The organism is Nocardia sp. NPDC051750, from assembly GCF_044453135.1.
GTDB lineage: Bacteria > Actinomycetota > Actinomycetes > Mycobacteriales > Mycobacteriaceae > Nocardia.
The window spans coordinates 1,108,040-1,165,144 of record NZ_JBITCK010000001.1 but is presented as its reverse complement, the minus strand read 5'-3'; the positions used below and the strand labels follow the sequence as shown (position 1 = coordinate 1,165,144).

Sequence of the window (57,105 nt, the reverse complement as noted above, 5' to 3'; positions counted from 1 at the left end):
GGGCAAGGGCGCGGTGGTCGGGGCCCGCTCGGTGCTGCTGCCCGGCACCAAGATCGGCCGGGATGCCGAGATCGCACCGGGTTCGGCGGTGTCCGGGAAGGTGAAGGCCGGTCAGGAATGGGCGGGATCACCGGCGGTGAAGGTCGGCCGGGCCCGGCACCGCTGGCCCGCGGAGACACCTGAACGAGCCGTGCACTGGGTGCTGGCCTTCGGGATCGGATCGCTGGCGCTGGGGGCCCTGCCGCTGGCCGGGCTGGCGGCGGGTCTCGCGGTGATCGCCTGGGGTATCCGGGATTCCGCCAGTTTCACCGATGCCGTACTGCCGGCCCTCCTCTGGCTGCCGGCGGCGACACTGTTCAGCCTGGTCGTGTACGCGGTGGCGACGGTTGTGGCGGTCCGGCTGCTCAGTATCGGACTGACCGAGGGGTACCACCCGGTGCGCGGCCGGGTCGGCTGGCAGGTGTGGGCGACCGAACGACTGCTGGACTCGGCGCGTACGTTCCTGTTCCCGCTCTATGCCTCCCTGCTGACCCCGATCTGGTTACGCCTGCTCGGCGCGAAGATCGGCAAACGGGTCGAGGCGTCCACGGTGCTGCTGCTACCCAAATTCACCACCGTCGCGGACGGGGCCTTCCTGGCCGACGACACCATGATCGCCGGCTACGAACTCGGCGGCGGCTGGTTGCATATCGGTGAGGCGAAGGTCGGCAAACGCGCGTTCCTCGGTAATTCGGGCATGACCGCCCCGGGCCGGCGGGTGCCGAAGAACGGCTTGGTCGCCGTGTTGTCCGCGGCACCCAGCAAGGCCAAGGCCGGTTCGTCGTGGCTGGGCAGCCCACCGGTCCGGCTGCGCCGCGCCGCCGGCAATGCCGATACCGACCGCACCTTCGATCCACCGTTGCGCCTGCGGATCTTCCGCGGCGCCTTCGAAACGTGCCGCCTGGCCGCGGTCGTCGTGACCTTCGCCATCGGTCTCGGGGTGCTGTTCGCTCTCGCCCGGGTAGCCGACAGCTTCGGGTTCTTGGCCGCCGCGCTGCTGTCCGGTGTTGTGCTGATGGTCGCGGGCGCGGTGGCGTGCGCGAGCGCGGTGACGGCGAAATGGGTTCTGGTGGGCCGTATCCGGGCCGAGGAACATCCGCTGTGGAGCTCGTTCGTCTGGCGGAACGAAGTGTCGGACGCCTTCGTGGAAACCGTCGCGGCGCCCTGGTTCGCCCGCGCGGCAACCGGTACGCCCGTACTGAATCTCTGGTTGCGCGCGCTCGGCGCGAAGATCGGCCGCGGGGTATGGTGCGAGTCCTATTGGCTTCCGGAGGCAGACCTGGTGACACTCGGTGACGGTGCGACCGTGGAACGCGGCTGCGTGGTGCAGACCCACCTGTTCCACGACCGCATCATGGCCATGGACACCGTGACCCTGGAGCCAGGCGCCACCCTCGGTCCACACTGTGTCGCACTGCCCGCCGCCACGGTCGGCGCGGGCGCGACGGTCGGCCCGGCGTCCCTGGTGATGCGCGGCGATACCGTACCGGCCTCCACGAGATGGTGGGGCAACCCCATCACCCCCTGGTCCGCACCGGACACCGATTCGGCCGATGAGGAGCCGGACACCTGATGGGGAGCAGGTTCTACGACGCCCCCATCGACGACTATCTACCGCAGAACGGAAACCGGGGCTATCGCGTATCGCGGTACGAGCTGGAGCTGAACTACAAAGTGTCCAGTAACCGGCTCGCGGGCCGCGCCGTGATCACCGCGGTGACCACCGCCGAGCGCCCGCGCTACTCACTCGATCTGTCCCAGGCGCTGGCCGTATCGAAAGTAATGGTCAACGGCAGTAAAGCCGGTAAGTACAACCACCAGCGCGGCAAACTCACCATCACCCCCCGTCAGCGGATACCCGCGGGCGGAATCCTGCAGCTGGTGGTGCAGTACGCCGGTGCGCCCAAACCGGTCCGCGGCCCCTGGGGCGAGGTGGGCTGGGAGGAACTGACCGAAGGGTCGCTGGTGGCCAGCCAGCCCAACGGCGCCGCGTCCTGGTTCCCCTGCGACGACCACCCGAGCTCGAAGGCCAGCTACCGGATCTCGATCACCACCGACACCCCGTACTACACCCTCGCCAACGGCACCCTCGTCGGCAAACAGACCAAGGCCGGGCAGACCACCTGGGTCTACGAACAGGCCGAGCCGATGGCGAGTTATCTGGCCACGGTGCAGATCGGCCGCTACCGCAAACACCGGCTCAGCGACCACAACGCACCGGTGCCGATGTACGCGGCCGTCCCGTCCCCGCTGCGCGCCGCCTTCGACCACGATTTCGCCCGGCAGCCCGAGATGATGTCGGTGTTCAGCGAGCTGTTCGGCCCGTATCCGTTCCAGAGTTACTCGGTGGTGGTCACCGAGGACGAGCTGGAGATCCCCATCGAAGCCCAGGGCATCTCGATTTTCGGCGCCAACCACTGCGACGGCCGCCGCGGCGCGGAACGCCTGGTCGCCCACGAACTCGCCCACCAGTGGTTCGGCAACAGCCTCACCATCCAGCACTGGTGCGATATCTGGCTGCACGAGGGATTCGCCTGTTACGCGGAGTGGATCTGGTCGGACGCGGCCGGCGGCGCAAGCGCCGACCAGCTGGCCCGGGCGGCCTGGCACACCCTGCGCCGGGAACCGCAGAACATCACGGTCGGCGATCCGGGGCCGGCCTCGATGTTCGACGATCGCGTCTATAAACGGGGCGCCCTCACCCTGCACGCCCTGCGCTTGGAACTCGGCGACACCGCCTTCTTCCGGTTGATCCGCGACTGGACGGCCCGCCACCGGCACGCCTCCGTATCCACCGAGGAGTTCACCGATCTGGTGGGTCACTACAGCGTGGCGCCGCTGCACCCGCTGTGGCAGGAGTGGCTGTACTCCGAACCGCTGCCGGCGCTACCGCCCGCCGGTGGGGCCGGACCGCGCCCCGGTCAGAACACCAGGTAGCGGCCCGCCAGCTGTTCGATCAGTGGATCGTCCTCGCCGACACTGTTCAATGCGTCCAGATCGGCCACCACCGAGATGAGACGTGGATCCTCCACATCATTGCCGGGCGGGCCGTCCTCGGCGAGTTGCCGCAGCAGTTTGTCCCGTACCCGGTTCTTGAGTGAATCGCGCATATCCCGCCCGATCGTGTCAAACCGGCGTCAGCCAGGTGCCCCACGGTGTATTTCGCAGGACGGTGTAGACGACGAGCGAGCCGAGCAGCACCACAGTGGTGGTGGTGCTGATACCTGGCAGCCGCGGACCTTCACCGCGCCAGGCACGAACAGCCCAATCGCCCACCCACCACGCGAAAAGCACCAGCACCGGCAGCGCCAGCAGGTTGCTGTGCAGAGAATCGATGATGTGCCCGTCGGTGAGGTTGTGCACTGCCCGCATACCCCCGCATCCGGGGCAGTACACACCGAACAACCCGTAGGTCGGACAGATCCCGTAGGAGCCCTCGATATGTGGATCGCGCAGATGCAGCAGCAGCACCGCCCCCGCCCCTGCACTCGCCGAAGCGATCGGTAGTGCCATCGAGCGCATGCGCACCAGCCGCGACATCCCGCGATTCGTCCCGGCCGCCACCTCGGTCTCGCCGGCCACCGGTACCCCGGATGACACCGGTACTGGTTGCGCCGCGTCCGAGTCCTTCACAGTTCTCACCGTAGCCGCGGCGGCGGGGTTGATGCCACAACCGTCGGAGGTGCTAGCTCCGGTTCGACCGCTCAGGGCATAGAACCGGCACGAAATGGGAATTCCGGGTTAACAGCACCGCCCGACAAACCGACATCCGGGTAGAGAACCACATTCTGAACGAGTACTTCGGAGCGATGCTTGCTCTTGTAAGCACCCAGCTTGCAAGTTACCGTGTCAGCAGGCACAAAGGAGTGTTCTGATGCTGGTGAAATCGATAAGCGCGCTGTCCCGGGCGCACCAGGGCGCCCTGACCGCCCCGTACCGAGCCGCGTTGCGCGCCCGCCGCTTCCGGACGGCCGCCTTCAACGCCCCGGTCGATGCCCCCGAGGTCACGACGGTCACCACCGTCGACGGCGCCCGCTTGCGCGTCCACTCCTACGGTCCCGCCGAGGCCGAGCCGATCGTGCTCATCCACGGCTGGAGCTGCTGTATCGAGTACTGGCATCCGCAGATCAACGCCTTCGCCGGCCGCTATCGTGTGATCTCCTACGATCAGCGCGGCCACGGTGAGAGCACACTCGGTCGCGCTCCGCTCGGTGACCGCACCCTGGCCGACGATCTCGCCGCCGTCCTGGACGCAACGCTGCAACCCGGCCGCAAGGCGCTCCTCGTCGGACACAGCATGGGCGGCATCACCCTGCAGGCCTGGGCGGCCCGCCATCCCGAACAGGTCGCCCAGCGCGCCCGTGCGGTGGTCCTCGCCAACACCACCTCCGGCAACATCCGCTACGACACCGATCTGCTGCCCCTGCTGAACAAGCCACTCACCCTGCGCAGCCAGCCGCTGACCCTCCTCGGCTCGCCGGTCCGGCTGCCGATGATCGTCGCCGAATCGCTGCTCACCAGCCCGCTGCCACTCCCCGGCGGCTGGGCGGCCCGGGAAGTACTCAAGGAACGCATCATGGCCCGCGGCGCCACCAGCGAGCAGGCCGACTTCGCGCTGAGCATCGTGCGTTCCTGCCGTCCCCTGGCCCGCGGCCGGCATGCCGCCCTCCTGGCCGACCTCGAACTGGGCCCCGCCGCCGAACACCTCACGGTCCCCACCACGATCATCGCCGGCCGCTACGACCGGCTCCTGCCCGAACGCATGTCACGCATCATCGCCGGCACCATGCGCGCGGCCGGTCACCGCCCCGATTACCAGGTCTGGCCCACCGGCCACCTGGGCAATATCGAAAACGCCGACCGCTTCAACACCGAACTCACCGCCATCCTGGACCGCACCAGCCCACGGTCAGCGGCCGCGGGCTGAGCGGGGGTCCCCGAGTCCGGTCGACGATGCCCGGCTCGGCGGATCCTACGTATCGGCGATCTCGCAGACCGGAATACCGGCTGTGGCGCGTCGTTTGCACGCAGCGACTACTCCAACCACTAGGAATGGACTATGCGCGCAGCGACCTACGACCGGTACACCACCGACAACGACGATGTGCGAGTCCGCGACCTGCCCACACCCAAACTGTTCCCCGGATCGGTGCTGATCGAGGTCCGCGCCGCCGGTGTGAACCCGGTCGACTGGAAGGCGATGTCGGGCGGGCTCGACAGCCTGATCGATGCCGCGTTCCCGGTGATCCCCGGCTGGGATGTCGCCGGAACGGTTATCGATACCGGCCTGGACACCCCGGAATTCGCGGTGGGCGACGAAGTGCTGGCCTACGCCCGCAAGGATGTGCTGCAGTTCGGCACGTTCGCCGAACTGGTCACCGTGGCCGCGGCGCACGTCGCCCGCAAACCGGCCGAGCTGCCGTGGGAGCAGGCCGGTGGACTGCCGCTCGCGGGCGGCACCGCGCTACGCACCCTCGATCATCTCCAGGTAACCGCCGACGACACCGTCCTGATCCACGCCGCCGCCGGTGGCGTGGGCAGCCTCGGAGTTCAGATCGCGACGGCCCGCGGCGCCCGGGTGATCGGTACAGCGTCTTCGGAGAACCACGACTACCTGCGCGAGCTGGGAGCCGAGCCCGTGTCGTACGGTGCCGGCGTCGTCGAACGCATCCGCGACCTCGCCCCCGACGGTGTGCACGCGGTAGCCGATTTCGTCGGCGGCCAACTCGAGACCACCCTGGCGGTGCTCGCGGCCGGTGGCCGGCACGCCTCGACCGCCGACAACAGCGTGGCCGAACACGGCGGGCATATCGTCTGGGTCCGTCCCGACGGTACGCAGACCCAGCGCTTGGCCGACCTCGCCGCCACGGGCGATCTCACTGTTTCCGTCGCGCGTACGTTCTCGCTCGAAGAGGTCCCCGAGGCATTCGCCGCCAGCCAGTCCGGGCACACCCGAGGCAAGAACGTCATCGTGCTCTGATCCCGGCAGGGCCGGCCTTCCTAGGCGTTTTCGCTGCTCAGCGCTTCTTCATTACCCGTCGGACCCGACCGGTTTCCGGCCGTTCCGGAAGCGGTCCGCGGCAGCGCCCGGCACATCCGGGGAACGGAGTCGACGATGCGGACGATCACATTCGGTGCCAGGGCACGGTCACGGATAACCTGGGCCCTGGTCACCGCGGCCCTGCTACTCGGGGGCGGTACAGCGGCGATCCCGGCGGCCGCGCAACCCGAGTGGCCGTCCCCGTCCGAGGACCCGTTCTACACATACGACCGGCCACTGACCGCCACCGCGCCGGGCACGGTCCTGCGCTTCCGGCCCGCGCCGTTCGCCTTCGCGAAGTTGTCCACACCCATCACCAGCACTCAGGTGCTCTACCGGACCACCACCCAGCAGGACGCACCCACCGCGGCAGTTACCACCGTGCTCCGCCCGCTCGTCCCCGGTCCCACCCGGCTGCTGTCGTATCACGCGGCGTACGACGCGCTCGGGTCCCGATGCAACCCCTCCTACACGCTCACCGGTCACGCCGACAACGCCGGCGCGGTCATCGAACAGGCCGTCATCGCCGGCTACCTCGCCGCCGGATACACCGTCGTGGTGCCCGATTACGAAGGCCCGGACCTGGAGTGGACCATCGGCCGGCAATCCGGGTACGCCGCCCTCGACGGAATACGGGCCGCCGAACAGATCCTGGGGCTGCCCGCTTCGACACCGGTCGCGATGTCCGGATACTCGGGGGGTGCGGTGCCCACCGAATGGGCCGCCGAGCTCGCCCCGCACTACGCCCCCGAACTCGCCCTGATCGGTGCCGCCGCCGGCGGGCTGCCCGTCCATCTCGCACACAACCTCCCCTACGTCAGTGGCAGCGCCGACTGGGCGGGCGTCATCCCGGCCGCGGTCGTCGCCTTCCGCCGCGCCTACGAACTCGACACCGACGCCTTCCTCTCCGAACGCGGAGCCCGGGCCGCCGACGACGTGGAAACGCTCTGTCTCGGGCAGTTCGCCGGCCGCTATCCCGGGCTCACCGACGCCGAAATGGTCCGCGCACCCTACAAGTCCCTGCTCGACGTCCCCGCGGCCGCGGCTGCCATCAACGACAACATCATGGGAACCGCCGGCACGCCCGTCATTCCACTACTGCTCGCCGTGGGTCAGAGCGATCCGATCGGTGACTCGGTAATGGTCACGCGCGATATCGAAGCCCTCGCCCACCAATACTGCGCCCGCGGCGTCCCGGTGACTTACGCCCGGTACGACCACTTCGACCACATGGCCGCCTTCGCCCTCTTCCAAACGCAGGCCGCACAGTTCCTCGCCGCCCGTTTCCACAACGTCCTGCCCACCACCAACTGCGCATCAATCGGCCCGGGCAATTCCCTCGCACCGATCCCCGTCTCGACCGGGTGACCTCGCCTTGCCCGCGGCCGGCCGGACGAATGCGGAGGTTCGCCCGACAGCATCCAGACACGACTCACCCGCACCCACGAGTGCCTCGAAGGTGCGGGTGACCGGCGCCGGTCGGTCACACGCCGGCAATCGTCACCGCCAAGGCGATCAGCGCAATCGCCTGGAGCCCCACCCGCGGAAAGATAATGCTGTCCCAACGCTGTTGCAGCGCGCGAGCATTCTCCGGTACGACCCCGGAAAGCGCCGCCGCCTTCTGAGCCGCATTGACCGGCTTGGCGATCCGCGCATACAGGGCCAGCCAGACGACCAGCGCAACCACGGCCACCGCCGCCGCGCCCGCCGCGACCAGGTGTCCGCTGAGTCCGGCCACCACGGCCGCGGCGAGCGCGCTCAGCAATCCGGTGATACCGACGGGCGGCATTCGCCGGTCAGCGAAATAGTGACCCCATCCTGAGGTGAAGGTCATCGTGGCGTCGTCGAGCCGGGCATTGACCGAACGCGTGACGAGTGCGACGGAAGCATCGGTGCCGTAGACGACGGCATTGGTGACGAGGGCAAGCACAGCGAGAACTTGGATGAACGTAATCATGGGAGGCTCCTGAGAGTTCGGTGTCGATCGACTGATTCGGGTGCGCTATCCGGCCTGTGCGACCGACCCGGCGCCGGCACGCTCGCGAACCAACAGCACCCCGGTGAGTGCGACCAGCGCGGCGGTCAGTCCGTGGATCCCGAAAGCGGCCGCTGCCGAACCGTTGTGGAGCAGAACCGTGAGCATGTCCCCCACCGGGATCAGCGCGAACCCGAGCGTCACAACCCCCAGCGCGAACCGCTGCCCCAGCGCAAGAAGCGCCAGCAGGACGATCCCGGCGACCGCGTCCCGGACTCCCTCGAGATTCGAGAACGCGGCCGCTTCACCGGTGGGCCACACCGGCAACCCGAATCCCGTAGCGGTCGATTCCGGGGCGACCAGGTAACTGATTCCGATGTAGAGGATGAACAGCGCCCCGATCAGGGACAACACCGTGGCGAGGCGGCGGGTGGTGATCATGGTCGAACTCCATATCTAGCATTGCTATGTTGAGTAGCGACACTATATTGATCGCGCTACTTTGTCTAGCGCTGCTAGATTCAAGACATGGGTATCCAGAACAGGCGAGAACGGGAACGCGCCGAACGGCACCGGCTCATCATCGACACGGCTCGCGAACTGGCCGAATCCGAAGGCTGGGACGCCGTCACCGTCCGCAAACTCGCGGACCGCATCGAATACAGCCAACCGGTCCTCTACAGCCACTTCGCCGGCAGACGCGCCATCGTCACCGCGGTCGCCCTGGACGGCATCACCGAACTCGCCGAATCCCTCCACCGCGCCCGCACCGCCGCCCCGGACGAGCCCACAGCCCTCGCCGCCGTAGCCCGCGCCTACACCGACTTCGCCGCGGAAAACCCCGCCCTCTACGACGCCATGTTCGTCCTCCCCACCGACCTCACCTTCGGCGACGGCGCCCCCGAACCGCTCCGCAACGCCTTCGCCGAACTGGCCACCACCTTCGCCCCCTTCGCCGCCACCACCGACGTGGAAACCCTGACCGAAACCATCTGGAGCACCCTCCACGGCCTGGCCACCCTGGAACGCAACAACCGCCTCCGCCCTGGTCACCGCGAGCAACGCCTGGTCATCCTGCAGAGCTGGCTGGAAGGGAAATAAGCGCGACACCGGCGGTCAGCCGGGCAAGCACTTCGCCCGAACGAGTCCGGCTCAACGATCGCGCACGGCTACTACTGCATGGCCACCGCCCCGAGCCTCCTCGAAACCCTGTGGCAGCTCACCGGATTCTCCTTCACGGTCGCCTACGGCGTCGACCGGATCCGCTTCCCCGCAGCCCTGCCCACCGGCACCCGGTTCCGGCCGGAGCCAGATCTTTCCGCCCGCCGACACAAACCCCGTCAACGGCACACGGGAGGAGCTGTGCGCCTGGAGAATCGAGAGTATGACCGGTCTCGTACTGACGCCTGAACGTCGAACCGAACTGGCCGCCCTACTCGATGACGGGGCGCGGCTGGCGGCGGAGTACCCGAAGGTCGCCGAGTATCTGGATACCGCGCCGATGCTGTCCGGGACCGGTGATCCCGAAGCCGACGCCGCCTTCGATCTGCGATTCGTGCATTTCATGACCGCCACCGGAGTCGGCAACCCGTACTGGGAAATCGTCGGGCCGGCAGTCGGGAGCGACGGCGAGCGACGGGTGGTCGACGGAGGAAGCGCGAACGGTAGCGTCCGGCTGGGATTCGCGCAGACGATCCTGCAAGCTGCCTACGCCTATGCGATCCCCTCCCCCGAGACGCTGGACTGGATGACAGCGTTCAGCGACGGGCGGAAGGTGGTGGAGCTGGGCGCCGGCCGTGGCTATTGGGCGAGGCTGCTCACCGACCGGGGCGTAATGGTGCAGGCGTTCGACTCCGAGCCACCCGACAGCTCGGCGAACTTATCCTTCCCGCCTACGGCCGGGCAGCCCGCCGTGTGGTTCCCGGTCGGCGGTCCCGGCGAGTTCGCGGCCGAACTGGATGAGGACTCCGTGTTGTTCCTGTGCTGGCCACCGGGCTGGGGTAACCCGATGGCGTCCCGGGCGCTGGAACTGTTCGAGTCGCGCGGCGGGCGACGGCTGATGTTCGTGGGTGAACCCCGAGGCGGCAAGACCGGCGACAATCCGTTTTTCGATCGACTGTCGGCAGCCTGGTCGCTGGAGAGCACCGACGAACAGTTCGTATCGTGGTGGAACTTGGCCGATACCGCGCAGGGCTGGATTCGAGAACCCTAGCCGTCAGCGACTCCGCACCTGGTCGGTCCACACCCGCCCATCGAACCAGCGCAGCCGGGACATATCCCCGTGGTCGGGGTACCAGCCGGGCGCCGGCCCGCCCGGCGGCCGCTGCTGGGCCGGGCGGCTCGAAGCCGATTTCGAGACAACAACGATCACAGTGATGATCCCACCGAACGGAGTGAGAGGCTAGCCGCTGCTGCCGAACAACAGAATACCGGCGCCTGTCACTTCGATGGTGACCACTTCACTGGCAGTGAAGACGTCGCCGGTGTCCGCGTTCTCGGCCCAGCACACTCCCCGGTCGTTCTGGTTGGTGATCTTCGCGTACGCTCCTCCCCCCGTTCTCTGCGAAGACGAATGCAGGATATGTCCAGTCGTGGACCAACTTTCACGTCCCACAAAGCCACAACCACTCGCGGTAGCAGAAGCACATCGGGATCGGCACCTTCGCGAAGTCACGCGGGCTTCGGTGTAGGAGATCTGCCTCACTCCTCGGATAGGCAGAATCCCTGTACAGATCCCGGAGGTCGTAGACGACTCTTCGCATAATGCCCCAATGGCAGCGGAGAGGCCCTTCCCGGATTTCCCGGAAAGGGCCTCTGACCTGGAGCCGCCTAGGAGAATCGAACTCCTGACCTTTTCATTACGAGTGAAGCGCTCTACCGACTGAGCTAAGGCGGCGTGCCGTTCGGCGTCGCGAGTCTATCGTCTCCCGGCGGGGAACGCGAAAACGGGTGGTCAGGACGTCTGCGCCAGCAGGGTGGCGGCCATCGCGGCGAGTGCGAAGCGTGGTTTGACGTTCCGGTCGAGGGCTTCGCGGCAGGCGAGGATCGCGTCGATCGAGCGGAGCAGGCCCTCGGGGCGGATGCGCTGGGCGAGGTCGCGGGCGCGGTCGGCCATATCGGGGTGGGTCATGGTGAGGCCGGTGGGGTCGCCGAAGCTCATGGCCAGGGCGTCGCGGTAGAGGCCGGCTATATCGAGGAGGGCGCGGTCGAGGGCGTCGCGGCCGGTGCGGGTGGCTCGGGACTTCTGGCGGCGTTCCAGATCTTTGAGCACCCCGGCTGAGCCGCGAGTGGCACCGGCCGTCCCCTTTCCGGTTCCGCCGGCGCCTAGGGCGGTGGCGAGCTCGTCACGTTCGCGGTCGTCGCGTTCCGCACTGAGCTGTTTCGCCTCGTCATCGGCCGCTTTGACGAGCTCGTCGGCCGCGAGGTAGACGGTACCGCGGAATACCGCGGTGACCAGGTCGAGGGCGCGGCGACGACGGTCGCGGGCTTCCTCGTCGGTGGCCAGGCGCCGCGCCCGTCCGATATGGCCGCCGCTCACGGCGGCCGCCCATTCGGCGGTTTCCGGGTCGAGCCCGTCGTGGTCGCGCAGCACCCGGGCGATTGCGGGAGCCGATGGAGTGACCAGGTGGACGTGCCGGCAGCGCGAACGCAGGGTCACCGAGATGTCCTCCGGGTCGACCGAGGGCGCGCACAACAGGAAAACGGTGCGCTCGGGTGGCTCCTCGACCACCTTGAGCAGCACATTGCCCGCGGCCTCGGTGAGCCGGTCGGCGTCTTCGATCACCACCACCTGCCAGCGTCCGGTACTGGGGCGGCGGGCGGCGATCTGCACGATCCCGCGCATCTCCTTGGTGGAGATACTCAGCCCTTCGGGGATCACCCGCCGCACATCACCGTGTGTTCCGGCCATCGTGGTGGTGCATGCGTGACAGCGCCCGCAACCTATTTGCTCCGGATCGGTGCATTGCAGGGCCGCCGCGAAACACAGCGCGGCCACCGACCGGCCGGAACCCGGCGGACCGGTGAAAAGCCACGAATGTGTCATCGCCCCCTCGGCCGCACCGGCCCGCCCGGCCACAGCGGCAGCGGTCAGTTCGGCCGCCACGGTCTCCTGCCCCACCAGCCGATCGAAGACACCCGTCACGCCCACACCCTAATCGACACAATCAGCGAAGCCGTCCACAGCCCGCGGACGCCTGAGACAAACTGCATTTGCGACGAGCCCACGGCCGAAGCCAATTCTCGAAGTCGCGGAATCCGCACAGCTGAAGCGGGCGAAACCGCCCAGCTGAGCCCACCACCGGGGCCCATCGCCGGTACGCCGACCGCTCCGGCCGGAGCGGATGCGGAGGTACGCACGAAGCGCACGGCCGGAGCGGATGCGGAGGTACGCACAAAGCGCACGGCCGGAGCGGATGCGGAGGTACGCCTAGCCGGCGCGCTGAGCGGTGGTGTTCGCCCCGTCCAGCTGCTCGCGGATGATATCGGCGTGTCCGCTGTGGTGGGCGATCTCGCGGAGGATGTGCAGGATCATGAATCGCGCGGACCACCACACCCGGCCGGGCACCCACGGGTTGGTGGGGGTGGGAATGGAGGCATCCAAATCGTCCACTGTGCGAACGAGTTCCGCGGTGTTCGCAGCGACCCGCTCCCATTCGGCGAGCAGACCGGCGACCGTTTCGTCGTCGCCGATGACGTATTCGCCCTCGTAGTCTTCCAGCTTCTGTTCCGCTGTCTCGTCCCGTTCGACGAGTACCTTGGTCCATGCTTTTTCACACCTGATCAGGTGGTGCAACAGACCGCCCAGCGTGAGTTCGCTTGCCGTGGTGCGCTGCCGCGCCTGCTCCTCACCGACACCCCGCAGGGTTATCCGGAACATCTCCCGCTGCTCGTCGAGCAGCTGGACAAGGTCGTCACGTTCCTGGCGGCCGGCCATCGGCGCTCCTTCTCGTTCGGAATGGTTCGCGCGTGAGGCTACGGCGTGGGTACGACAACCCGGTTTATTCGGCGTCCTTCGCGGTCGTCCGGCCCGCCGCCTGTTTCGCCGGGGCCTTCTTCGCGGCGGCCTTCTTGGCGGGCGTCTTCTTCGCCGCGGCTTTCGCGGTGGTCTTCTTCGCCGCGGCGGTCTTCTTCGCTGCGGTCTTCTTGGCGGGAGCCTTCTTGGCGGTCTTCTTGGCCGCCTTCTTCACCGGGCCCCGGGCCCGGCGGTCGGCCAGCAGCTCCGAGGCGCGTTCATCGGTGATCGACTCCACTTCGTCGCCCTTGCGCAGGCTGGCGTTGGTCTCACCGTCGGTGACGTAGGGTCCGAACCGGCCGTCTTTGATCACCATCGGGTTACCGGTGGCCGAATCATTGCCGAGTTCCCGCAGCGGCGCAGCGGCCGCGGCCTGTCTACCTCGGCGTTTCGGTTCGGCGTAGAGCTTGAGGGCCTCGTCCAGGGTCACCGTGAACATCTGGTCCTCGGTGGCCAGCGAACGCGAATCCGTGCCCTTCTTCAAGTAGGGCCCGTACCGCCCGTTCTGCGCGGTGATCTCCTCCCCGGACGCCGGATCCGTGCCCACCACGCGGGGCAGCGAGAGCAGTTTCAACGCGTCTTCGAGGGTGACCGTCGCCGGATCCATCGACTTCAACAGCGATCCGGTGCGCGGTTTCGGACCGTTCTTCTTCGCGGTCTTCTTCGCCGCCTGATCCTCCTCCGGCTCCGGCAGGATCTCGGTGACGTAGGGCCCGAAACGTCCTTCCTTGACGAAGATCTCGTGCCCGTTCGCCGGATCCACGCCGAGGGCACGGCCCTCCTGCGGAGTCGCGAAAAGTTTCTCCGCGACCTCTTGCGTCAGTTCGTCCGGCGGCAGATCGTCGGGGAGATTGGCTCGCTGCGAGGTCGGGTCCGCGTCCGGGTTGTCGGGGTCGGTGACCATTCGCTCCAGGTACGGCCCGTACCGGCCGACGCGCACCACGACATCGCGGCCCGCGTCATCGGTGAACAGTTTGATCGAATTGATCTCCCGGGCGTCGATATCGTCGAGCCGTTCGCCGACCATCTTCTTCAGTCCGCCGGATCGCGCGACCGAACCCTCGGCCCCGTCGTCGCCGCCGAAGTAGAAGCTGGACAACCAGTTCCCGCGCTGCGCCCGCCCGCCGGCGATCGCGTCCAGATCGTCTTCCATCGCGGCGGTGAAATCGAAATCGACCAGCCGGCCGAAATGCTCCTCCAGCAGGCCCGTGACCGAGAACGCGACCCAGGACGGCACCAACGCGCTACCGCGTTTGTAGATGTACCCGCGGTCGAGGATCGTCTTGATGATCGAGGAATAGGTGGACGGCCGGCCGATGCCGAGTTCCTCGAGAGTCTTGATCAGCGAGGCTTCCGTGAACCGCGCGGGCGGGTTGGTGCTGTGACCGTCGGGATTCAGTTCGACGGCGGTCACGCCCTCGCCTTCGGCGAGCTGAGGCAAGCGGGTTTCCGCGTCGTCGGATTGGCCACCGGCTTCCTCGTCGACACTTTCGACGTAGGCCTTGAGGAAACCGGGGAAAGTAATGGTGCGACCGGAGGCGGAGAAAACGCACTCTTCACCGGTACCGGCGGTCCCGGTGATCCGCAGTGTGAGGGTGGTGCCCTTGGCGTCGGCCATCTGCGAGGCCACGGTCCGCTGCCAGATCAGCTCGTAGAGCCGGAACTCGTCGTTGTCCAGGCGGGCATGCAGCTGACCGGGTGTGGCGAAGGTATCACCGGCCGGGCGGATCGCCTCGTGCGCTTCCTGGGCGTTCTTGACCTTGCGGGTGTACTGGCGGGCCGTCGGATGCACATACTCGGCGCCGTACAGCTGGGTGGCCTGGGAGCGTGCCGCGTTGATCGCCGACTCCGACAATGTCGTCGAGTCGGTACGCATGTAGGTGATGTAGCCGTTCTCGTACAGCCGCTGCGCGATGCGCATGGTGCGTTCGGAGGTGAAACGCAGTTTGCGGCCCGCCTCCTGCTGCAAGGTGGAGGTCATGAACGGCGCGTAGGGCTTGCGGGTGTACGGCTTGGATTCCGCCGACGTGACCACCAGGTCGGTGCCGTGCAGCGCCTCGGCCAGCCGGCGGGCACGCGATTCGTCCAGCACCAGCGCCCGGGATTCGGCCTTGAGCTGCCCGTCGGACCCGAAATCGCGGCCGGTGGCAACCCGGGACCCGTCGACATCGACCAGGCGAGCGGAGAAAACGCGCGGATTGGCGGTATCGGCATCCCCGCCCGCGTCCAGCTTCGCCGCGATATCCCAATACTCGGCCGAACGGAACGCCATCCGCTCGCGTTCACGCCGCACGACCACCCTGGTGGCGACGGACTGCACCCGGCCCGCCGAAAGCCTCGGCATAACCTTCTTCCAGAGCACCGGGCTGACCTCGTAGCCGTACAGCCGGTCCAGGATGCGCCGGGTTTCCTGCGCGTCGACCAGGTCGTTGTCCAGTTCGCGGGTATCCGCGGCGGCGGCCCGGATCGCGGGTTCGGTGATCTCGTGGAACACCATCCGCCGAACCGGAACCTTCGGCTTGAGTGTCTCCAGCAGGTGCCAGGCAATCGCCTCGCCCTCGCGGTCCGGGTCGGTGGCCAGATACAGCTCGTCGGCGTCGGCCAGCAGACTCTTGAGTTCGGTGACCTTGCCCTTCTTGTCCGGGCTCACCACGTAGATGGGTTCGAAGTCGTTGTTGACGTCCACGCCGAGCCGCGCCCAGTCCTGGCCCTTGTACTTGGCCGGCACATCGGCGGCGCCGCGGGGAAGATCGCGGATATGCCCGACCGACGCCTCGACCGTATAGTCCCGGCCCAGGTAAGGCGCGATTTTCCGAGCTTTGGTCGGGGACTCGACGATGACGAGACGACGCACGGGACGGCCCGCCTCGGCTGCGCTACGGTCTCGTGTTGCCACCGGAGAATCCCTTTCCTTCTCGACCCGCTGAACGCTGCTGGGGCGCAGGACGCGGCTGGATGAACAGTTGGTGACGGCGAACTTCACCACCAGACACGTTTATACCTTGACGCTGCGCGTGGCCGAGCGGTTGCGGCCATCGGGCGATGGCGCGTCGATGCCGTTCAGTATGCAGGGCGCGGGGCCGCTACGGCACGCACGGTAGGCCACGAACCTGTGCGTTGTCGATGTGAGCGGTGCCGGACGGCGGCAATCGCCCGGGCGCCCGCGCGTGGCGGAGGGCGGACGAGCGGCCTCGGCGAACCGCGAGAACCACCTCCCGGTGAGGGCGGGAACACACGGTGAACGCCCGGCCGGATCAGATCCCGAGACACCGGGTACCCGCACCGCTGAAGCGGAGGTCCCTGAACAGAGCGAGTGGATGCCCGGAGCGAATGCCCCGCCACCCGAGACGCGCACAGCCGATGCGGATGCGGAGGCACGCAACAAGCGCGGGACCGGAGCGGATGTCCGGGTACGCAAAGAGCGCATGGCCGGAACGGATGCGGAGGTACGCAAAGAGCGCATGGCCGGAGCGGATGCCGAGGTACGCAAAGAGCGCATGGCCGGAGCGGATGCGGAGGTACGCATACCCCACATATAGTTCGTCCCTCGGTCCCGTTACGGGATCGAGGGACGAACTGGGAGATGTGCCCGCTCAGCTGAGCGCGCGAACTCCGGTGGCCTGTGGGCCCTTGGTGCCCTGGCCAACCTCGAACTCGACCTTCTGATTCTCTTCGAGGGTACGGAACCCCGAACCCTGGATTTCGGAGTAGTGGACGAAGACGTCCGCAGAGCCGTCTTCGGGCGCGATGAAGCCGAAGCCCTTCTCCGCGTTGAACCACTTCACAGTTCCCTGTGCCATTCTGTTCCTTCTCTTTTCTTACTCGGAACGGCGGACAACTGGGTTTCGTCCACCGGGCCCGTTCCGAACCGCTGTACTCTGGACTCCCGTGGGGGCCTTTCGTATGCGGTTCGCAACATCGATCCTGCCCAGGGTTTGGACTTTGCATCCGTTCCCTCGAACACAGAAGCTTGCGACCGAGACCCAGTGAACCATGTCTTTGGGAAATTCAACAGCGGAGTTACCGACAATTTGCAAAAAAAATGATCTCGCGAATGCGGCGGTACGGGATAACCCGCCGGAATCTGAACCTCCGGTATGTTTGCCTACCGATAACCAGCCTACGGACGGTGTACCCAGCTGTGACCCAGATCGCTATTGGGTATCGAAACCGCAGGCAACGGACGGTGGAGGACGATGTTTCACACCATCCGGCGGCACGGAAGGCACGGCGGCATGACTCGCGAGATCCAACCCGAGACCAGTTATGGCCGATCGTTGCTGAATCGTGTCCTGCACGGGATCGCGGACACCGATACGCGTCTGACGCATATCGCGGAGATTCCGGGCCGCCCCGCGGTGACCGCGGAATGGCCGCTGTGGGCGGCGACCGCTGTCGTCGACGCGCTACACGCGGAAGGTGTCGCGGCGCCGTGGACCCACCAGACCGCCACCGCGGAATTCGCCCACAACGGGCGGAATGTAGTCGTGTCGACCGGCACCGCTTCCGGGAAATCACTGGGCTACCAGCTCCCGGTGCTGACGGCATTACATGACGACCCCCGTGCCACGGCGCTCTATCTGGCACCGACCAAAGCACTCGGCGCCGACCAGCTCCGGATGGCCGGTGAGCTCACCCGGCACCGGTCGCTGCGGAATATCGCGATAGCCGCCTACGACGGCGATACGCCCACGGAGATCCGGCAGTGGGTGCGCGCGGAAGCCCGGTGGGTGTTCACCAACCCCGACATGTTGCACCTGAGCCTGCTGCGATCACATCAGCGCTGGGCTCGGCTGTTCCGCCGGCTGCGCTACGTGGTGGTCGACGAATGCCATGCCTACCGGGGGATCTTCGGCTCACATGTGGCGCTGGTGCTGCGCCGTTTACGCCGCTTGGCCGCGCATTACGGTGCCGATCCGGTGTTCGTGCTGTGTTCCGCCACGGCGGCCGAACCGGCGGAAGCGGCGGCACGGTTGATCGGCGCCGACTGTGTCGCAGTGACCGAGGACGGGTCCCCGCGCGGCCCACGCACCGTCGCGTTCTGGGAGCCTCCGCTGCTCACGTCGGTGCGGGGCGAGAACGGTGCCCCGGTGCGCCTGGGCGCAACCACCGAGGCGGCCCGGATAACCGCCGACCTGGTATTGGAGGGAGCCCGCACGCTGACGTTCGCCCGGTCCCGGCGGGCTGCCGAGTTGATCGCCCTGCACACGCGTCAGCGACTCGCCGAAATCGACGCCGACCTGGCCGAACGCGTGGCCGCCTACCGGGGCGGTTACCTGCCCGAAGACCGCCGGGAACTCGAGGCGGGGCTGGCCGACGGATCGCTGCTGGCCGCGGCGACCACGAACGCGCTGGAACTCGGTGTGGATATCGCCGGGCTGGACGCGGTGGTACTCGCCGGTTTCCCGGGCACTGTCGCCTCGTTCCGGCAGCAGATAGGCCGGGCCGGGCGGCGGACGCAAGGCGCTCTGGCCTTGCTGGTGGCGCGCGACGACCCGCTGGACACCTACCTGGTCCATCACCCGGAAGCCCTGCTGGAACGCCCGGTGGAGGCCACGATCATCGATCCGTCCAACCCCTATGTCCTCGGCCCCCAGCTGTTGTGCGCGGCCATGGAACTACCGATCGACGATGCCGCGGCCGAGCAGTTCGGCACCCACCGCGTCCTCACCGAACTGGCAGGTCGAGGTCTGATCCGCCGGCGCAGGGCCGCAGGCGGCCACCGCTGGTTCTATACGGCCACCGAGCCGCCCCACGATTCGGTGGATATCCGGGGCGGCATCGGCACCCAAGTAGCGATCGTGGTCGGCGAGACCGGGCGATTCCTGGGCACCTCCGACCCGGGGCGCGCCCTGGCCACCCTGCACCGTGGTGCGGTTCACCTGCACCAGGGGGAGACCTACGTGGTGGAGGAACTCGACCTCGAAGACGGCATCGCCCTGGTGCGCGAGGAGAGTCCGGGCTGGACCACCAGCGCCCGGCAGACCACGTCGCTCACCATCGATTCGGTCCGGGAAAGCAAGACATTCGGGCAGGTCACGACCGCTTTGGCGACGGTCACGGTACACAGCCAGGTCGTGGGTTATCTCCGCACCTCCATCACCGGCGAGGTACTGGACCTGGTCGAACTCGACCTGCCGCCGCAGCGGCTGCCCACCACGGCCGTGCTGTACACGCTGACCCCCGAACTGCTGGCCCGCGCCGGTATCGCTCCGGCCGATGTGCCCGGCTCGCTGCATGCCGCCGAGCACGCGGCGATCGGGCTGTTGCCCCTGGTGGCGACCTGCGATCGGTGGGATATCGGCGGTGTTTCCACCGCACAGCATCCGGACACCGGCCTGCCCACCGTGTTCGTCTACGACGGGCAGGCCGGCGGTGCGGGTTTCGCCGAGCGCGGCTATGTACTGCTCCGCCGGTGGCTGGGCGCCACACTCGCCGCCGTGGAGTCGTGTTCCTGCCCCTACGGCTGCCCCTCCTGTGTGCAATCACCCAAGTGCGGAAACGGGAACGACCCCCTCGATAAGGCCGGAGCCGTCAAGTTGTTGACGGCGATTCTGACCGAGCTGGCCGAGCCCGGCCGTCCGGACCACCTTTCCGGATGAAACATCCAGTTCAGAGACTCCTATCGGCACAGCGAACCCGACACACTCGCCGACCGCGGGAGATTTAAGAGGAACACGATTCTGTTAACTGGATTGTTGCCATATAACCGCCCGGTAGCGGCCGGTTATATATTCGGATCATTTCAATAACAAACTATCAATTCCAGTAACGGGTGATTAATTGCCGAAGCTAAGCGAATACCGTATTCGCCGTTAACAAGTTTCTGCGAAGTCCGATCACCACCGTTCTTCGACCGGGCCGGCCCGCGCAATCGCTCGTATACTCCGCATCCCGAACGGACCCACCGGTACTTTTTCTTCGACCTCGATCACGACGTCCCATCCGGCAACTTCGCACCGCGCGACTCCGACCTCCATTCGCCGGCCGAGGAAGTCAGCGGCAGCGCACCCGGCTCGGGCACCGTTACGCAGTTCGCCCGCGGCGGCGAGCGCCGCGAGATCCGCCGCCGCCTGCGCCCGGTGCCGGGCCACGACCACCCCGCCGAGCTGGAGGACGAGCACGGTGAGCGCGAGCAGCGCCGCCAGCGCCAGACACGCGGCCACACTCGCCGAGCCTTTTTCCCGGCGCAGATCCATGCCTCGGCTGTCCCCGGCCCGCCGCCCGCATCCAGCGACACGATCACGAACGGCATCCGCACTCCACCAGAGCACGAGCGACGCGCCGACATTCCGGCGTTTCACGTGCCCTCACCCGGCTCCCGGACGGCGACAGCCTCGGCACGGAGTTGGAGCGCGGGCAGCAGCGGGGTGTCGGCGGCGACGACCGCGACCACCCGGTCGCCCTCGTACCGCAGCGAAATATCGGCCCCGTCCGGCGCCACTCGCTGCGCGGCCGGCACGGCGGCTTCCCTATCTCCCCGGGCGGCCAGCCGAGCGGCCTCGCGAGCGGCATCGATACAACGCACCTGGGTAATCACCGCGAACACCGCACCCACACACAACGCGACCGCCACGGCGAGCGCCCCGAGCGCGATCGCCGCCTCGACCGTCACCGAACCCGTGTCGTCACCCAGTGCCGTCCGGCACCGGACCGGTGGCTTGTCCCCCCGGGTTGTCCGCCGAGCGCGACGATCACGCTCGGCGCAAGGCCACGACCGGTTGCTACACACTGGTGTTCAGTGCCTTTTCGATGATTCCGGTCAGTGCGTCGGGAATGCTCTCCCCGGTCACCACGGTGTACAGAACGGCCCCGAACGCCGCCGCGGCAATGGTTCCGATCGCGTACTCGACAGTGCTCATCCCCTCATCGGCCGCCCAAGCGCGAAGCAGACGGGCATTGATCTCCCCGTTGGCTGCCCGCAGCTGCCGTACCGTCCGCCACTCGGTCAGTTTCCGCATCTGTCTCCCCTTCTCTCATCCACTCGCACGGCCGATCCGTGCGTAGCTCATCTCGGCACCCGCATCGCGGTAGCCGTCACATCAGGGCGCCACCCAGCACCCGGCCAGCCAGTCCCACGATCACCGGCACGATTCCCAGGCAGACGAAGGCCGGCAGGAAACACAGCCCCAATGGCCCGCCGATCAGCACACCGGCACGTTCGGCCCGCGCGGTCGCCGCCTCCTCGACCAGGGCGCGGTGCTCGTCGGCCAGCTCACCGACCGCTGCGGCCAGCGAGGACCCGGAACGCGCCGACCGGCGTGCCAGCCGTGCGAGGGCTTCGAACTCGGGCGGAGCCGCGGCCGACGTGGCCCATGCGGTACCCGGGTCCGCACCCATGGCGAGTAGATCGGCCGCCCGCCGCAGCAGGGCCGCCAGCGACGCCGGGCAGCTGGGCAGCACAGCACGGACAGCTGCGTCTGCCGGTAATCCGGCGCGGAGGCAGGCCGCCAGCAGATCGAAGAGCGTGGCGACAGCCACCGGGTCGATCGGACCGCGCGCTTCGCGTACCACCCTACGACCGCCGACCGGATCGGTACGCAGCCGCGCGACCGCCGAAACCCGGCCCGGAACCAGGAGTAACGCCCCTGCCAGAAACAGGTACGGCCACACCGCCGCGGTTGCCATCAGTCACCCCCGGATGAGCTCCCGTGGCGGCCGGGCCGCCCACCGGACAACGACGAGCCCGGGATCCACCCGGGTACCAACCGATCGGAGGTGGTCATCGCGGTACCACCCGGCGGGTTATTTCGTCGGCCCAGAGCAAACCGGCGCACGCCAGGCCCGCACCCAGCGGTAGTAGATAGGTCCCGACTGCCGAGAACAGGAGCACGCGTAGCGGATTCGCGCCCATCAACTGCCCCAGGCCGATGCCTAGCAGCGGCAGCACCGCCAGAATGGCGGCAGTGGCACGCGCACCGGCCAGGGCGGCTTCGGTTCGGTTCCGGAACTTGATCCGGGCCGCCAGATCGGCGCGGGCGGCGGCCAGCAGCTCGGCCAGGGCGAGCCCGTGGCGTTCGGCGACCTGCCATGCGTCCCCGACCCGCGCGAGCTCGGAAGCGATCACCGTCTCGGGCCGGAGCAGTCCATCGGCTCCGGACCCACCCAGCCGGCTGCGCGCCGAGCTCACCGCGAAGGCCTGCGCGGCGATACCGGCCGTCTCGCGCGCGGCGACAGCGGCGGCAGCACTGGGATGAGCGCCCACGCGCAGTTCCGCGATCACCGCCGCCAGTCCGTCGAGCAAATGGCCGCATTCGGTGCGGTGCAGCCTGTCCCGGCGAGCCCGGCGCAGCCGAACCGTAGCGGTGGCCACGATGAGCAGGGCGCACATCAGGCTTCCACTGCCCAGGCCCAGCGCCACCGCACAGCCGAGACCTGCCGCTCCACGGACAACCCACCGCATCGGAACGCGGCGCGACGCACGTGACTCGAAGATCTGCCCGAACCGCCGCCGGCCGGCCGGTGCGGGGAGCAACAGGAGTGCCAGCATTGTCCATCCGAGCGCCGTCACTGCCGGCCCGGCCGGTTCCACGAGGGTCATCCGGCCGGCCGTTCGTCGAACAACGCGTCCAGGCGCGCTGCCCCGGGCCCGGGGCCGTCCGCTCGCCAGGCGGGGCAGATCTCGACCCAGCCGTCGATTCCCCGCTGCACCATGCCGATTTCCCGGAGGCTGCGCGTTCCATCGGTGTGCCGCTGCACATGGAGCACCACCTGGACCGCCGCGGCCAGCTGACTGTGCAGGGCGGCCCGGTCCATACCGCCCGATGCGGCGAGGGCTTCGAGCCGGGCCGGAACCTCGCGCGGCGAGTTGGCGTGCACCGTCCCCGCGCCGCCGTCGTGGCCGGTGTTCAATGCGGTCAGCAGGTCGACGACCTCGGCTCCGCGCACTTCCCCCACCACGATGCGGTCCGGGCGCATCCGCAGGGCCTGGCGCACCAGATCCCGCAGGGTGATCTCACCGGCACCTTCGATATTCGCGGGCCGGGCTACCAGCCGGACGACATGTGGGTGCTTCGGCGCGAGTTCGGCCGCATCCTCCACACAGACGATCCGCTCCCGCCGGTCGACCTCGGCGAGCAGTGCCGCCAGCAGAGTGGTCTTGCCCGCTCCTGTTCCGCCCACGACAAGGAAGGCCAGCCGCGACCGGATCATCCGGCGCAGTATGGCTTTCGCTTCTACTGGCAGCGTCCCCACCCGGCACAGTGCGTCCAGGCCCTGGGTCGCGGGGCGCAGAACACGCAATGAGAGGCAGGTACCACCGAGCGCGACCGGTGCCAGTACCGCGTGCAACCGGACCCCGAAGTTGCGCCCCAGCACCATTTCCCGGCCGGAGAGCCGGCCGTCCACCCAGGGCTGGGCGTCGTCGAGCCGGCGGCCCGCCGAGAGCGCGAGCCGCTGGGCCAAGCGCCGGACGGCGGCCTCGTCGGGGAAGGTTATCGCCGTCTTCTCGACCCCGCGACCTCGATCCACCCATACCGCGTCCGGTGCGGTGACCAGCACATCGGCGACCGCAGGATCGTGCAGCAGGGGTTCGAGAAGGCCGGCCCCGGTGAGCTCGGTCTGCAGGAGCCGCAAGGCGCGCAGCAGGTCGGTATCGCCCAGTACGCCGCCGGCTTCGGCGCGGATAGCGGCCGCGACGCGCGCCGGTTCCGGCTCGGCGGATTCACCGGCCAACCGACGGCGCACCCGGTCCAGCAACTCGGCGGTGACGACCGTGTCCTCGGTACCGGTGTTCATCCGGCGCGCCGCTCGTCCGGTGGGCTCAGTACCGAGAGCACCGCATCACAGGCAGTACGTAGCGGACCGCGGCGTAACCGCAGGCCGCCGCGTTCGAGGCGGGCCGCGAGGCCGGGCTGCGCACGAACCGCTGCCAGCAGCGGAAGGTCGAGAACCGCAGCGATCTCGTGCCCGCGCAGGGTACCGGGTGCGGGGCCGCGCACGACCAGCCCCTGGTTCGGATTCCGGCCCCTTATCCAGTGCGCGACCGCCTGAGCCGCTGCCACCGAGCGGAGCCGCGCGGGTACTACGAGTACCACCAGATCAGCGGCATCGAGGATCCGATCGATATGCGGACCGCGTTCGCTGGAGATATCGCAGACCACCAGATCGCCCGCCCCGCGGGCGGCTTCGACCACCGCGTGCGCCGCCGCGGCCCCGATCGGATTCGTCCGGCCGCTCCCCCGGCCGCAGGACAGCACCGAGAGGCCGGCTCCGGCGCCCGGCAGGGCGCTGTGCAGTTCGGCGGCCGCCACCCGGCCGTCGTCGACGACCAGATCCGGCCAACGCAGGCCGGGTGCGCCTTCGATGCCGAGCAGGAGATCCAGACCACCACCGTGCGGCGCGCCATCGACCAGAACGGTATGCGGCCGGAAACCGGCCGTGGCAGAACGTAAGGCGATCGCCGCCGCCAGGGTGGATGCTCCGGCACCACCGCCCGAACCGGCGAGGGCTATGACGACTCCGCCGTCGGCGTGCGGGCCGGCGTACTCGGCGAACTTCTCGATGAGCCCCACCGCGGCGGCGGGGAGGGCGACCACCCGTTCGGCGCCGACCACGGCCGCCGCCTGCCAATCGGCCAATTCGGGCTCACCGTCGGTAACGGTGACCACTCCGCTGCGCCGCGGTGGCGCGGACGCGGCGCATTCCACCGCGGCCGGGGTATCGAGCACGATGAGCGGCGCTACCGCCCAGGGGTGGCGGCCGGCGGGCGGGGTGGCTTCTTCGATGCGCCGACCGGCCGCCGCGGCTACCCGGCGGACTTCCTCACGTAACCGATCATCCCGGATGAGCACCAGCACAGCGGGTTCGGTGGCTTCCGCTGCGGTCGCGTCGTGGTCCATGGAGACCAGCGTGACTCAGGAAATCAGCTCCGAAGCGAGCCCGGACGGCGAGTGTGGACAACTCGCGAGCTGTGGACAACTTCCGCATTCGCGGCGCCGTCCCTTGAATAGAGGACGGCCCCAGCCGGGGGGGGAGGAGGCTGGGGCCGTCGGGGTTCAGCCCCGGGGGGTCGGGCTGAACGCGCCTGGAACATGTCCAGGTGACAGCCATACTACACCCAACTCCCGACGAGAACGCAAGCCCCGCGGCAAAGAAGTTCCCCAGCTCACGGTCACCACCTCCATCGGGGTAAAACCACAGGTCAGGTCCGCCGAAACCACCCTGCGGCACCGACACGCCACGCGCAGGTGCCTATTCTGAACCCGTGACGAACCCCGCTGATACGCCACCGGTTCCCGGCGCTCGCCACAGCGCGAACGACCGTATCGCCGCGTTCTTCGACCTGGACAAGACGGTGATTGCCCGATCGAGCACGTATGTGTTCAGCAAGCCGTTCTTCGCTCAGGGCCTGATCAACCGGCGGGCGGTACTGGAGAGCAGCTATGCCCATTTCATGTTCCTGCTGTCGGGCGCCGACCACGATCAGATGGAGCGGATGCGCGCCAATCTGACCAATATGGTCGCCGGCTGGGAGGTCGCCCAGGTCCAGTCGATCGTGGCCGAGACCTTGCATGAGCTGGTGGATCCGCTGATCTACGCGGAGGCCGTCGATCTGATCGCCGACCACCGGATCCGTGGGCACGATGTGGTGATCGTCTCGGCCTCCGGCGAGGAGGTGGTGGCACCGATCGCCGAGGCCCTGGGAGCGACGCATACCGCGGCGACCCGCATGGAGGTCGCCGACGGGAAGTACACCGGCGGGGTCGATTTCTACTGTTACGGGCAAGGCAAGGTCACCGCCATCGAAAAACTTTCCGCCACTGAGGGTTACGACCTGTCGCGGTGCTACGCGTACTCCGATTCGGTCACCGACCTGCCGATGCTGACCGCGGTCGGCCACCCGACCGCGGTCAACCCCGATCGAAATCTGCGGCGTGAGGCCACGGCCCGGGGGTGGCCCATCCTGACTTTCTCTAACCCGGTTTCACTGTGGTCACGGTTCGGAACCCCCTCGAAGACGGCGGCCACCGGTATCGCCATCGGGCTGAGCGCGCTGGCCGCCGGCGCGCTCACCTATCGCCTCTTGAGACGACGCTGAAGACCTTTCCGACCTGGACTTATAGCATATGACTCCGACCAACGTCGGCCGTTCTCGAATGTTCGGCGAAGTTCCCCGAAGCCTTGATGTGAGAGCGCTCACAGTGTAGAAATGGAGTCACGGAAGGACGGAAGGCCAAGGCGGAGCCGGAAGAGAAGGTTCAGTCTCCCGACCACCCTTCCCAGCACGGACACCAGGCACCCACGCGGAGCTCGCCGCGACAAGGGCAGGAGTGTTGTGGGCCTGCGAAATCCGGTCCGTTGCCGGCGATGGCCTCGCATAGCTGCGGGGATGAGCTGCTGCGGATTCCGGAGGAACGCCGAGGCCGGAGAACACAACCCATTTCAGCACGCATGGTAACCGGGTAGTCCGTGCTCGCGGGCGGTGAGGTCCAACGACCACGCCGCCCGCTTTAATGTGCGGGGACCGGTCCAGTGAACGTAGGCGCCCAGGTATCGAGCCTCCAGGAGAGCGGTCGGTGATCAGCCCGCTGCCGCGTCCGCGATCGACAATGCTTCCCGGGCACCGTCTTCGAGGGCCCCGCAGCAGAAGATCACCCAGCCGCCGACCCCGGCGGCCGTCCCACCGCCGAATCCGGCTGCCGCGTCCAGATAGGCCTGCCGACGCCGCAACAAGAAGACCTCCGGCACGCCGAGTGCATGCGGATCCAGCCCGCTCGACACGGTGACCAGGCGCGACGCGGCGCGTGCCACCAGTCCGTCCGCCGATCCGAACGGTTTCAGCGTCATCAGCTCGCCGTGGACCACGGCCGCTGTCACCGGCGCCGGCGCGGCGGTCGCGAGCAGGGTCTGGGACAGCACGTCCAGGCGTTCGGCCACGCCACCATCGGCACGCGGCCGGCCCAGTTCGCTCTCGTCGGCGACCAAGTCCGCGGCGGCCAGCAGGTGCAGCCGGGCCAGCGCCTGCAGCGGCGCCCGCTCCCAGATACCGACGAGATTGCGCAGCGCGTCACCTTCGAGCGCCTGCCCTACACGCAGCGCACCGGCCAGAATGGGGTCGGCGACCGCACCGTCGGCCGGAAGTTCCGTGCTACCGCCGTCGAGCGCCGCCGACGAACGGGCGCCCCGGACCGCGGCCTCCGTCGCGGTGGCGGGCCAGCCGCGGCGGTTCGTTTTGTGCCGGTGCACCTCGGCCAGCGCGTCACGCGCCTTGTCTGCGGCGGCCCGGACGCCGGGCAGGTCGGCGAGGGGCGCGAGCGGATCGGTCACGGAGTAGCAGGCTACGCGGCTCGCCGCCGCCGCGGGCGGGCCCCCCGGACGGATACTGATACCGGTCACCCCACTGTCAGGCTGCGGCCGGGGATGGCCGCGAGCAACCGGCGGGTGTAATCCTCACCCGGCGATTCGAAGATCTGCGCGGTCGGCGCTGCTTCGACGATGTTGCCCTCGTGCATGACCAGAACCTCGTCCGCGATCTGCCGCACCACCGCGAGGTCGTGGGTGATGAACAGGTAGGTGAGACCGAGCTCTTGTTGCAACCGGCCGAGCAGATCGAGGATATTGGCCTGGACGAGAACGTCGAGCGCCGACACCGCCTCGTCGCAGATCAGCAGCTCGGGGCCGAGGGCCAGTGCCCGGGCGATGGCGACCCGCTGACGCTGTCCGCCGGACAGTTCGTTCGGATAGCGGGCCGCGACACTGCTGGGCAGCGCGACCTGATCCAGCAGCTCGCGGACCCGGGCATCGCGTTCGGCGCGCGAACCGAGGTGATGGGTGTACAGCGGTTCGGCGATGCACCGGTGGATCGAGTACATCGGGTCCAGGGATGCGTAGGGGTTCTGGAAGATCGGCTGTACCCGGCGCCGGAACCGGGTCTGTTCGCGGCCGGTCAGCCGGTTGATATCGGTGCCGTCGAAGATCACCGAACCGGAGCTGGGTTCGAGCAGTCCCAGCACGAGCTGCGCCACGGTGGATTTCCCGGACCCCGATTCGCCGACCAGAGCGGTGGTGGTGCCCCGGTGCAGCCGGAACGAAATATCCTCGGCTGCGGTCGCCTCCCTGGAGCGCCACGGGGCCGAGCCGCGGACCCGATACCGTTTGGTGAGCCGGTCGGCCACCAGGATCGGCTCCCGGCCGTCCTCCGCACGGCTGGGCTCACTGTCCCGGGAACGTCCGGCACGGCGCCCGGCGGCCAATGAGGGCGCCGATTCGACCAGCTTGCGGGTGTAGGCGTGGCGCGGTTCGCGCAGCAGCTCCAGCGCCGGCCCCGATTCGACGACGCGGCCCTGATACAGGACAACCAGATGTTCCGCGCGTTCGGCAGCCAGCCCGAGATCGTGGGTGATGAGCAGCATCGCTGTACCGAATTCACCGGTGAGGCTGTCGATATGGTCGAGGATGCGGCGCTGCACGGTGACGTCCAGTGCCGAGGTGGGTTCGTCGGCGATCAGCAACGCCGGCCGCGCGGCCAGAGCCATCGCGATGAGCGCGCGCTGCCGGAGCCCACCGGACAGTTCGTGCGGATACTGGCCGGCCCGATGTTCGGGGTCGGGCATCCCCGCGGCGCGCAACAATTCGACAGACCGCTCGCGAGCGTCCCGGCCCCGGGCCACACCGCTCGCCGCGAGCGTCTCCCGGACCTGGAAACCGATCTTGTAGACCGGATCGAGATTCGACATCGGATCCTGTGGTACGAAACCTATCTCGGTGCCCCGGAGGGCGACGAGCCGGGATTCGGAAGCATCGGTCAGTTCCGCACCGGCGAAGCGGATACTGCCCCCGGCGATCCGGCCGCCGGGGGGCAGCAAGCCGAGAACCGCGTGCGCGGTGGTCGATTTACCGGATCCGCTCTCTCCCACGATCGCCACGGTCTCGCCGGGATAGACGGTGAGATCCACCCCGCGGACCGCCTCGATTCGGTCGTTGCCGGACCCGAATGCGATACGGAGGTCGCGGATTTCCAGCAGCGGGGTCTCGTCGGCGGTCGTCATCGTCGCGTCCTGTCCAGCAGCCGGGACCGCTGCTCACTCGGTGTGCGGGTGCCGCGCGCACCCCGGGCGCGCTCGGTGCGCCCCGCGGGCGCGGTACGAGCGCGTTCGGTGGACGTCGCTCGCCCCGGTTGCCGGCGCCCGGCCCGGCAGCTCATCGTTTCCCTCGCGCTTTCGGATCGATGGCATCGCCCAGGGCATCGCCCAGCATGATGAAGCCGAGGACCGTCAGCGCCAATGCGGTGGCCGGATAGAACAGGATCAGTGATCCGCCCCGCAACTGCTGTTGACCGGTCGCGATATCGGCGCCCCAGGAAACCACCGTGGGAGGCAGGCCGACACCCAGGAAGGACAGCGTCGCTTCGGTCACGATGAACACCCCCAGCCAGATAGCGGTCACCACGATGACGGGGCCCACCGAGTTCGGCAGCACATGGCGAACGAGAATACCCAGGCGGGAGACGCCCAGAGCCCGTGCCGCCAGTACATACTCGCTGTTCTTCGCCGCGATCACCGAACCACGGGCGATCCGCGCGGCCTGCGGCCAGGTGAAGCCCGCCAGGGTAACGATCACCAGCCCGATCGTGCGCTCGGTGGACAGCTGCATGAGCACGATGGCGGCGAGCATGAGCGGGATCGCGTAGACGATTTCCGAGAGGCGGGAGATCACCGAATCGAGCAGCCCGCCGTAGTAGCCGGCCACCGCCCCGAGGGTGGCGCCGAGCAGGACGAACAGTATCGCCGCGCCGACGCCGGTGAGGATCGAGGCACGCGCCCCGAAGATGGTCCGGGCGTAGATATCGCAGCCCTGCAGGTCGAACCCGAACCAGTGCGCCGAACTCGGGGGCAGCAGGCTGTTGTCGACCAGGCAGTAGCGCGGGTCCTGATCGGTGAACAGACCGGGGAACGCCGCGACCACCAGCACCAGCGCGATGAGCACCGCCGCGATCCAGAACAGCGGATTACGCCGCAAGTTCCGCCAGGCCTGACCCCAGAATCCGCGCGGGGCGCCCGCGACCCGCAACCGATCGGTGGCCTCCACCTGGACAGCGTCCGGTTCGGCGACCCAGCGCTGCCGGTCACGCCGGACCGGTGACTCATCGGACATGGCCGTACTCCTGTTCAGGCATAGCGAATCCGGGGGTCGAGCAGCGCGTACAGCAGGTCCACCACGAGGTTGGCGAGCAGGAACACCACGATCAGCACGGTGACGAAGGAGACCACTGTCGGCGCTTCACCGCGCACCACTGCCTGATAGAGGGTGCCGCCCACGCCGGGGATATTGAAAATGCCCTCCGTCACGATCGCCCCGCCCATCAGGGCACCGAGATCGGCACCGAGGAAGGTGACCACCGGGATCAGCGAGTTCCGCAGGATGTGCACGGTGACCACCCGGCGCCGGGGCATGCCTTTGGCCGTCGCGGTGCGCACATAATCGGCGTCGCGGTTGTCCGCGACCGCGTTGCGGGTCAGCCGGAGCACGTAGGCGAACGAAAGCGCACCCAGCACCATCGCCGGCACCACCAGCCGACTCCAGCTCGCGTCCGCCCCGACCGTGACGGGCGCGATACCCCATTTCACACCCAGCAGGAACTGCGCGAGGAACCCGAGGACGAAGACCGGTACCGCGATCACCACCAGACTCACCACGAGCATGGCCGAATCGAACAGTTTGCCCTTGCGCAACCCGGCCAGCGCGCCGAACAGGATCCCGAACACCGCTTCGAACAGCAGCGCCAGCACCGCGAGACGGAAGGTGATCGGAAAAGCCCGCACCAGTTCGTCTTTCACCGACCGACCCGAGAACGACGTGCCCAGATCGAAGGTGAAGATGCCCTTCAGGTAGTAGAAGTACTGCACGAAGAAGGAGCGGTCCAGGTGGTAACGCGCGCGCAGCTGCTCCTCGAGGGCGGGTGTGAGGGTGCGGTCACCGGCCAGCGCCGCGACCGAACCGCCGGAGATCTTGTAGATCAGGAAGTAGATGAGCAGGGTGGCGCCGAAGAACACCGGAACCATCTGCAGCAGCCGCCGCACTACGTACCAGGCCATGCGCTCTCCTCACGCCTGCGGGATCCGGGCGTCATATCAGTTCGAGATTCTCGAAGTCCGCCATACCGTTCCAGCCGAAGTCGACGCCGCGGACGCGCTCGGAGTATCCGGACGAGTTCACGTAGTCGAAGATCGGGATGGTCGGCATATCGTGCAACAGCACCGTTTGTGCCCGGGCCACCAATGCCCACGATTCGGGCTCGGTCGGCGCGGCTTCCGCGGCCGCGATGAGGTCGTCGAATTCGGGGTTGTGGTAGTCGAAGTCGTTGGTTGCGGAGTTGCCGAGGAAGGACGGCTCCAGGAATTGGAGCATGGTCGGGTAGTCGCCCTGCCAGCCGGAGCGGAAGGCTTTGCCGACGGTCTTCGTGGTGATCTGATCGCGCAGCTGTTTGAACGTCGGGTAGGCGGCCCCGACCGCCTCGATGCCGAGTGTGTTCTTGATACTGTTCGACACCGCGTCGACCCAGGCCTGGTGGTCGCCGTCGGCGTTGTAGGCGATCTCGAAACGGCCGCTCCACGGCGAGATCTCGTTCGCCTTCGACCACAGCCGGCGGGCTTCGTCCGGGTTGTACTCGAGTACCTCGGCGCCCGGCAGATCACCGTCGAAACCCGGCAGCACACTCGAGGTGTAGTCGCGTGCGGGAGCGCGGGTGCCACGGAAGATCTTGTCACCGATCGCCTGGCGGTCGATCGCCCTCGATAGGGCGTGCCGGCGCAACCGGCCTTCTTCCCCGCCGAAATGCGGTAGCCCGGGCTGGGTGCCTATCCATTGATTCTTCGCGGTGGGTGCCGCGACCGCGCGCTCCCCCAGATCGGCTTGTGCCACGGTCAGCGCACTGGTGGGAAGCGTATCGAGCACGTCCAGATTACCGGCCAGCAGATCGGCGTAGGCGGCGTCGAAATCGGAGTAGAAGATAAAGGTCAGGCCCTTGTTCCGGGAGGGCCGCCCACCGCGGTAGGACTCGTTCGGCACCACATCCAGTTTCACATCGTGCTGCCAGGCCTCCGGGCCGGCGAAGCGATACGGGCCGTTGCCGATCGGATGTTGTCCGAACGCCTCCATATCCGCGAAGGCCGATTCGGGGAGCGGATAGTAGGGCGCGTAGGCCAGCCGGGTCCGGAAATCGATGGTGGGCGCCACCAGGTCGACGGTGAACGTGAGATCGTCGATCACCCGCAGCCCCGACATGGTCCGCGCGCGCGGCGGGTCGGCCTGCACATCGTCGAAGCCGACGATCGGCTCGTAGGTGTAGCTCTGCAACTGTGCGTTGGTGATCAGAGCGCCGTAGTTCCACGCATCAACGAAAGAATGTGCGGTGACCGGTGATCCGTCGCTGAAGGTCCAGCCCGGTTCGAGGCGGATCCGGTAATGCTGCTGGTCGGCCGTCTCGATGGACTCGGCCACCTCGTCGTGCAGACTGCCGTCCGCCGCGATCCGCCGCAATCCCGAGAACAGTCGATCGATGATGCGGCCGCCGCCGTTCTCGTTGGTATTCGACGGCACCAGCGGATTCTGCGGTTCCGAGCCGTTGACCGCGATGGAGTCACCGAGGGCCGGCGTCACTGTACAGGCGGGCAGCACCGCCACGGTGGCCAGAATCAGTACCAGGCCGACGGCCCGCAGCGACCACGATGCTCCCCGCACACACACTCCCCGACTCGTCGTTCGCCCCGTTCGTGTTCACCGGCGCCCGCTCGGCGTAGCGGAGCCGAGGCCCCTCGGGCGCCGCCGCTGCTCCCGCGGAACCGCGCATCCGTGCGCGGAGTTCGCGGGCGGCCCGCGGTACCGGACCGACCGGCACCCGCGGAGTCGTCTGAGAATATCGGCCCGCGCCGTATCGCGCGCGACTTCGTGCACTTCGAGCCGGGTGGCCCCTATCCGGCTCCGAGCGACCGTTCGTCCGATCCGGGCAGCCGTTCACCCCATGCCAGCGGCCATTCGCCGGGGATCCGCTCGGCCCGATCGCGGAGAGTTTAGGGTCACAGGTGGCCCCTCATGGTGCAGGTAACGCGAAGGAAGTGACACAGATGACCGAACAGCCGGACACCTACCCGCCGAGCGCGGAGTTCGCTGCCGCGGCGAATGTGGATGCGGGTATCTACGAGCGGGCCGCGCAGGACCGCGAAGGTTTCTGGACGGAGCAAGCCGACCATCTGCACTGGCATCAGCGGTGGAATCAGGTGCTCGACTGGACCGACGCTCCCGTGGCGAAATGGTTCGTCGGCGGTCGCCTCAATGTCGCGTACAACTGTGTGGACCGCCATGTCCTCGAAGGCCGCGGTGACAAGGTCGCGCTGCACTGGGAGGGCGAACCGGGCGATTCCCGCACGATCACCTACTCGGATCTACTCGCCGAGGTCGGCCGGGCGGCCAACTATCTGACCGGACTCGGGTTGACGGCGGGCGACCGGGTCGCCATCTATATGCCGATGATCCCCGAGACCATCGTCGCCATGCTGGCCTGCGCCCGGCTGGGTCTCCCGCATTCCCTGGTGTTCGCCGGTTTCTCGCCGACCGCACTGCGCCAGCGGATCGACGACGCCGAGGCCCGCCTGGTCATCACCACCGACGGCCAGTGGCGGCGCGGCAGCGCGGCCCCGCTCAAGGAAGCCGTCGACGAGGCGCTGTTCGCGCACGGTGATGTGCCGTCCAGTGTGGAGCACGTCCTGGTGGTCCGCCGGACCGCCACCGAGGTGCCCTGGACCGAGGGCCGCGACCTCTGGTGGCACGAAACCGTCGCGAATGCCGACCCCGTGCACGAGGCGCAGCCCTTCGACGCCGAACATCCGCTGTTCATCCTCTACACCTCCGGTACCACCGGTAAGCCGAAGGGCATCCTGCACACCAGCGGCGGGTATCTGACCCAGACCAGCTACACCCACCGCGTGGTGTTCGACCACAAACCGGAGACCGATATCTACTGGTGCACCGCCGATGTCGGCTGGGTGACCGGGCACAGCTATATCGTCTACGGTCCGCTCGCCAACGGCGCCACCCAGGTGCTGTACGAGGGCACCCCGAACTTCCCCGATGAGCACCGGCACTGGCAGATCATCGAGAAGTACGGCGTCACGATCTACTACACCGCGCCGACGCTGGTCCGTACCTTCATGAAATGGGGCCGCCAGATTCCGGACGCGCACGATCTGTCCTCGGTCCGGGTGCTCGGTTCGGTCGGCGAGCCGATCAACCCGGAGGCCTGGCGCTGGTACCGCGATGTCATCGGTGGCGGCAGCGCACCGATCGTCGACACCTGGTGGCAGACCGAAACCGGCGCGATCATGATCTCCCCGCTGCCGGGGATCACCGCCACGAAGCCGGGCGCCGCGATGACCCCGCTGCCCGGTATCTCGGCGACGGTGGTGGACGAGGAAGGCAATACGGTGCGCCGCGGCGAGACCGAGGCCAACGGTTACCTGGTGCTCGACCAGCCGTGGCCGTCGATGCTGCGCGGTATCTGGGGCGATATGGAGCGCTACCGGGCCACCTACTGGGAGCGTTTCGCCGAGCAGGGCTGGTACTTCGCCGGTGACGGCGCGAAACTCGATGTCAACGGCGACCTGTGGGTGCTCGGCCGGGTGGACGATGTGATGAACATTTCCGGGCATCGCATCTCGACCGCCGAGGTCGAATCCGCGCTGGTCGGCCATTCCGGGGTCGCGGAGGCAGCGGTGGTCGGTGCCAGCGACGAGACCACCGGCCAGGGCATCGTGGCCTTCGTGATCCTGTCCGCCGACGCCACCGATACCGGCGCGGCGATGGTCGGCGAACTGAAAGCCGAGGTGGCTCGTGCGATCAGCCCGATCGCCCGGCCCCGGGAGATCCACGTGGTGCCGGAACTGCCGAAGACCCGCAGCGGCAAGATCATGCGCCGGCTGCTCCGCGATGTGGCCGAGGGCCGTGAACTGGGCGATACCTCGACCCTCGTCGACCCGCAGGTTTTCGAGAACATTCGCGCTGGTCGTTCCGACTGATTCGCGCCGGTCCGGGCGGGCGTAACACGCCCGCCCGGACCCGGTCCGCGCCGACAGCGCGCAGCGGACATCGCCCGCCCGTCGGCCGGGAGAAGCCCGGCCGTTAAGATTGCTTACGGTGTGCCGGGAAGTCTGGTCGGCGAGTTTTCGTGCGCCCTCCGGACCGTCACCAGGGGGTTCGCGGACAAGTCAGATGTCCGTACGACCGAAAGGTTCCCCGTGCTGAGCAGCCCCCGGTCGGAACTCGCCAGGTATCTCCGTACCGAAACCGTCGGTGGCGCACTGCTGCTGATCGCCGCGGCGGTGGCATTGCTCTGGGTGAACTCCCCGTGGGGCGACAGCTATCTGACCCTCACCGAAACCCATCTGGCGATCCCGCCGCTGCACCTGGATCTGACCCTGGCGGACTGGGTCAAGGACGGGCTGCTGGCCATCTTCTTCTTCGTAGCCGGGCTCGAACTCAAACGCGAACTCGTCGTCGGCGAACTCGCCGACCCCAAACGTGCCGCGCTGCCGATCATCGCCGCCGCGGGCGGTGTGGTGACCCCGGCAATCATCGCCTACACCGTCGGTTTCGGTGTCGACGGAATGGATCGCGGCTGGGCCATCCCCGTCGCCACCGATATCGCCTTCGCACTCGCCGTCCTGGCGATGACCGGCTCCCGGATCCCCGCCAGCGCCCGGGTCTTCCTGCTCAGCCTCGCCGTGGTGGACGATCTGATGGCCATTGTGCTCATCGCCGTCCTGTTCACCACGGGCCTGGCCTTGACCTGGCTACTCGCGGCACTCGCCTGCTGCGCGGCCTGGTGGTTCGCCCAGCACAAGCGCTGGAACTCCCCGCTGATCTATATACCGATCGCGCTGGTGTGCTGGTATGCCCTGCACGAGGCCCATATTCATCCGACACTCGCCGGGGTCGCGTGCGGTCTGCTCACCAGAGTCCGCCCGGACGAGGGTGAGCGCGAGGCGCCGGCCACCCGCTGGGAGCACCGGGTCCAGCCGATTTCGGCCGGGCTGTGTGTGCCGCTGTTCGCTTTGTTCGCCTCGGGCGTGCCGCTCAACGGCGAAGTCCTGGGCGATCTGTTCACCGATCGGCTGTCCCTCGCGATCATTCTCGGCCTGCTGCTGGGAAAGACCGTGGGTATCTTCGGGATCAGCTGGCTCGCTATCCGCACCGGGATCGCCAAACGGCCCGCGCACCTGGGTTATCGCGATATGTTCGCCCTGTCGGTGCTCGGCGCGATCGGGTTCACCGTTAGCCTGCTCGTGGCGGAACTGGCGCTGGAGGAATATCCCGAATCCGCCGAACTGGCCAAGGCGGCGGTCCTGGTGACCTCCATGGCCGCATCGCTGGCGGGTTCGGCGCTACTGTTGCGGCGTGGGCGTGTCCACCAAGCACGGCGGGACGCGGATGCGCTAGAACCAGAACAGTAAGACCGAGCAGGATCGGGACAGGGAGAGGGTCGACCACGTGAGTGTGACACAGGGCGGTAACGGCGACGGCGCGCGAGGCGGCACGGTCACCTCGATTCCGCTGTCCGAGATCGACCCGCACGCATCGGCCAGTTTCGGCAGTCTGGTCCGCGACGCCTCCGAACAGGTCTCGACCCTGGTCCGCGCCGAGGTGGCCCTGGCCAAGGCCGAGGTCACCGGTGAGATCAAGAAGGGCATGCAGGGCAGCGTCTTCTTCATCGGCGCATTGACTGTGCTGCTGTTCAGCAGTTTCTTCTTCTTTTTCGCCGTCGCCGAAACCCTGGACATCTGGCTCACCCGCTGGGCCGCGTTCTGGATCGTTTTCGCGTTCATGATCCTGGTGACGGTGGTGCTGGCGTTCCTCGGCTATCGCAAGGTCAAGAAGCTGCGGGCACCGGAGAAGACGATCGACTCGCTCAAGCAGACGCGCACCGTCCTGCCGTCCGGTTTCGGCAGTCACGACGAGCCGGTCGCACTGGACAAGTCCACCCGCTGAGCGGGCCAGACACCGGGCGGGGCCGGGCGTTCACTACGCTCGGACGCCGTGGCGTCGAACTTTCCACCGGACCCGTCGAGCGTGCGCTACGACGGTGGCTGGACGCACCGTGATGTGCACGCCAACGGCATACGGCTGCATATAGCCTCCGCCGGCCCCGGCGATCCCGAGGCACCCCTGGTGGTGCTGCTGCACGGGTTCGCGGATTTCTGGTGGTCCTGGCGGCATCAGCTCACCGCCCTGGCCGACCTGGGGTACCACGCGGTGGCGGTGGACCTGCGTGGCTACGGCGACAGTGACAAACCCCCGCGCGGCTACGACGGGTGGACCTTGGCCGGTGATATCGCCGGACTGATCCGCGCGCTCGGCTACAGCAGCGCCACGCTGGTCGGCCATGCCGACGGCGGCCTGGTCTGCTGGGCGACCGCGGTCCTGCATCCACGGCTGGTGCGGGGGATCGCGGTGGTGTCCTCACCGCATCCGGCGGCCCTGAAGAGTTCGGTCCTGCGCGACAACGCGCAGCGCCGGACCTTCCTACCAGGATTCCTGCGCGCCCAGCTCCCCCGGTATCCCGAACATCTGCTCACCCGCGAGGACGGCCGCGGTGCCGCCGATCTGCTGACCGGACGTAGTTCGACGGCCTGGTCCGGCACCGTGGAATGCGCCGAGACAGCACAGCGGATGCGTTCGGCAATCCGGATCCCCGGCGCGGCGCACTGCGCGCTGGAGTACAAACGGTGGGCCTTCCGCAGTCAGTGGCGCGCGGACGGGCGCCGGTTCATCGCCGTGATGCGCAAACCCGTCGACATACCGGTGGTGTCGCTGCGCGGCGAATTCGACCGATACATCCTGCCGCACACCGTGCACCGTGGACCACAGCTGTCCCCACGCCGCCGGGTGGTGACCGTCCGCGACGCCGCGCATTTCGCGCATCAGGAAAATCCGGACGCGGTCACCGCCGAAATCGCGAAACTCCTCGCCAGTCCGGACTACCGAAGACGCGACAGCTCCGTCTGACCGATCACCGCCCCGAGGTACCGCGACGCCCGTGCGCCGCCGGCCGCGGCGCAGCGGTAGCCCACCCACCGAATGCATCGGCTCGATGCCCGGCCCGCGAACCCGGCCGCTCCTTACCGCGGCCTGGTGCGCCCAGCGCAGGATGCGGTCAGCTCAGGACACAGGGGCCCGTAGCGACCGGCAGGGTGGACGCAGGAGCCGCGGTGACCCGTTCCCGGACCTCGTTCAGCGTCAGCACATATCCGGTGTCGTCGTCGGTGACCGCGGCACCGAACACCACACCCAGCACGTTCCCCTCGGCGTCGACCAGCGGTCCGCCCGAGTTACCGGCCCGCACCTGACCCCGCACCGTGTAGACCTCGCGTTCGACCGTCCCATCCCGGTAGATGGTGGGCCCGGTGAGGTCCAGGGTTTCCCGGACCCGGGCCGCGCTCGCCGTATAGCGGCCGCCACCCGGATAACCGAGCACGATGGCGCTTTCGCCCGAAGCGGCCGGTTCCGGCGCCTGCGGGATCACCGGCGCCGTCAGCCCCGGTACCAACAGCACCGCGATATCCATGGACGGATCGAATTCCACCACAGTCGCGTCCAGCGGTCCGGCCGCCGAATCCACCGTCACACTGGTGGTTCCGGCCACCACGTGCGCATTCGTCATCACCCGCTCCGGTGCCACAACAAACCCCGAACCCTCCAGTGCCCGCTGGCAACTCGGCGCGACACCGCGGATCCGCAGCACACTCTGCTGCAGCGATTCGGCCACCGGGGTGCTCAGCACACTGGGGTCCGGTGGTTCCACCGCGGCGATGGGCGCGCGGCCGAACGGTCCGATGACGTCCGGCAGGCCCGAGGTGTTCAGCAGCTTCGAGAACTCGTTCGGCAGCGTGCGCAACCAGTCCGGCGCGACCCGGTTGACATCGGCGAGCACGCGGGAACTGTTGATCGCCGCGGCGATTGCCGGCTGCGAGGAGGTCGCCAGCGGCAGCGCCAGCAGCCACGCGGTCACCAGTACGGCACCGGCCATGAGCACCGCGCCGACCGAGCTGTCGGCCCCGCGCGCGAACGGATGCCGCATCCCGCTACGCGCCGCCCGGCCGAGCACCATCCCGGCGATCTCGCCGACAATCACCAGCAGCACGATGAGCAGTACACCGGCCAGCACCCGGCTGCGGCCCTCGTCGATGTGCACGAGGATGTGCGGGGCGATCAGGATGCCGGCGACAGCGCCCAGCACTACCCCGAGGAATGCCAGCGCGGAACCCACCGCACCCTGCCGCCAGCCCGAGGAGGCAGCCAGCAGCGCCAAGATGACCACCGCGATATCGAGCCACGCCGAAGAACTCACAACACCATCCCCACCGCGGCCAGCGCCTGTTCCAGATCACGCACGTCGGTTCGGTCCCATTCCGATTCCCAGCCCAGCGAAGTCACGAGTCCGGCCAGTATGCCGCCGGTCAGCCCCCACACCAACATCCCGTCCACCTGAAACGCCGGACTGTGGTAGCCGAGCGCGCTGCGCACCATGAATCGATTGGCCGGATCGAGCAGGTCGGCCATCGGTACCCGGACCACCCGATCGGTTTCCGCGCGGTCCATCACACGGACCTCACTCGGAGTCCGCCAGTAGGCGACGACCGGTGTCACATCGAAACGCGAGGGCGGTACGAACAGCTTCGGCAGGGTCGTGATCGGCTCGACCCCCGCCCGATCGAGCCCGGTCTCTTCCCATGCCTCCCGCAGGGCGGTGCCGACCGGCCCGTCGTCATCGGAATCCACGGCACCGCCGGGAAAGGCGACCTGCCCACGATGGTTACGCATGGTGGACGCGCGCTGGGTCAGCAGTACCTCGGCGTCCGCGGGCAGGCCGCCGGGCGCCGCCGGATCCCCGGCCGGGTCACCGGCGAACAACACCAGCACGGCGGCCTGCCGGACCTGACCCGCCATCGCGCGGCGCAGTGCCCGCGCCCGGCCCAGGGTGTCGGAGAAATCGGGCTGCCCGGGACCGGCCGCCCCACTCAACCAGGACGGCAGTTCACCTTCGATCACTAGATCTCCCTCGAAGTGTCTGCATGCGGTCGGCGGAGGCCGGAGCGAAGGCGGAGGTATCGCATCACGAAATCTCCCTCGATGCGTTTGCATGCGGTCGGCGGGGGCCGCAGCGAAGGCGGAGGTATCGCATCATGCGCTGACTCCCAGTGCACCCGCCACAGTGTTGGCGATATCGGTCACATCGCGGAACGGCCGGGCGACGTATTCGGCAATGGAACCATCCGGCCGGATCAGCACGGTGATCGGCAGCGCGTTCGGCGCCTGCGCCGCCGCCCGGACCCGGGCCTCCGGATCCTGCATGGCCGCGAGGTGTAATTCCGGGCGGTGCTGTGCCCGGAGCTCCTGATTGAGCGCGGCGAGCAATGCGAGCGCTTTCGCCTCGTCCGGATCGCTGTGCACGGTCAGCACCCGCACCGCGGGCCCGGCTCGGTCCGCGTATTCCTGGAACAGCGGCAGCTCGGCACGGCAGGGTTCACACCAGTAGGCCCACAAATTCAGCACCATCGGCTCGCCGGTCATCCGGCCGGGTGCGGCTGCGGCTCCGTCGGACAGGCAACTCAGCACGATATCCGCCAACGGACCGGCCGCTGCCGGGGAAGCGGAGTCCGGGGGGCACTCCGCCACGCCCGAAGCCTGCCGCAACGCGGGATCGATCTGCTGTGCCGGTTCCGGACGCACACCGGATTCCCCGGAATCCGATCCACGCGGCCACAGCGCCACCACCGCCGCCAATGCCACGATCACCGCCGTCAACGCCCATTTCCAGAAAACCGGTACTCGGCTCAACGGCCCACCAGTTCGAGCAGATGCGCCGCTTCCGGACCCTTGACCAATGCGGCCGCACTATCCGGATCGGTCGGACCGGCGCCGAACGACGGACAATCCTTGGCCAGGACACACACACCGCAGGCGGGTTTGCGGGCATGGCAGACACGGCGCCCATGGAAGATCACCCGATGGGACAGCAGTGTCCACTCCTTGCGTTCGATGAGCGCGCCCACGATGTGCTCGACCTTGACCGGGTCCTCCTCGGTCGTCCAGCCCCAGCGCCGCACCAGACGCCCGAAATGGGTATCGACCGTGATACCCGGAATTCCGAAGGCATTACCGAGAATGACATTGGCAGTCTTACGCCCGATGCCGGGCAACCGGACCAGCTCCGCCATCGTGTGAGGCAATTCACCGTCGTATTGTTCGAGCAGGGCCTGCCCGAGACCGATCAGCGAGTTGGTCTTGTTGCGGTAGAAACCGGTCGGCCGGATGAGTTCCTCCAGCTCCGTACGGTTCGCCTCGGCGTACGCGCGGGCATCCGGATACGCGGCGAAAAGCGCCGGAGTGGTCATATTCACTCGCACATCGGTGCACTGCGCGGAAAGGATCGTGGCCACCGCGAGTTCCAGCGGTGTCCCGAAATCCAGCTCGCAATGCGCATCCGGAAATGCCCGCGCCAGCATCCGGTTCATCCGGCGCGCGCGGCGCACCAGTCCCAAACGGGTTTCCGCCGGTCGGGAACGACTTTTCCGATTTCCGACCCCACCGGACACCGCGGGTTCCGCGCTTTCCGTGGCAGTGCCGGAAAGGGGGCTTCCAGCGGTATCGGAGGGGGTGATTCGCACCCATCCACCATACGGAACCCTCCGACAACGTTGCCCTGCCAGTTCTGGTCCCGTATTCCATCTGAGACCTCGACCGTGTTTACTACCCGGCATGCAAGGACTCGCTGTGGCGCTCTTCCCAGTGGTGTTGATGCTGTTCGCCCTCGGCATGGAACGAGTGGAGAACCGTCTTCGCAAACTTGTCGAGCCCGACGAGGAAGTTCAGGCCTACCTGGACAAGGCCAGCAACGCCGAGGTCAACGAGCTGACAAAGCTCGGCCTACCGGCGGCGGTGGCGCGTATGCGCAAGCGCCGCAATCGCAGCGAGGAGGCCGGGGAGTCCCTCGATATCGCTCGCGCGAGCTGATCCGTACGCCCGCTGCACTGCTCCGGCCCGATCCCGGTAACCTTCCTTACGTGGTGTCTGTCACTGCGCGCCGATAAGGCCGCGTAGACTGCACTGTCGGCCGAACCACTTCGGTCCGACGACTACAGCCATTCCCGATAAGGAGCACATTCGTGGACGAGGCCCTCGCCAGAGCAGGCATCTTCCAAGGCGTTGAGCCCACCGCGGTGGCTGCGCTCACCAAACAGTTGCAGCCGGTGGATTTCCCCCGCGGCCACGTCATCTTCAACGAGGGTGAACCGGGTGACCGGCTGTACATCATCACGTCCGGCAAGGTGAAGCTCGGGCGGCGTTCCCCGGACGGCCGGGAGAATCTGCTGACCATCATGGGGCCGTCGGATATGTTCGGCGAGCTGTCCATCTTCGATCCGGGCCCGCGTACCTCCACCGCCACCACGGTGACCGAGGTCCGTGCCGTCACCATGGACCGTGACGCGCTCAAGTCCTGGATCGATCAGCGCCCGGAAATCGCCGAACAGCTGCTGCGGGTGCTGGCCCGCCGGCTGCGCCGCACCAACAACAACCTCGCGGACCTGATCTTCACCGACGTCCCGGGGCGGGTCGCCAAGGCGCTGCTGCAGCTCGCCCAGCGTTTCGGTACGCAGGAAGCCGGGGCGCTGCGGGTCACCCACGATCTGACCCAGGAAGAGATCGCTCAGCTGGTGGGTGCCTCCCGCGAGACCGTCAACAAGGCGCTCGCCGATTTCGCGCATCGCGGCTGGCTGCGCCTCGAGGGCAAGAGCGTGCTGATCTCCGATTCCGAACGGCTGGCGCGCCGCGCCCGCTGATTTCGTGCCCGCCGAGTTCAGCGAAGTCTGAGGGAGCCCGGGTCGCGCGGCAGCGCTACCCGGGCTTCACCCCATTACGCCGTCAGGCGCCGGTTTCCGACCGCAGATACGTCAGCTGCGATTCGACCGAGCTACGCGCCGCGGGCCACAGGCTTTCGTCCACGTCCACGTACACCTTGCGCACCACAGCCATCGCGTCGGCGTCCGCGCCGAGTTCGTCCAGCGCGGCCCGGACCTGCGCGAGCCGCTCGTGCCGGTGTGCGATGTAGTACCGCGCCACCGGCTCCAGGTCGGGGTGGTCCGGTCCGTGCGCGGGCAGCAATGCCAGTCCTGCGCCGGCCTCCAGGAGCCGGTCCATCGAGCACAGGTAGTCGCGCAGCGTGCCGTCACGGTCCAGCACGGTGGTACCGCGCCCGAGGACGGTGTCACCGCTCAGCACCGCGTCCGCGAGCAGGAAGCTCACCGAATCGGCGGTGTGTCCCGGCGTGTGCAGCACGGTGATCCGCAGACCGGCGACTTCGATGACCTCACCGTCGGTGAGCGGCGCGACATCTCCCCGCAGGAACTCCGGATCCATCGAGCGCACCGGTGACCCGGTCAGCCGGACCAGTTCGTCGATCCCGCCGGTGTGGTCGGGGTGGCGATGGGTGATCAGGGTGAGCGCCACCGCACCGCCGGTCGCCTCGGCGATCGCGGCGATATGTTCCGGCATATCCGGGCCCGGATCCACGACCACACAGTCGGTATGCCCGGGTGCGCGCAGGATCCAGGTGTTGGTCCCGTCCAGGGTCATCGGCCCTGGATTGTTCGCGAGCAGCACCGCCGCCGACGGCGTGACGGCACGCAATTGCCCGTAGGCCGGATGAGTGAGTGTCATCTACGACACCTCCGATCAGAAAGCGGCACAGTCGAATCTACGGGCCGCGGCGCGACCCCGCCGGTCCTGTCCTGTCTATCGGACCTCGGCGATCAGTTCGACCTCCACCGGGGTGTTCCTGGGCAGTTCGAAGACCCCGACCGCCGATCGCGCGTGCGCGCCGGCCGGGCCGAACACCTCGCCCAGGAATTCCGAGGCGCCGTTGATCACCAGCGGCTGGTCGGTGAATCCGGGTGCGGAGGCCACGAAGCCGACCACTTTCACGATCCGCACGACCTCGTCGAGGCCCACCAGATCGTGGACCGCGGCCAGCGCGTTGAGCGCGCACCAGCGGGCCGCGAGCACCGCGTCGCCGACGGTGACTTCCGCACCGACCTTGCCGGCCGCCGACAGTTCACCCGCGACGAACGGCAACTGCCCGGAGGTGTACACGTACGATCCGGTGCGCACCGCAGGCAGGTAGGCAGCAACCGGTGCCACCACCTCGGGCACCGTCAGTCCCAGCCGGTCGAGGTTCGCCCGCCATTCGGTGGCGGGTCCGTGCTCGGTGGATTCCCCCATGGCGCTTACTGCTTCGGCCGCTTGAGGTACGCGACGTGCTGTTCCCCGGTGGGGCCGGGCAGCACGGTCACCAGTTCCCAGCCGTCGGCGCCCCACTGGTCCAGGATCTGCTTGGTCGCATGGGTCAGCAGCGGTACGGTCGCGTATTCCCACTGGGTGATATCGCTCATGCGCACCGAGCGTACTGGGTACCCGGCCGGACTCCGGGCGCAGGACCGGTGTCGCCGAACAGGTGTCGTATCCCGGTGTCTGGTACACCACAGAGCTGCGAACCGGAGTATGCGGGCATCCGTCCAGTCCGGGTTATAGGCTCGCGACCGTGGCAGAACCAACGACGATGTCGGAATCGGCCGAACCGGATCGGAAAACCGGGTGGCCCGAACGTGCGGCGAATGCCCGTCTGCACTACGTATCCGGTAAGGGCGGCACCGGTAAATCCACGGTCTCCGGCGCGCTGGCGCTGGCGCTGGCCGCGGGTGGGCGGCGGGTGCTGCTGGTCGAGGTCGAGAACCGGCAGTCGATCGCGCAGTTGTTCGATCTGCCGCCGCTGCCACCCACCGAAACGAAGATTGCCACCGCGGACGGCGGCGGCGAGGTGGTGGCACTGGCACTCGATATCGAGCACGCGTTCCTCGAATACCTCGAGATGTTCTACAACCTCGGGTTCGCCGGGCGCGCCATGCGGCGGATGGGTGCCATCGATTTCGTCACCACCATCGCGCCGGGCCTGCGGGATGTCATCCTGACCGGCAAGATCAAGGAGTGCGTGGTCCGGGCCGGCAAACAGGGGCGCCCGGCCTACGACGAGGTGGTGGTCGACGCCCCGCCGACCGGTCGGATCGCGAGCTTCCTCGATGTCACCAAGGCGATGGCCGAACTCGCCAAGGGGGGCCCGATCGCCGGGCAGGCCGAAAGCGTCTCCCGGCTGCTGCACTCGGACCAGACGATGATCCATCTGGTCACTCTGCTCGAGGCGCTCCCGGTCCAGGAAACCCTCGACGCCGTCGCCGAGCTGCGGGCGAACGACCTGCGGATCGGCAGCGTGATCGTCAACCGCGCCGCGCAGAGCCCGCTGAGCACCGAAACGCGTGGTAGCGCGGCGGCCGGCGAGCTCGATACCGAGGCCCTGCGCGCGGGTTTGGAAGCCGCCGGAATCAGCCTGACCGCGACCGATTTCGCCGGCCTGCTCACCGAGACGGTCGAGCATTCGGCGACGTTGAGCGCCCAGGACCAGAGCGCCGCGGACCTGCTGGATCTGGATATCGCGCGATTGCAGTTGCCCACCCTGGCGGAGGGTATGGATCTCGGTGGTCTCTACGAACTAGCCGCCTATCTGAACGAACAGGGAGTCCGATGAGCACCCGACCGGCGGGCCCGGTGCCCCTGGATATCTCCGGCATCCTCGCCGACCCCACCGCGCGGGTCGTGGTGTGCTGTGGTTCCGGCGGCGTGGGCAAGACCACCACCGCCGCGGCGATCGCGCTGCGCGCGGCCGAACAGGGCCGCAAGGTCGTGGTCCTCACGATCGACCCGGCGCGGCGACTGGCCCAGTCGCTGGGGGTCGCCGATCTGGACAACAGTCCGCAGCGCGTCGCCCTGGGACCGGAGGCCAAAGGCGAACTGCACGCCATGATGCTGAACATGCGGCGCACGTTCGACGATATGGTGCTCGAGCACACCACCCCGGACAAGGCCGAACAGATCTTCGCCAACCCCTTCTATCAGGCAGTCGCCTCATCGTTCGGCGGCACTCAGGAGTACATGGCGATGGAGAAACTGGGCCAGCTCGCCGGGCACCGGGAATGGGATCTCATCGTCGTGGACACCCCGCCGTCCCGTAATGCGCTGGACTTCCTGGACGCGCCGAAACGCCTCGGCAATTTTCTCGACGGCCGGATGATCCGGGTCATCATGGCACCCGGCCGTGGGGTCGGGCGTTTCGTCACCGGCGCGATGAGCCTGGCGGTCCGCGGGGTGTCCACCATCGTGGGCGGTCAGATGCTCAAGGATGCCTCGAACTTCCTGCAGTCGCTGGAATCGCTGTTCGGCGGATTCCAGGAGCGGGCCAACCGCACCTTCGCGATGCTCGCCAAACCCGGCACTCACTTTCTGGTGGTCGCCGCTCCGGAACCGGACGCGCTGCGCGAAGCGTCGTTCTTCGTGGACCGGCTGTCCACCGAGAAGATGCCGCTGGCCGGACTGGTGCTCAACCGGACGCACCCGGTGCTGTGCTCATTGCCGGCCGATCATGCCCTCACCGCCGCCGACCGGCTCGCCGAAGCCGACCCGCTCACGGCGGGTGTGTTGCGCGTGCATGCCCACCGGGTCGCGACCGCGCGGCGTGAACAACATCTGCTGCAGCGGTTCACCGGAGCCCACCCGCGGGTGCCGATGGTGTCGGTCACCGCGCTGCCGTTCGATGTCACCGATCTGGCTGCGCTGCGGGCCGTCGGGGCTCAGCTGGCGGGTGCGGAAACCGAGGCCGCCGGGTGACCCTCTGCCCATAGCCGCAGGCTCTCGCCCACCGACCATTCGGCCGCCGGGCACTCGAGAATTCGAGTGCCCGGCGGCCGTCGGTCGTCTTATCGGGAATTCACTACATCGCTATCTGGTGCTGACGCTGGGCATGGAAGAAGTCCGACCAGGAGGTCACCTCCGGATGTTGCTTGAGCAGCGCCCGTCGCTGCCGCTCGGTCATACCACCCCACACCCCGAACTCGACCCTGTTGTCCAGGGCGTCCGCCCCGCACTCCATCAGGACCGGGCAGTGCCGGCAGATCGTCGCCGCTTTGCGCTGGGCCGCGCCGCGTACGAACAGCTGATCGGGATCGACTTCCTTGCATCGGGCCTGGGAAACCCAGGCGATCCTCGCTTCGGCCTGCTCTACGTCCAATCGAGCGACGGGGGTTGTCATGTGCATTTGGTGTGCCCCTTTGCCAGTCCGAACACCGGGTCACGGCGCTCCGGAATCGCGTGTACTCCGCAGCAACCCGAACCCCGCTGCGAAGTGCACCACATTCCACATTGAGTGTTAGCTCTATCACACTGAGCTCTCAATCTAGGTAAAGGTATGCCGCGAGCGCAAGACCGGATGATGACTTTTTGGTACGACCGTCCCTGCGACACCGGAGCCGTTGCCCGCCCCCACGCCCGAATATGCACGTCAGGCGCCCTCGTCCGGTCCGGCCGCACAATCGGCGAATCCGGGGACACAACACCGGATGTCCACACTTCACGGACGCCGAACGGCAACCCTCTACGCTGGTGCTGTGCCGATGACACGTGCGCTCCTCAAGCTGGCGGGCAGCTGTCTACTCGCCTCCGTACTCGTAGCCGGAATGTTGTTCCCGGTCGCCGGAGGTTTCGGATTCGTCTCGAATCGCGCCGCCGACGCCGTCGACAACGTGTCGGCGGAACTGGTCGAGGGAACCGTGCCCGCCGTGTCAACCATGGTGGACGCAGCCGGGAACCCGATCGCCTATCTGTACGAGCAGCGCCGCTTCGAGGTGCCCAGCGATCAGATCTCCAACGATATGAAGCTGGCCATCGTCTCCATCGAGGACAAACGCTTCGCGGACCATCACGGCGTCGACTGGCAGGGCACCATCCGCGCCTTCCTCACCAACACCAGCAGCGGTGAGGTCCAGCAGGGCGCCTCGACCCTCGACCAGCAGTACGTGAAGAACTTCAACCTGCTGGTGGTCGCGAAAACCGACGCCGAACGCCGGGCCGCCATCGAGACCACCCCCGCGCGCAAGATCCGCGAGATCCGGATGGCGCTCACCCTGGACAAAGAGCTCAGCAAGGACGAGATCCTCACCCGGTATCTGAACCTGGTGCCGTTCGGCAACTCGTCCTACGGCATCCAGGACGCCGCCCAGACCTACTTCGGTATCGACGCCAAAGACCTGAATGTCGGGCAGGCCGCGATGCTGGCCGGCATGGTGCAGAGCAGTTCGAAGCTGAACCCCTACACCAACCCGGAGGGGGTCACCGACCGGCGCAATACCGTCCTGGACACCATGATCCAGAACATCCCCAGCCGGGCCGAGGAGTTCCGCGCCGCGAAGAGCCAGCCGCTGGGCGTCCTCCCCGAGCCGAAGGGCCTGCCGCAGGGTTGCATCGCTGCCGGTGATCGCGGCTTCTTCTGCGATTACGCGCTGCAGTACCTGGCCGAAGCGGGGCTGAGCCAAGAGCAGATCCAGAAGGGCGGATATCTGATCCGCACCACCCTGGACCCCGCCGTACAGGATTCGGTCAAACGCTCGGTGACCGAGCACGCCGACCCGCACCTGCCGAATATCGCCGAAGTCATGTCACTGATCGGCCCCGGCCAGGACAAGCATCCGCTGGTGGCAATGGCCAGCAGCCGGACCTACGGGCTGAACCGGGAGGCACACGAGACGCTGCTCGCCCAGCCGTATTCGATGGTCGGTGACGGCGCGGGCTCGGTGTTCAAACTCTTCACGACCGCCGCGGCGATGGAGAAGGGGATGGGCATCAGCGCCCAGCTCGACGTCCCGGGCCGGTTCGACGCCCGCGGGATGGGTAACGGTGGCGCCCCGGGCTGCCCGCCCGCCACCTATTGCGTCGAGAACGCCGGCAACTACCGGTCGCCGATGTCGGTGACCGATGCGCTGGCCACCTCCCCGAACACGGCCTTCGTGAAACTCATCCAGGCTGTCGGCGTGACCCCCACCGTGGATATGGCGGTCCGGCTCGGCCTGCGCTCCTACACCGAACCGGGGAGCTCCGGATTCGACAACCAGAGCCTGGCCGACATGATCAAGGGCCAGAACCTCGGCTCGTTCACCCTCGGCCCGGTCGCGGTGAATCCGCTGGAGCTGTCCAATGTCGCGGCGACTCTCGCCTCCGGCGGGACCTGGTGCCCGCCGTCGCCGATCGCGGAGGTCATCGACCGGTACGGCAAGCCGGTTCCGCTCACCGAGCAGGCGTGCGAACAGGTCGTCGAACCGGGTCTGGCCAATACGCTGGCCAATGCCATGGGCAAGGATCACGATCCCGGGGGCACCGCCGGTGGGGCGGCCGCGGCGGCGGGCTGGAGCGGGCCTGTGGCGGCCAAGACCGGAACCACCGAAAGTCACCGCTCTTCGGCGTTCGTGGGCTTCACCAATTCGCTGGCCGGCTCGGTCTACGTCTACGGCGACAGCCCGACGCCCGGGGAGATCTGCTCGTTCCCGCTGCGCAACTGCCCGGCGAGCGACGCCAACGGTCTCTTCGGCGGTAACGAACCCGCCAGGACCTGGTTCAAAGCCGTGAAGGATGTTTCGGGGAACTACCCGCCACCGCTACTGCCGCCCCTGGACGAGAAGTATGTGCGCGGCGCCGAGAACGCCCAGGTTCCCGATGTGGTCGGGATGACGTCGGCCGAGGCGACCGCCGCCCTGACCGGTGCCGGTTTCAAGGTCACCTCGGTGACCTCGCCCGGTTCGGCCCCGAAGGGCACCGTCACCGGATCGACCCCGAACGGTTCGGCGATTCCGGGGTCGCAGGTGACGATCTACCTCAGCGACGGCACCATCCGGGAAGCGCCGGCGCCGGGACGGCCCCCCGCCCCGGCCCCGAACGCGCCGGGGATACCGCTCCCGCCGTTCCTCCCACCGATCCCCATTCCGGTGCCGATCCCCCGGTGAGTCCGGCGATGAGGCGCGGCCCGCGGAGTTCGGGACCGCGGCTCATCGAGCTCAGAGCCGCGCCTTCACCGCCGCCGAGATCCGCGAACCATCGGCCTTACCGGCGGCCAGCCCGGTCGCGACCTTCATGACCTGACCCATCTGCCGCTTACCGGGTCGCTCACCCAGTTCCTCCGCGACCTGGGCGATCGCAGTGTCGGCGACATCGGCGACCTCGGCGTCGGTCAACTGGGTGGGCAGGTATTCGTCGATGATCCGCGCCTCGGCGTGTTCGTTCGCCGCCAGCTCGCCACGGCCGGCCTGGGCGTAGACTTCCGCCGCCTCGTTACGTTTCTTCGTTTCCTTGGTCAGCACCGCGATCACCTCCGCATCGGAGAGCTCCCGGGCTTCCTTGCCGGCCACCTCGGCAGTCTGCACAGCGGCCAGCAGCATGCGCAGCGTGTTCAGCCGCAGCGTTTCCTTCGCCTTCATCGCTGCGGTCATATCGGCGCGCAGTCTCGATTTCAGTTCCGACATGGGCGCAACGGTAGCCGCTGCACCTCGCCACGCCCATCGGATTATCGGTCCGCGCCGGGCGTGTCCACATGCGGTTATCGCATTGTTTCCCAAGGCCACAGGCCCGGTGGACGCGTACCGGGGCCGGTCATCCGCCCGCCACGCCGCCGTAACTGTGGCTCAACACGCTGCGCACAGCGCGTGCTGGTCACCTATGCTGGGCAAATGCCCGTGATCTCGACGTCGGCCCTGCGCCGGACCGCGTTCGGCGCCGCCGGAGCCGCGGCTGCCGGAGTCGGCTACGCCTCACTGATCGAACGCAATGCCTTCGTTCTCCGCGAAACCACCATGCCGGTGCTGCGGCCGGGTTCCGCCCCGCTGCGGATATTGCACATCAGCGATCTGCACATGACACCCGGGCAGAAGCTCAAACAGCAGTGGCTGCGCGAACTCGATCGGCTGGAACCGGACCTGGTGATCAACACCGGGGACAACCTGTCGCATCAGAAGGCCGTGCCCGCGGTGGTGCAGTCGCTGGGCCCGCTGCTGTCCCGTCCGGGGCTCTTCGTCTTCGGCAGCAACGACTACTTCGCGCCGGTGCCGAAGAATCCGCTGAAGTACTTCGACAAGAATCACAAGCGTGTGCACGGCGCTCCGCTGCCGTGGAAGGATCTGCGCGCGGCGTTCACCGAACGCGGCTGGCTGGATCTCACGCACACCCGCCGCGATATCGAGGTGGGTGGTATCCGGATCGCCAGCGCGGGCGTCGACGACCCGCATATGCAGCGCGACCGCTACGACACCATCGCCGGCGCCCCCAACCCGCTCGCCGATCTGCGGCTCGGCCTCACCCATTCCCCCGAACCGCGGGTGCTGGACCGCTTCGCCGAGGACGGCTACGACCTGGTCCTGGCCGGCCACACGCACGGCGGCCAGCTGTGCCTGCCCGGATACGGCGCCTTGGTCACCAACTGCGATATCGACCGCTCCCGCGTGAAGGGCCCGTCCAAGTGGGGCGCCCACACCCGACTGCACGTCTCCGCCGGGATCGGCACCTCACCGTGGGCGCCCTACCGCTTCTGCTGCCGCCCCGAAGCGACTCTGCTCACCTTGGTCGCGGTGCCGCCGAAGAAGCCGGCCGCCGATTCCGGCCGGGGCGTTTCGACCTCGCAGGCCGTCGCCCGGTAACACCGGAAAATGGGCCTCGAGCAGCCGGTTTCTTATCCGGACCGAACCTGATGTAAGCTACGTCAGGTTCGCTTCACGGGGTGTGGCGCAGCTTGGTAGCGCGCTTCGTTCGGGACGAAGAGGTCGTGGGTTCAAATCCCGCCACCCCGACTCGTGTGGTCGAGACACGATAGACCCCTGATCAGCTCGTCTGATCGGGGGTTTTCTCGTTGGCAGGACCCTTTCCGCCGCTCAGCGCCGATATCGCCGCACCGAGCTGCGCTCCGGTGGGCAGGGCGCCCTCCGGGTGGCTCATCCACTGCATCACCAATCCGTTGAGCACGATCATGTAGAGCCCGGCGAGTGCGCGGGCGTGTGGCGGGTCCATTTCCGGATGTGTCTCGGCCAGCGTGGTCGCGATTTCGGCGATCCCGAATTCACTCAACTCCCCCATCCGCGCTTGTTCGCTCGGCGTCCGGTGGACCCGGGCCAAGTTCTCCACACTCGCTACCAGCACCTCCCGGTTCCGCGCGAACAATTCCGCGATCCCCTCCCACACCTGCGAAAACGCCGCGCCCGGCGACTGTCCCGCGGTGGCGCGGATCCGGTCCTCGAGGTCGTCGCCGATCACCCGGCCGGTTTCGTCGGTGAAAGCTTCGGTGAGGAGGCGGTCTTTTGATCCGAAGTGGTAGCCGATGGCGGCCAGGCTCACGCCGGCTTTCGTGGCGATATCCCTGGCCGTGGTCGCGGCGAATCCACGCTCGTAGATGCAGGAGCGCGCGGCGGCCAGCAGATCCTCCTTGTTTCCCATGACACCACTCTAGCCGATCGTCTTAGACATTTGTTCTAGACAGCCGTGCTATTCCTGTGTTAGACATTTGTCTAAGACATTCGAACAAGACTTGAGCGAGGAACCGATGACCACACGCCCCACCGCGACCACCCCCCGAGTGCTGATCTCCGGCGGCGGTATCGCCGGCAATGCCGTGGCCTTGCAACTGTCCCGCGCCGGCATCCGGCCGACCCTGATCGAACGCGCCCCCGCGCCCCGCCCCGGTGGCCAGGCCGTCGACCTCCGCGGACCCAGCCGGATCGTCGCCGAACAGATGGGGCTGATGCCGGGCATCAGCCGCTACCAACTCGACGAGCGCGGCATGGTGCATGTCGACGCCGCCGGACGCGAAATACTCCGAATGCCCGCCGACCTCTTCGGCGGAAACGGCGCTGTCGCCGAAATCGAGATAACCCGAGGTGATCTGAACCAGGTCCTGCTGGAGGCGATTTCCGATGCCGCCGGCCGGCCCGGCTGCCCGGGGGTCGACTACCGGTACGGGGAATTCATTCGCGAACTGCGGGAACACAGCGGCGGTGTCCGAGTGAACTTCGCCTCCGGCACCACCGAGGAATTCGACCTGGTGGTCGGCGCGGACGGCCTGCATTCGGCCACCCGCCGGCTGGCGTTCGGGCCGGAAGAGCAGTTCAGCACCTATCTCGGCGCCTACATCTCTTACTTCACCATGCCCACGCCGGCCGGAATCGAACCGCACTGGATGACCATGCACTCGATGCCAGGCGGAATCGTGGCCGGGTTCCGGCCGGATGCCGACTCCACCACATCGAAGGCGATGATCATCATCCGATCCGCCGCTGATCCGGCACTCCGGCGCGACACCGCCGCCCAGCAAGAGCTCATCCGGACAAGCCTCGCCGGCGGCGGCTGGACGACCGGCACCATCATCGACGCGATGGAACGGGCCGACGACTTCTATTTCGACGAGCTCGCCCAGATCACCATGCCCCGCTGGACGACCGGACGGATCGCGCTGGTCGGCGACGCCGGCTACTGCGGGTCACCGCTGAGCGGTCAGGGCACGGCCATGGCCCTGGTGGGCGCCTACGTACTGGCCGGAGAAATCCTCCGCACCCCAGGCGATCCGGCCGCCGCCCTCACCCGTTACGCCGAGACACTGCGACCGTTCGTCGACACCGCGCAGCAGCTCCCGCCGGGCGGGGTGAAGGTAATGGCCCCACGCACCCGGGCCGGAATTCGGGCCGCTCACGCCGTTGCCCGCCTCTCGACGTCGCGCGTGATGCAGCCCCTGATGACCCGCATGCTGTCGGAGACCGAGGATTACAGCCTCCCGGACTACACAGCGACACCTGCAGCGCACTGACCACACGCTCTCGGACGACCCCGAAGTCGATTGGACGATCCTCGTCGGAACCGGCCCCTCGCGGACCAGGACAGTCACCGAGCCACGCGATGGAGGATTCTCCGGAACCGCCGCGTCGGGAACCTCCTCCGGGTTCGCGGGCTGCCGCACCCGAAGCTACTCGGTCGCGTCGGACGCCCGGCCGAACCGTGCGGGCACCGAAATCGCACGGCACGGCGGAACTCATCTCATCGGTGCCGACCGCGGACCCGTCCGCGGGCCGCACCGATCCGAGGCCCGGTAGCGCGCCGGACACCGAGGCCGACGGGACGGACGGGACGGCCCGAGCCGCGTCCCATCCGTACCGAGAGGGCGCCGCCGACCAGCAGCATGCGCATCATCCGTTCGGCGGCATCGGTGAGCAGACGTTCCGCATCGGCCACCGCGTCGGCCAGGGCCATCGGCACCGGGATGATCGACGCGATCGCCCCGATACCGACCTCGTGAACCAGCGGCGCTCCCTCCCCCAGCGAGCCGGCCAGAGCCACCACCGGCACACCGTGCAACCGGGCGCGGCGGGCGATTTCGGCGGGTACTTTCCCGTGCGGGGTCTGCAGGTCGATCGCGCCCTCCGCGGTGACGACCAGATCGGCCCGGGCGATACGGCGGTCCAGGTCTGCGCCGGTGAGCCCGGAGTCCAGCAGTGCGTCGAAGCGCGAGCGCAGCCGGGCGCCGAGCCCGCCGGCCAGGCCCGCGCCGATCCCACCGGACGCGCCGGTCATCGGCCCGGTGCGCAGATCACTGCCGGCCCTGCCGTCACGTTCGAGTACCGCCGCCCAATTGTCCAACGCGGACGACAGCGCCTCGACCTGCGCGGGCGTGGCCCCTTTCTGTGGCCCGAACACCCGCGCGACACCGCGCGGCCCGCACAGTAGGTTGTGCGGATTTCCCGCCACCACGATCTCGGCGCGTGCCAGCCGCGGGTGCAGACCGGACAGGTCCAATCGGGCGGCACGCGCGAGTTCGTAGCCGCCGCTGCCGATTTCCCGGCCCGCAGCATCGAGGATCCGGGCACCCAGCGCCTGTAACGCACCGGCGCCACCGTCGCAGGTACCGGAATCACCGCACCCGACAACGATCGTCCCGGCGCCCGAGTCCAGGGCCGCGCCGATCAGCTGGCCGACCCCGAAAGTCGTGGTAACACCTGGATCTCGCAGTTCCCGCGGCACGTGTCGCAAGCCCGCCGCGGCGGCGACCTCCACCACGGCAGTCCCCGGTGCCGCGGCCCCCAGCCGCGCCCACTGCGCTCGCACCGGGATGTTCACCGGACCTACCACGTCGAGGTCGCGCAGTATTCCACCGGTCGTCCCGGCGAGCATGGCCGCGGTGCCCTCACCACCGTCGGCAATCGGGGCAAGATCGATATGCACACCCGGCAGCACCCGCCGCAGACCGGCGGCTATCGCGCACGCCACGGTCCCGGCTCCGAGACTTTCCTTGAAACCGCTGGGGGCGACGAGTACGCGCTGCGGAAGGGGTAGGGACATCGGGATGCCTTTCGAGAGTGTCGAGCGCGTTGGGTCAGGGCGTGGGAGTCAGTCCCAGATGCGGCCAGACCCACAGTGCGAACGCGAGGAGCAGCGCGACCGATAACGGGGCGAGGACGGCGGAGTATCGCAGCAGATGGCCGGATCGGAATCCCGGAACGGTGTCCGATCCGGCGAATACGGCCATCGGCTTCGCCGAACTGGTCATGGTGTGGCAGTAGCCCGCGGCCGCCGTCGAAAGAAATGCCGCAGCCGCCGCGTCCACGCCGACCGCCGGCGCAGTGGCGACGATGAGCGGGACCAGCACGGCCGATCGTGCCGAACGGGACTGGATCATCAGATGAGCCATGAGGGACACGACGACGGTGAGAACCAGGAAAACCGTGGCCGCGGCAGGGCCCAGTGAACGCACCGGATCGAAGATGAGGCCGCCGAGCCACGCGGAGGCGCCGCTGGTGGTGAGGGCAATTCCCAGGCAGAGCGTGGCGGCCATGAACAGCAGGAGTGTCCACGGAATCGTTTTCGCCGCGGCGGGCAGGGTCGTACCGCCTATTTTCGGGGCGGTGGCGGCCAGGGCGCCGAGCACGGCGACAACCGCCGGATCGATATCGTGCAGGGCCTCCGTGCACCACAACACCACGACCGCAGCCAGCACGATGAGCACACGCCGCTGCGGCCCGGAGAGCGGCCCGTGTACAGCGTTCCCGGGCGCTACCTCGGCGAAGGCCGCGGTAGGCACTCTCAGCGGCGTGCGCCGCTCGGCGCGGTCGGCGAAGAGAGCGAGCGCGATCTCCGCGGCCAGATGCGACCAGACCACCGCGAGGGGCAGGCCGAGAATCAGCCACTGCACGAAGTGGAATCCCTCACCGGTGACCGTGGCGACAATTTCGCTGGTGATGAGATGTGCGCCCGCACCGAGAAGCGAACCCACCGCGGAGAACAAGATCACCGAGGGAATCCCGACCGCGAGTGCCAGGACGAGTTGCGGCCGATGCCGCAGCACCTCGGCGAGGGCCAGGAAGACCGGAAGCGCCAGGGCGGCCCGGCCCGAGGTTGCCGGAATCGCGAAGGTGGTGACCAGCAGAACGGCAGTGAGGAGGTGGACCAGCTGGCGCGGCGTACGAGCGATGGTGAGCACCCGCGCGGCGATTCGCGCCGGCAAGCCGGTCGCGGTGACGGCCGCAGCGATCAGAAACGACCCGACCAGCAACCAGATCACCGAATCGCCGAGAGTTCCGGTGAAAGTCTCGGTATCGATCGGGCCGGTGACGACGAGGGCCACCGCCGCGCCCAGCGCGACGTAGGTGTCCGCGACCGGCGCGAAAACCCACATCCAGATGGCGGCCACGAAGACAACGAGCGTGATCAGCGCCTCCCGGCTGAGATCACCGGCTGCCGCCGCGGCCAGAAAACTCAGGCAGACAAGGACGCCCGCCAGCGCGGCGAGCAGCGGTGGCCAGGCGGTCCGACCAGCGGGAGGCGGTGGGACCGCGGGTCGGCGACGGGGTACTGTCCGGAACTCCGTCGCTGTCACGAGAACCGGTATCCCATCCCGCGCACGGTCTGCAACCGCTGGGCACCGATCTTTCCCCGGAGCGCCCGCACATAGACATCGACCACATTGGAGGCGGGATCGAAGTCGTAACCCCAGACCTGCCCGAGGATCTGCTCCCGGCTCAGTACCTGGTCGGGGTGCCGCAGGAATACTTCCAGCAGACCGAATTCACGTGCGGTGAGATCGACCGTCCGGCC

At 67.9% G+C, this 57,105-nt stretch carries 54 protein-coding genes and 2 tRNA genes (2 of these 56 only partly in view); 21 read left to right on the top strand and 35 right to left on the bottom strand.

Annotated features, from left to right (window positions below; genetic code table 11):
- Both ACIA75_RS05060 and ACIA75_RS05055 read left to right on the top strand, forming a co-directional pair.
- Positions 1-1,612 carry the final stretch of a Pls/PosA family non-ribosomal peptide synthetase gene (locus ACIA75_RS05060; RefSeq protein WP_397100023.1) on the top strand. Its footprint begins 2,306 nt before the window's first position, so only the last 1,612 of its 3,918 coding nucleotides appear in the window; the start codon falls outside the window, past its left edge; it ends in the stop codon at positions 1,610-1,612.
- A complete protein-coding gene (locus ACIA75_RS05055; protein ID WP_397100021.1) occupies positions 1,612-2,976 on the top strand; it encodes a M1 family metallopeptidase in 1,365 nt (454 codons plus the stop codon). The genes ACIA75_RS05060 and ACIA75_RS05055 overlap by 1 nt, the downstream gene beginning before the upstream one ends.
- Here the strand turns inward: ACIA75_RS05055 and ACIA75_RS05050 are convergent.
- Both ACIA75_RS05050 and ACIA75_RS05045 read right to left on the bottom strand, forming a co-directional pair.
- Positions 2,961-3,149, bottom strand: coding sequence for a hypothetical protein (locus ACIA75_RS05050; RefSeq protein WP_397100019.1), 189 nt, complete (start codon positions 3,147-3,149; stop codon positions 2,961-2,963). The two genes, ACIA75_RS05055 and ACIA75_RS05050, sit on opposite strands and share 16 nt — an antisense overlap.
- Positions 3,150-3,165: 16 nt before the next feature.
- Positions 3,166-3,672, bottom strand: a complete 507-nt coding sequence (locus ACIA75_RS05045) for a DUF2752 domain-containing protein (protein WP_397100017.1) — start codon at positions 3,670-3,672, stop codon at positions 3,166-3,168.
- A gap of 241 nt (positions 3,673-3,913) precedes the next feature.
- Here ACIA75_RS05045 and ACIA75_RS05040 point away from each other — a divergent pair, with 241 nt between their 5' ends.
- The 3 genes from ACIA75_RS05040 to ACIA75_RS05030 all read left to right on the top strand — a co-directional run bounded on the left by ACIA75_RS05040 (position 3,914) and on the right by ACIA75_RS05030 (position 7,447).
- Positions 3,914-4,966 carry an alpha/beta fold hydrolase gene (locus ACIA75_RS05040; protein WP_397100015.1) on the top strand — a complete coding sequence of 351 codons (1,053 nt, stop codon included), beginning with the start codon at positions 3,914-3,916 and terminating at the stop codon, positions 4,964-4,966.
- A gap of 132 nt (positions 4,967-5,098) precedes the next feature.
- The gene (locus ACIA75_RS05035; RefSeq protein ID WP_397100013.1) at positions 5,099-6,019 is read left to right on the top strand and encodes an NADP-dependent oxidoreductase; all 921 of its coding nucleotides are present in this window, start codon (positions 5,099-5,101) and stop codon (positions 6,017-6,019) included.
- A 135-nt stretch (positions 6,020-6,154) separates the two neighbouring features.
- A complete protein-coding gene (locus ACIA75_RS05030; protein ID WP_397100011.1) occupies positions 6,155-7,447 on the top strand; it encodes a lipase family protein in 1,293 nt (430 codons plus the stop codon).
- Positions 7,448-7,562: 115 nt separating this feature from the next.
- Here ACIA75_RS05030 and ACIA75_RS05025 read toward each other — a convergent pair whose 3' ends face one another.
- On the bottom strand, positions 7,563-8,036 hold the full coding sequence (locus tag ACIA75_RS05025; protein ID WP_397100009.1) for a DUF1772 domain-containing protein: 474 nt from the start codon (positions 8,034-8,036) through the stop codon (positions 7,563-7,565).
- Positions 8,037-8,081: 45 nt separating this feature from the next.
- Entirely contained in the window at positions 8,082-8,495 is a 414-nt protein-coding gene (locus tag ACIA75_RS05020) for a DUF4267 domain-containing protein (protein ID WP_397100007.1), read from the bottom strand.
- A gap of 87 nt (positions 8,496-8,582) precedes the next feature.
- On the opposite strand from ACIA75_RS05020, the gene ACIA75_RS05015 reads away from it, so the two are divergent.
- The gene (locus ACIA75_RS05015; protein WP_397100005.1) at positions 8,583-9,155 is read left to right on the top strand and encodes a TetR/AcrR family transcriptional regulator; all 573 of its coding nucleotides are present in this window, start codon (positions 8,583-8,585) and stop codon (positions 9,153-9,155) included.
- A 283-nt stretch (positions 9,156-9,438) separates the two neighbouring features.
- Complete coding sequence (locus tag ACIA75_RS05010) at positions 9,439-10,266, top strand: hypothetical protein (RefSeq protein WP_397100003.1); 828 nt, start codon at positions 9,439-9,441, stop codon at positions 10,264-10,266.
- 3 nt (positions 10,267-10,269) lie between these two features.
- Here ACIA75_RS05010 and ACIA75_RS05005 read toward each other — a convergent pair whose 3' ends face one another.
- From ACIA75_RS05005 to ACIA75_RS04980, 6 genes are all read right to left on the bottom strand, one after another.
- Positions 10,270-10,425, bottom strand: a complete 156-nt coding sequence (locus ACIA75_RS05005) for a DUF2510 domain-containing protein (RefSeq protein WP_397100001.1) — start codon at positions 10,423-10,425, stop codon at positions 10,270-10,272.
- A 449-nt stretch (positions 10,426-10,874) separates the two neighbouring features.
- Positions 10,875-10,950: transfer RNA gene (locus ACIA75_RS05000), tRNA-Thr, on the bottom strand.
- A gap of 57 nt (positions 10,951-11,007) precedes the next feature.
- On the bottom strand, positions 11,008-12,198 hold the full coding sequence (locus tag ACIA75_RS04995) for a DNA polymerase III subunit delta' (protein WP_397099999.1): 1,191 nt from the start codon (positions 12,196-12,198) through the stop codon (positions 11,008-11,010).
- A 285-nt stretch (positions 12,199-12,483) separates the two neighbouring features.
- Positions 12,484-12,990 (bottom strand): DUF664 domain-containing protein, encoded by a 507-nt coding sequence (locus ACIA75_RS04990; protein ID WP_397099996.1) that lies wholly within the window; start codon positions 12,988-12,990, stop codon positions 12,484-12,486.
- Between the two features lie 64 nt (positions 12,991-13,054).
- A complete protein-coding gene (topA, locus tag ACIA75_RS04985; protein ID WP_397099994.1) occupies positions 13,055-15,964 on the bottom strand; it encodes a type I DNA topoisomerase in 2,910 nt (969 codons plus the stop codon).
- Between the two features lie 697 nt (positions 15,965-16,661).
- A complete protein-coding gene (locus ACIA75_RS04980; protein ID WP_011206895.1) occupies positions 16,662-16,868 on the bottom strand; it encodes a cold-shock protein in 207 nt (68 codons plus the stop codon).
- A 435-nt stretch (positions 16,869-17,303) separates the two neighbouring features.
- On the opposite strand from ACIA75_RS04980, the gene ACIA75_RS04975 reads away from it, so the two are divergent.
- Positions 17,304-19,670 (top strand): DEAD/DEAH box helicase, encoded by a 2,367-nt coding sequence (locus ACIA75_RS04975; protein ID WP_397099992.1) that lies wholly within the window; start codon positions 17,304-17,306, stop codon positions 19,668-19,670.
- A gap of 237 nt (positions 19,671-19,907) precedes the next feature.
- On the opposite strand, the gene ACIA75_RS04970 is transcribed toward ACIA75_RS04975, so the two are convergent.
- From ACIA75_RS04970 to ssd, 7 genes are all read right to left on the bottom strand, one after another.
- Positions 19,908-20,267: an Rv3654c family TadE-like protein gene (locus ACIA75_RS04970; protein WP_397099989.1), complete on the bottom strand. Its 360-nt coding sequence runs from the start codon at positions 20,265-20,267 to the stop codon at positions 19,908-19,910.
- A 101-nt stretch (positions 20,268-20,368) separates the two neighbouring features.
- Positions 20,369-20,683, bottom strand: a complete 315-nt coding sequence (locus ACIA75_RS04965; protein WP_397099987.1) for a TadE family type IV pilus minor pilin — start codon at positions 20,681-20,683, stop codon at positions 20,369-20,371.
- A 109-nt stretch (positions 20,684-20,792) separates the two neighbouring features.
- Positions 20,793-21,029, bottom strand: a complete 237-nt coding sequence (locus ACIA75_RS04960; RefSeq protein WP_397099984.1) for a DUF4244 domain-containing protein — start codon at positions 21,027-21,029, stop codon at positions 20,793-20,795.
- Between the two features lie 76 nt (positions 21,030-21,105).
- Positions 21,106-21,696, bottom strand: coding sequence for a type II secretion system F family protein (locus tag ACIA75_RS04955; protein WP_397099982.1), 591 nt, complete (start codon positions 21,694-21,696; stop codon positions 21,106-21,108).
- Positions 21,697-21,790: 94 nt separating this feature from the next.
- Complete coding sequence (locus ACIA75_RS04950; RefSeq protein WP_397099980.1) at positions 21,791-22,609, bottom strand: hypothetical protein; 819 nt, start codon at positions 22,607-22,609, stop codon at positions 21,791-21,793.
- Positions 22,606-23,805: a TadA family conjugal transfer-associated ATPase gene (locus tag ACIA75_RS04945; protein ID WP_397099978.1), complete on the bottom strand. Its 1,200-nt coding sequence runs from the start codon at positions 23,803-23,805 to the stop codon at positions 22,606-22,608. Before ACIA75_RS04945 ends, ACIA75_RS04950 begins: the two co-directional genes overlap by 4 nt.
- Entirely contained in the window at positions 23,802-24,908 is a 1,107-nt protein-coding gene (ssd, locus tag ACIA75_RS04940; RefSeq protein ID WP_397099976.1) for a septum site-determining protein Ssd, read from the bottom strand. Before ssd ends, ACIA75_RS04945 begins: the two co-directional genes overlap by 4 nt.
- Before the next feature lie 365 nt (positions 24,909-25,273).
- Here ssd and ACIA75_RS04935 point away from each other — a divergent pair, with 365 nt between their 5' ends.
- Positions 25,274-26,107, top strand: a complete 834-nt coding sequence (locus tag ACIA75_RS04935) for an HAD family hydrolase (protein WP_397099974.1) — start codon at positions 25,274-25,276, stop codon at positions 26,105-26,107.
- Between the two features lie 482 nt (positions 26,108-26,589).
- Here the strand turns inward: ACIA75_RS04935 and ACIA75_RS04930 are convergent, their stop codons facing one another.
- The 5 genes from ACIA75_RS04930 to ACIA75_RS04910 all read right to left on the bottom strand — a co-directional run bounded on the left by ACIA75_RS04930 (position 26,590) and on the right by ACIA75_RS04910 (position 32,748).
- A complete protein-coding gene (locus ACIA75_RS04930) occupies positions 26,590-27,336 on the bottom strand; it encodes an oxidoreductase (RefSeq protein WP_397099972.1) in 747 nt (248 codons plus the stop codon).
- A gap of 65 nt (positions 27,337-27,401) precedes the next feature.
- Positions 27,402-29,057, bottom strand: a complete 1,656-nt coding sequence (locus tag ACIA75_RS04925; protein ID WP_397099970.1) for a dipeptide ABC transporter ATP-binding protein — start codon at positions 29,055-29,057, stop codon at positions 27,402-27,404.
- Between the two features lie 151 nt (positions 29,058-29,208).
- Positions 29,209-30,162 (bottom strand): ABC transporter permease, encoded by a 954-nt coding sequence (locus ACIA75_RS04920; protein WP_397099968.1) that lies wholly within the window; start codon positions 30,160-30,162, stop codon positions 29,209-29,211.
- A gap of 14 nt (positions 30,163-30,176) precedes the next feature.
- Positions 30,177-31,103, bottom strand: coding sequence for an ABC transporter permease (locus ACIA75_RS04915; RefSeq protein ID WP_397099966.1), 927 nt, complete (start codon positions 31,101-31,103; stop codon positions 30,177-30,179).
- 31 nt (positions 31,104-31,134) lie between these two features.
- Positions 31,135-32,748, bottom strand: coding sequence for an ABC transporter substrate-binding protein (locus tag ACIA75_RS04910; RefSeq protein ID WP_397099964.1), 1,614 nt, complete (start codon positions 32,746-32,748; stop codon positions 31,135-31,137).
- Between the two features lie 383 nt (positions 32,749-33,131).
- Here ACIA75_RS04910 and acs point away from each other — a divergent pair, with 383 nt between their 5' ends.
- The 4 genes from acs (at position 33,132) to ACIA75_RS04890 (ending at position 38,064) form a co-directional block, all read left to right on the top strand.
- Entirely contained in the window at positions 33,132-35,078 is a 1,947-nt protein-coding gene (gene acs / locus ACIA75_RS04905; protein WP_397099962.1) for an acetate--CoA ligase, read from the top strand.
- A 222-nt stretch (positions 35,079-35,300) separates the two neighbouring features.
- Positions 35,301-36,512 (top strand): Na+/H+ antiporter NhaA, encoded by a 1,212-nt coding sequence (nhaA, locus tag ACIA75_RS04900; protein WP_397100943.1) that lies wholly within the window; start codon positions 35,301-35,303, stop codon positions 36,510-36,512.
- 37 nt (positions 36,513-36,549) lie between these two features.
- Positions 36,550-37,047, top strand: coding sequence for a phage holin family protein (locus ACIA75_RS04895; RefSeq protein WP_397099960.1), 498 nt, complete (start codon positions 36,550-36,552; stop codon positions 37,045-37,047).
- 48 nt (positions 37,048-37,095) lie between these two features.
- Positions 37,096-38,064, top strand: a complete 969-nt coding sequence (locus ACIA75_RS04890) for an alpha/beta fold hydrolase (protein WP_397099958.1) — start codon at positions 37,096-37,098, stop codon at positions 38,062-38,064.
- A 148-nt stretch (positions 38,065-38,212) separates the two neighbouring features.
- Here the strand turns inward: ACIA75_RS04890 and ACIA75_RS04885 are convergent, their stop codons facing one another.
- The 4 genes from ACIA75_RS04885 to nth all read right to left on the bottom strand — a co-directional run bounded on the left by ACIA75_RS04885 (position 38,213) and on the right by nth (position 41,654).
- Positions 38,213-39,406 (bottom strand): MarP family serine protease, encoded by a 1,194-nt coding sequence (locus tag ACIA75_RS04885; RefSeq protein WP_397099955.1) that lies wholly within the window; start codon positions 39,404-39,406, stop codon positions 38,213-38,215.
- Positions 39,403-40,104 carry an NUDIX hydrolase gene (locus ACIA75_RS04880; protein ID WP_397100941.1) on the bottom strand — a complete coding sequence of 234 codons (702 nt, stop codon included), beginning with the start codon at positions 40,102-40,104 and terminating at the stop codon, positions 39,403-39,405. Before ACIA75_RS04880 ends, ACIA75_RS04885 begins: the two co-directional genes overlap by 4 nt.
- Before the next feature lie 135 nt (positions 40,105-40,239).
- Positions 40,240-40,896: a TlpA family protein disulfide reductase gene (locus ACIA75_RS04875; protein WP_397099953.1), complete on the bottom strand. Its 657-nt coding sequence runs from the start codon at positions 40,894-40,896 to the stop codon at positions 40,240-40,242.
- Positions 40,893-41,654, bottom strand: a complete 762-nt coding sequence (gene nth, locus ACIA75_RS04870; RefSeq protein ID WP_397100939.1) for an endonuclease III — start codon at positions 41,652-41,654, stop codon at positions 40,893-40,895. The genes ACIA75_RS04875 and nth overlap by 4 nt, the downstream gene beginning before the upstream one ends.
- Before the next feature lie 178 nt (positions 41,655-41,832).
- On the opposite strand from nth, the gene ACIA75_RS04865 reads away from it, so the two are divergent.
- Both ACIA75_RS04865 and ACIA75_RS04860 read left to right on the top strand, forming a co-directional pair.
- Positions 41,833-42,072 (top strand): hypothetical protein, encoded by a 240-nt coding sequence (locus ACIA75_RS04865; protein WP_397099951.1) that lies wholly within the window; start codon positions 41,833-41,835, stop codon positions 42,070-42,072.
- Between the two features lie 152 nt (positions 42,073-42,224).
- Complete coding sequence (locus ACIA75_RS04860; protein WP_357243108.1) at positions 42,225-42,899, top strand: Crp/Fnr family transcriptional regulator; 675 nt, start codon at positions 42,225-42,227, stop codon at positions 42,897-42,899.
- An 82-nt stretch (positions 42,900-42,981) separates the two neighbouring features.
- On the opposite strand, the gene ACIA75_RS04855 is transcribed toward ACIA75_RS04860, so the two are convergent.
- The 3 genes from ACIA75_RS04855 to ACIA75_RS04845 all read right to left on the bottom strand — a co-directional run bounded on the left by ACIA75_RS04855 (position 42,982) and on the right by ACIA75_RS04845 (position 44,507).
- On the bottom strand, positions 42,982-43,776 hold the full coding sequence (locus ACIA75_RS04855; protein ID WP_397099949.1) for an MBL fold metallo-hydrolase: 795 nt from the start codon (positions 43,774-43,776) through the stop codon (positions 42,982-42,984).
- A 75-nt stretch (positions 43,777-43,851) separates the two neighbouring features.
- A complete protein-coding gene (locus tag ACIA75_RS04850; protein WP_397099947.1) occupies positions 43,852-44,337 on the bottom strand; it encodes a RidA family protein in 486 nt (161 codons plus the stop codon).
- 5 nt (positions 44,338-44,342) lie between these two features.
- Entirely contained in the window at positions 44,343-44,507 is a 165-nt protein-coding gene (locus tag ACIA75_RS04845) for a DUF4177 domain-containing protein (protein ID WP_280402308.1), read from the bottom strand.
- A 167-nt stretch (positions 44,508-44,674) separates the two neighbouring features.
- Here ACIA75_RS04845 and ACIA75_RS04840 point away from each other — a divergent pair, with 167 nt between their 5' ends.
- Together ACIA75_RS04840 and ACIA75_RS04835 are read left to right on the top strand one after the other, a co-directional pair.
- The gene (locus ACIA75_RS04840; protein ID WP_397100937.1) at positions 44,675-45,694 is read left to right on the top strand and encodes an ArsA-related P-loop ATPase; all 1,020 of its coding nucleotides are present in this window, start codon (positions 44,675-44,677) and stop codon (positions 45,692-45,694) included.
- Entirely contained in the window at positions 45,691-46,830 is a 1,140-nt protein-coding gene (locus ACIA75_RS04835; protein WP_397099944.1) for an ArsA family ATPase, read from the top strand. The genes ACIA75_RS04840 and ACIA75_RS04835 overlap by 4 nt, the downstream gene beginning before the upstream one ends.
- 103 nt (positions 46,831-46,933) lie before the next feature.
- On the opposite strand, the gene ACIA75_RS04830 is transcribed toward ACIA75_RS04835, so the two are convergent.
- Positions 46,934-47,257, bottom strand: coding sequence for a WhiB family transcriptional regulator (locus tag ACIA75_RS04830; protein ID WP_397099942.1), 324 nt, complete (start codon positions 47,255-47,257; stop codon positions 46,934-46,936).
- A gap of 355 nt (positions 47,258-47,612) precedes the next feature.
- Between ACIA75_RS04830 and ACIA75_RS04825 the strand changes: the two genes are divergently transcribed.
- Positions 47,613-49,991, top strand: a complete 2,379-nt coding sequence (locus ACIA75_RS04825; protein WP_397100935.1) for a penicillin-binding protein — start codon at positions 47,613-47,615, stop codon at positions 49,989-49,991.
- A gap of 51 nt (positions 49,992-50,042) precedes the next feature.
- On the opposite strand, the gene ACIA75_RS04820 is transcribed toward ACIA75_RS04825, so the two are convergent.
- A complete protein-coding gene (locus ACIA75_RS04820; protein WP_397099940.1) occupies positions 50,043-50,507 on the bottom strand; it encodes a GatB/YqeY domain-containing protein in 465 nt (154 codons plus the stop codon).
- Positions 50,508-50,711: 204 nt separating this feature from the next.
- Here ACIA75_RS04820 and ACIA75_RS04815 point away from each other — a divergent pair, with 204 nt between their 5' ends.
- Together ACIA75_RS04815 and ACIA75_RS04810 are read left to right on the top strand one after the other, a co-directional pair.
- Positions 50,712-51,674, top strand: coding sequence for a metallophosphoesterase (locus ACIA75_RS04815; protein WP_397099938.1), 963 nt, complete (start codon positions 50,712-50,714; stop codon positions 51,672-51,674).
- 76 nt (positions 51,675-51,750) lie between these two features.
- Positions 51,751-51,824, top strand: a tRNA-Pro gene (locus ACIA75_RS04810).
- 31 nt (positions 51,825-51,855) lie between these two features.
- Here the strand turns inward: ACIA75_RS04810 and ACIA75_RS04805 are convergent.
- Complete coding sequence (locus ACIA75_RS04805) at positions 51,856-52,464, bottom strand: TetR/AcrR family transcriptional regulator (protein ID WP_397099936.1); 609 nt, start codon at positions 52,462-52,464, stop codon at positions 51,856-51,858.
- Positions 52,465-52,570: 106 nt separating this feature from the next.
- Between ACIA75_RS04805 and ACIA75_RS04800 the strand changes: the two genes are divergently transcribed.
- A complete protein-coding gene (locus tag ACIA75_RS04800; protein WP_397099934.1) occupies positions 52,571-53,827 on the top strand; it encodes an FAD-dependent monooxygenase in 1,257 nt (418 codons plus the stop codon).
- A gap of 227 nt (positions 53,828-54,054) precedes the next feature.
- On the opposite strand, the gene ACIA75_RS04795 is transcribed toward ACIA75_RS04800, so the two are convergent.
- The 3 genes in view from ACIA75_RS04795 to ACIA75_RS04785 are tightly spaced (at most 34 nt apart) and all read right to left on the bottom strand, a layout consistent with a single transcriptional unit that may run on beyond the window.
- Positions 54,055-55,353 (bottom strand): glycerate kinase, encoded by a 1,299-nt coding sequence (locus ACIA75_RS04795; protein ID WP_397099932.1) that lies wholly within the window; start codon positions 55,351-55,353, stop codon positions 54,055-54,057.
- A 34-nt stretch (positions 55,354-55,387) separates the two neighbouring features.
- Positions 55,388-56,887 carry an SLC13 family permease gene (locus ACIA75_RS04790; RefSeq protein ID WP_397099930.1) on the bottom strand — a complete coding sequence of 500 codons (1,500 nt, stop codon included), beginning with the start codon at positions 56,885-56,887 and terminating at the stop codon, positions 55,388-55,390.
- Positions 56,884-57,105 carry the 3' end of a response regulator transcription factor gene (locus ACIA75_RS04785; protein WP_397099928.1) on the bottom strand. It continues 441 nt past the right edge of the window, so the window shows 222 of its 663 coding nt (coding positions 442-663); its start codon lies beyond the right edge, outside the window; it ends in the stop codon at positions 56,884-56,886. Before ACIA75_RS04785 ends, ACIA75_RS04790 begins: the two co-directional genes overlap by 4 nt.

What these genes read in the sequence shown, in the direction of transcription:
- ACIA75_RS04795 (WP_397099932.1), bottom strand. Translation starts at nt 55,353, where the DNA reads ATGTCCCTACCCCTTCCGCAGCGCGTACTCGTCGCCCCCAGCGGTTTC.
- ACIA75_RS05025 (WP_397100009.1), bottom strand. Translation starts at nt 8,036, where the DNA reads ATGATTACGTTCATCCAAGTTCTCGCTGTGCTTGCCCTCGTCACCAAT.
- ACIA75_RS04955 (WP_397099982.1), bottom strand. Translation starts at nt 21,696, where the DNA reads ATGGCAACCGCGGCGGTGTGGCCGTACCTGTTTCTGGCAGGGGCGTTA.
- ACIA75_RS05020 (WP_397100007.1), bottom strand. Translation starts at nt 8,495, where the DNA reads ATGATCACCACCCGCCGCCTCGCCACGGTGTTGTCCCTGATCGGGGCG.
- ACIA75_RS05050 (WP_397100019.1), bottom strand. Translation starts at nt 3,149, where the DNA reads ATGCGCGATTCACTCAAGAACCGGGTACGGGACAAACTGCTGCGGCAA.
- ssd (WP_397099976.1), bottom strand. Translation starts at nt 24,908, where the DNA reads ATGGACCACGACGCGACCGCAGCGGAAGCCACCGAACCCGCTGTGCTG.
- ACIA75_RS04825 (WP_397100935.1), top strand. Translation starts at nt 47,613, where the DNA reads ATGACACGTGCGCTCCTCAAGCTGGCGGGCAGCTGTCTACTCGCCTCC.
- ACIA75_RS04855 (WP_397099949.1), bottom strand. Translation starts at nt 43,776, where the DNA reads ATGACACTCACTCATCCGGCCTACGGGCAATTGCGTGCCGTCACGCCG.
- ACIA75_RS04830 (WP_397099942.1), bottom strand. Translation starts at nt 47,257, where the DNA reads ATGCACATGACAACCCCCGTCGCTCGATTGGACGTAGAGCAGGCCGAA.
- ACIA75_RS05010 (WP_397100003.1), top strand. Translation starts at nt 9,439, where the DNA reads ATGACCGGTCTCGTACTGACGCCTGAACGTCGAACCGAACTGGCCGCC.
- ACIA75_RS04960 (WP_397099984.1), bottom strand. Translation starts at nt 21,029, where the DNA reads ATGCGGAAACTGACCGAGTGGCGGACGGTACGGCAGCTGCGGGCAGCC.
- ACIA75_RS05035 (WP_397100013.1), top strand. Translation starts at nt 5,099, where the DNA reads ATGCGCGCAGCGACCTACGACCGGTACACCACCGACAACGACGATGTG.
- ACIA75_RS04820 (WP_397099940.1), bottom strand. Translation starts at nt 50,507, where the DNA reads ATGTCGGAACTGAAATCGAGACTGCGCGCCGATATGACCGCAGCGATG.
- ACIA75_RS04990 (WP_397099996.1), bottom strand. Translation starts at nt 12,990, where the DNA reads ATGGCCGGCCGCCAGGAACGTGACGACCTTGTCCAGCTGCTCGACGAG.
- ACIA75_RS05030 (WP_397100011.1), top strand. Translation starts at nt 6,155, where the DNA reads ATGCGGACGATCACATTCGGTGCCAGGGCACGGTCACGGATAACCTGG.
- ACIA75_RS04975 (WP_397099992.1), top strand. Translation starts at nt 17,304, where the DNA reads ATGACTCGCGAGATCCAACCCGAGACCAGTTATGGCCGATCGTTGCTG.
- ACIA75_RS04840 (WP_397100937.1), top strand. Translation starts at nt 44,675, where the DNA reads ATGTCGGAATCGGCCGAACCGGATCGGAAAACCGGGTGGCCCGAACGT.
- ACIA75_RS04915 (WP_397099966.1), bottom strand. Translation starts at nt 31,103, where the DNA reads ATGGCCTGGTACGTAGTGCGGCGGCTGCTGCAGATGGTTCCGGTGTTC.
- ACIA75_RS04950 (WP_397099980.1), bottom strand. Translation starts at nt 22,609, where the DNA reads ATGACCCTCGTGGAACCGGCCGGGCCGGCAGTGACGGCGCTCGGATGG.
- ACIA75_RS04970 (WP_397099989.1), bottom strand. Translation starts at nt 20,267, where the DNA reads ATGGATCTGCGCCGGGAAAAAGGCTCGGCGAGTGTGGCCGCGTGTCTG.
- acs (WP_397099962.1), top strand. Translation starts at nt 33,132, where the DNA reads ATGACCGAACAGCCGGACACCTACCCGCCGAGCGCGGAGTTCGCTGCC.
- ACIA75_RS04845 (WP_280402308.1), bottom strand. Translation starts at nt 44,507, where the DNA reads ATGAGCGATATCACCCAGTGGGAATACGCGACCGTACCGCTGCTGACC.
- ACIA75_RS04835 (WP_397099944.1), top strand. Translation starts at nt 45,691, where the DNA reads ATGAGCACCCGACCGGCGGGCCCGGTGCCCCTGGATATCTCCGGCATC.
- ACIA75_RS04920 (WP_397099968.1), bottom strand. Translation starts at nt 30,162, where the DNA reads ATGTCCGATGAGTCACCGGTCCGGCGTGACCGGCAGCGCTGGGTCGCC.
- ACIA75_RS05040 (WP_397100015.1), top strand. Translation starts at nt 3,914, where the DNA reads ATGCTGGTGAAATCGATAAGCGCGCTGTCCCGGGCGCACCAGGGCGCC.
- ACIA75_RS04815 (WP_397099938.1), top strand. Translation starts at nt 50,712, where the DNA reads ATGCCCGTGATCTCGACGTCGGCCCTGCGCCGGACCGCGTTCGGCGCC.
- ACIA75_RS04805 (WP_397099936.1), bottom strand. Translation starts at nt 52,464, where the DNA reads ATGGGAAACAAGGAGGATCTGCTGGCCGCCGCGCGCTCCTGCATCTAC.
- ACIA75_RS04925 (WP_397099970.1), bottom strand. Translation starts at nt 29,057, where the DNA reads ATGACGACCGCCGACGAGACCCCGCTGCTGGAAATCCGCGACCTCCGT.
- ACIA75_RS04850 (WP_397099947.1), bottom strand. Translation starts at nt 44,337, where the DNA reads ATGGGGGAATCCACCGAGCACGGACCCGCCACCGAATGGCGGGCGAAC.
- ACIA75_RS04980 (WP_011206895.1), bottom strand. Translation starts at nt 16,868, where the DNA reads ATGGCACAGGGAACTGTGAAGTGGTTCAACGCGGAGAAGGGCTTCGGC.
- ACIA75_RS05055 (WP_397100021.1), top strand. Translation starts at nt 1,612, where the DNA reads ATGGGGAGCAGGTTCTACGACGCCCCCATCGACGACTATCTACCGCAG.
- ACIA75_RS04800 (WP_397099934.1), top strand. Translation starts at nt 52,571, where the DNA reads ATGACCACACGCCCCACCGCGACCACCCCCCGAGTGCTGATCTCCGGC.
- ACIA75_RS05015 (WP_397100005.1), top strand. Translation starts at nt 8,583, where the DNA reads ATGGGTATCCAGAACAGGCGAGAACGGGAACGCGCCGAACGGCACCGG.
- ACIA75_RS04945 (WP_397099978.1), bottom strand. Translation starts at nt 23,805, where the DNA reads ATGAACACCGGTACCGAGGACACGGTCGTCACCGCCGAGTTGCTGGAC.